Annotated in this window: 46 protein-coding genes (1 of these 46 running past the window's edge); 25 read left to right on the forward strand and 21 right to left on the reverse strand. The window is 72.5% G+C overall.

All coding sequences use genetic code 11. The annotated features are described in order from the left end of the window. A protein-coding gene (locus ABZW11_RS25450) for a FadR/GntR family transcriptional regulator (RefSeq protein WP_355421617.1) crosses the window boundary here: on the forward strand, window positions 1–655 show its 3' portion. 122 nt of this gene lie to the left of the window's left edge; the window shows 655 of its 777 coding nt (coding positions 123–777); the start codon falls outside the window, past its left edge; it ends in the stop codon at window positions 653–655. 5 nt (window positions 656–660) lie between these two features. On the opposite strand, the gene ABZW11_RS25455 is transcribed toward ABZW11_RS25450, so the two are convergent. The 4 genes from ABZW11_RS25455 to ABZW11_RS25470 are packed head-to-tail and all read right to left on the reverse strand — an operon-like array spanning window position 661 to window position 5,049. Next, entirely contained in the window at window positions 661–1,932 is a 1,272-nt protein-coding gene (locus ABZW11_RS25455) for an enolase C-terminal domain-like protein (RefSeq protein ID WP_355421620.1), read from the reverse strand. After that, a complete protein-coding gene (locus ABZW11_RS25460) occupies window positions 1,929–3,449 on the reverse strand; it encodes a tripartite tricarboxylate transporter permease (protein ID WP_355421623.1) in 1,521 nt (506 codons plus the stop codon). Before ABZW11_RS25460 ends, ABZW11_RS25455 begins: the two co-directional genes overlap by 4 nt. A gap of 22 nt (window positions 3,450–3,471) precedes the next feature. Then, complete coding sequence (locus tag ABZW11_RS25465) at window positions 3,472–4,014, reverse strand: tripartite tricarboxylate transporter TctB family protein (RefSeq protein WP_355421626.1); 543 nt, start codon at window positions 4,012–4,014, stop codon at window positions 3,472–3,474. A gap of 27 nt (window positions 4,015–4,041) precedes the next feature. Beyond that, window positions 4,042–5,049 carry a tripartite tricarboxylate transporter substrate binding protein gene (locus ABZW11_RS25470; RefSeq protein ID WP_355421628.1) on the reverse strand — a complete coding sequence of 336 codons (1,008 nt, stop codon included), beginning with the start codon at window positions 5,047–5,049 and terminating at the stop codon, window positions 4,042–4,044. Window positions 5,050–5,219: 170 nt separating this feature from the next. Here ABZW11_RS25470 and ABZW11_RS25475 point away from each other — a divergent pair, with 170 nt between their 5' ends. From ABZW11_RS25475 to ABZW11_RS25485, 3 genes are all read left to right on the forward strand, one after another. Next, a complete protein-coding gene (locus tag ABZW11_RS25475; RefSeq protein WP_355421630.1) occupies window positions 5,220–6,134 on the forward strand; it encodes a LysR family transcriptional regulator in 915 nt (304 codons plus the stop codon). A 134-nt stretch (window positions 6,135–6,268) separates the two neighbouring features. Further along, window positions 6,269–7,183, forward strand: a complete 915-nt coding sequence (gene kdgD / locus ABZW11_RS25480) for a 5-dehydro-4-deoxyglucarate dehydratase (RefSeq protein ID WP_355421633.1) — start codon at window positions 6,269–6,271, stop codon at window positions 7,181–7,183. A gap of 15 nt (window positions 7,184–7,198) precedes the next feature. Continuing rightward, window positions 7,199–8,521, forward strand: a complete 1,323-nt coding sequence (locus ABZW11_RS25485) for an enolase C-terminal domain-like protein (RefSeq protein WP_355421636.1) — start codon at window positions 7,199–7,201, stop codon at window positions 8,519–8,521. A gap of 3 nt (window positions 8,522–8,524) precedes the next feature. Here the strand turns inward: ABZW11_RS25485 and ABZW11_RS25490 are convergent, their stop codons facing one another. Next, window positions 8,525–9,376 (reverse strand): DUF72 domain-containing protein, encoded by an 852-nt coding sequence (locus ABZW11_RS25490; RefSeq protein ID WP_355421639.1) that lies wholly within the window; start codon window positions 9,374–9,376, stop codon window positions 8,525–8,527. Between the two features lie 80 nt (window positions 9,377–9,456). Between ABZW11_RS25490 and ABZW11_RS25495 the strand changes: the two genes are divergently transcribed. Further along, window positions 9,457–10,314: an NAD(+)/NADH kinase gene (locus ABZW11_RS25495; protein ID WP_355421642.1), complete on the forward strand. Its 858-nt coding sequence runs from the start codon at window positions 9,457–9,459 to the stop codon at window positions 10,312–10,314. Between the two features lie 71 nt (window positions 10,315–10,385). Here ABZW11_RS25495 and ABZW11_RS25500 read toward each other — a convergent pair whose 3' ends face one another. Then, entirely contained in the window at window positions 10,386–11,858 is a 1,473-nt protein-coding gene (locus ABZW11_RS25500) for a YibE/F family protein (RefSeq protein WP_355421645.1), read from the reverse strand. Window positions 11,859–11,939: 81 nt separating this feature from the next. Here ABZW11_RS25500 and ABZW11_RS25505 point away from each other — a divergent pair, with 81 nt between their 5' ends. Both ABZW11_RS25505 and ABZW11_RS25510 read left to right on the forward strand, forming a co-directional pair. Then, window positions 11,940–12,659 carry a DUF72 domain-containing protein gene (locus ABZW11_RS25505; RefSeq protein ID WP_355421648.1) on the forward strand — a complete coding sequence of 240 codons (720 nt, stop codon included), beginning with the start codon at window positions 11,940–11,942 and terminating at the stop codon, window positions 12,657–12,659. Further along, window positions 12,659–13,630, forward strand: coding sequence for a magnesium transporter CorA family protein (locus ABZW11_RS25510; RefSeq protein WP_355421651.1), 972 nt, complete (start codon window positions 12,659–12,661; stop codon window positions 13,628–13,630). Before ABZW11_RS25505 ends, ABZW11_RS25510 begins: the two co-directional genes overlap by 1 nt. Here ABZW11_RS25510 and ABZW11_RS25515 read toward each other — a convergent pair. From ABZW11_RS25515 to thrS, 4 genes are all read right to left on the reverse strand, one after another. Next, window positions 13,597–14,049 (reverse strand): DUF1850 domain-containing protein, encoded by a 453-nt coding sequence (locus ABZW11_RS25515; RefSeq protein WP_355421654.1) that lies wholly within the window; start codon window positions 14,047–14,049, stop codon window positions 13,597–13,599. The genes ABZW11_RS25510 and ABZW11_RS25515 overlap by 34 nt on opposite strands. A gap of 20 nt (window positions 14,050–14,069) precedes the next feature. Continuing rightward, window positions 14,070–15,023 (reverse strand): TAXI family TRAP transporter solute-binding subunit, encoded by a 954-nt coding sequence (locus ABZW11_RS25520; RefSeq protein WP_355421657.1) that lies wholly within the window; start codon window positions 15,021–15,023, stop codon window positions 14,070–14,072. Further along, the gene (locus ABZW11_RS25525; RefSeq protein ID WP_355421660.1) at window positions 15,020–16,993 is read right to left on the reverse strand and encodes a TRAP transporter fused permease subunit; all 1,974 of its coding nucleotides are present in this window, start codon (window positions 16,991–16,993) and stop codon (window positions 15,020–15,022) included. Before ABZW11_RS25525 ends, ABZW11_RS25520 begins: the two co-directional genes overlap by 4 nt. A 91-nt stretch (window positions 16,994–17,084) precedes the next feature. Continuing rightward, window positions 17,085–18,479, reverse strand: a complete 1,395-nt coding sequence (thrS, locus tag ABZW11_RS25530) for a threonine--tRNA ligase (RefSeq protein ID WP_355421663.1) — start codon at window positions 18,477–18,479, stop codon at window positions 17,085–17,087. Between thrS and ABZW11_RS25535 the strand changes: the two genes are divergently transcribed. Beyond that, complete coding sequence (locus tag ABZW11_RS25535) at window positions 18,450–19,421, forward strand: LuxR C-terminal-related transcriptional regulator (RefSeq protein ID WP_355421665.1); 972 nt, start codon at window positions 18,450–18,452, stop codon at window positions 19,419–19,421. The genes thrS and ABZW11_RS25535 overlap by 30 nt on opposite strands. Window positions 19,422–19,433: 12 nt before the next feature. Here the strand turns inward: ABZW11_RS25535 and ABZW11_RS25540 are convergent, their stop codons facing one another. Beyond that, window positions 19,434–19,886: an ATP-binding protein gene (locus ABZW11_RS25540; RefSeq protein ID WP_355421668.1), complete on the reverse strand. Its 453-nt coding sequence runs from the start codon at window positions 19,884–19,886 to the stop codon at window positions 19,434–19,436. 170 nt (window positions 19,887–20,056) lie between these two features. On the opposite strand from ABZW11_RS25540, the gene ABZW11_RS25545 reads away from it, so the two are divergent. The 3 genes from ABZW11_RS25545 (at window position 20,057) to ABZW11_RS25555 (ending at window position 22,048) form a co-directional block, all read left to right on the forward strand. Continuing rightward, window positions 20,057–20,524: an adenylyltransferase/cytidyltransferase family protein gene (locus ABZW11_RS25545; protein WP_355421671.1), complete on the forward strand. Its 468-nt coding sequence runs from the start codon at window positions 20,057–20,059 to the stop codon at window positions 20,522–20,524. Between the two features lie 152 nt (window positions 20,525–20,676). Continuing rightward, on the forward strand, window positions 20,677–21,264 hold the full coding sequence (locus tag ABZW11_RS25550) for a hypothetical protein (protein WP_355421673.1): 588 nt from the start codon (window positions 20,677–20,679) through the stop codon (window positions 21,262–21,264). Between the two features lie 40 nt (window positions 21,265–21,304). Then, a complete protein-coding gene (locus ABZW11_RS25555) occupies window positions 21,305–22,048 on the forward strand; it encodes a DUF427 domain-containing protein (RefSeq protein ID WP_355421675.1) in 744 nt (247 codons plus the stop codon). Between the two features lie 3 nt (window positions 22,049–22,051). Here the strand turns inward: ABZW11_RS25555 and ABZW11_RS25560 are convergent, their stop codons facing one another. Genes ABZW11_RS25560 through ABZW11_RS25570 form a run of 3 tightly spaced genes read right to left on the reverse strand, consistent with a single transcriptional unit; the run spans window position 22,052 to window position 26,266 of the window. Beyond that, entirely contained in the window at window positions 22,052–23,314 is a 1,263-nt protein-coding gene (locus ABZW11_RS25560) for a M20/M25/M40 family metallo-hydrolase (RefSeq protein WP_355421678.1), read from the reverse strand. Then, window positions 23,311–25,191 carry a prolyl oligopeptidase family serine peptidase gene (locus tag ABZW11_RS25565; protein ID WP_355421681.1) on the reverse strand — a complete coding sequence of 627 codons (1,881 nt, stop codon included), beginning with the start codon at window positions 25,189–25,191 and terminating at the stop codon, window positions 23,311–23,313. Before ABZW11_RS25565 ends, ABZW11_RS25560 begins: the two co-directional genes overlap by 4 nt. Window positions 25,192–25,195: 4 nt before the next feature. Continuing rightward, the gene (locus tag ABZW11_RS25570) at window positions 25,196–26,266 is read right to left on the reverse strand and encodes a C39 family peptidase (protein WP_355421684.1); all 1,071 of its coding nucleotides are present in this window, start codon (window positions 26,264–26,266) and stop codon (window positions 25,196–25,198) included. Window positions 26,267–26,349: 83 nt separating this feature from the next. Between ABZW11_RS25570 and ABZW11_RS25575 the strand changes: the two genes are divergently transcribed. Together ABZW11_RS25575 and ABZW11_RS25580 are read left to right on the forward strand one after the other, a co-directional pair. Beyond that, window positions 26,350–26,475, forward strand: coding sequence for a hypothetical protein (locus tag ABZW11_RS25575; RefSeq protein ID WP_355421687.1), 126 nt, complete (start codon window positions 26,350–26,352; stop codon window positions 26,473–26,475). Further along, entirely contained in the window at window positions 26,472–29,246 is a 2,775-nt protein-coding gene (locus tag ABZW11_RS25580; protein WP_355421690.1) for a DUF6493 family protein, read from the forward strand. The genes ABZW11_RS25575 and ABZW11_RS25580 overlap by 4 nt, the downstream gene beginning before the upstream one ends. A 118-nt stretch (window positions 29,247–29,364) precedes the next feature. On the opposite strand, the gene ABZW11_RS25585 is transcribed toward ABZW11_RS25580, so the two are convergent. Beyond that, the gene (locus ABZW11_RS25585) at window positions 29,365–30,474 is read right to left on the reverse strand and encodes a DUF5925 domain-containing protein (RefSeq protein ID WP_355421693.1); all 1,110 of its coding nucleotides are present in this window, start codon (window positions 30,472–30,474) and stop codon (window positions 29,365–29,367) included. Between the two features lie 213 nt (window positions 30,475–30,687). Here ABZW11_RS25585 and ABZW11_RS25590 point away from each other — a divergent pair, with 213 nt between their 5' ends. The 5 genes from ABZW11_RS25590 (at window position 30,688) to scpA (ending at window position 38,421) form a co-directional block, all read left to right on the forward strand. Then, window positions 30,688–32,562, forward strand: a complete 1,875-nt coding sequence (locus tag ABZW11_RS25590; RefSeq protein ID WP_355421696.1) for a potassium transporter TrkA — start codon at window positions 30,688–30,690, stop codon at window positions 32,560–32,562. Between the two features lie 32 nt (window positions 32,563–32,594). Further along, a complete protein-coding gene (gene mtnA, locus ABZW11_RS25595; protein ID WP_355421699.1) occupies window positions 32,595–33,533 on the forward strand; it encodes an S-methyl-5-thioribose-1-phosphate isomerase in 939 nt (312 codons plus the stop codon). 80 nt (window positions 33,534–33,613) lie between these two features. Beyond that, window positions 33,614–34,384 carry an N-acetylmuramoyl-L-alanine amidase gene (locus ABZW11_RS25600; RefSeq protein WP_355421702.1) on the forward strand — a complete coding sequence of 257 codons (771 nt, stop codon included), beginning with the start codon at window positions 33,614–33,616 and terminating at the stop codon, window positions 34,382–34,384. 45 nt (window positions 34,385–34,429) lie between these two features. Continuing rightward, a complete protein-coding gene (locus ABZW11_RS25605; protein WP_355421705.1) occupies window positions 34,430–36,277 on the forward strand; it encodes a methylmalonyl-CoA mutase family protein in 1,848 nt (615 codons plus the stop codon). Further along, window positions 36,274–38,421 carry a methylmalonyl-CoA mutase gene (gene scpA / locus ABZW11_RS25610; protein ID WP_355421708.1) on the forward strand — a complete coding sequence of 716 codons (2,148 nt, stop codon included), beginning with the start codon at window positions 36,274–36,276 and terminating at the stop codon, window positions 38,419–38,421. The genes ABZW11_RS25605 and scpA overlap by 4 nt, the downstream gene beginning before the upstream one ends. Window positions 38,422–38,447: 26 nt before the next feature. On the opposite strand, the gene ABZW11_RS25615 is transcribed toward scpA, so the two are convergent. Beyond that, complete coding sequence (locus ABZW11_RS25615) at window positions 38,448–40,526, reverse strand: protein kinase (RefSeq protein ID WP_355421711.1); 2,079 nt, start codon at window positions 40,524–40,526, stop codon at window positions 38,448–38,450. 111 nt (window positions 40,527–40,637) lie between these two features. Between ABZW11_RS25615 and meaB the strand changes: the two genes are divergently transcribed. The 4 genes from meaB to ABZW11_RS25635 all read left to right on the forward strand — a co-directional run bounded on the left by meaB (window position 40,638) and on the right by ABZW11_RS25635 (window position 45,742). Beyond that, window positions 40,638–41,597, forward strand: a complete 960-nt coding sequence (meaB, locus tag ABZW11_RS25620) for a methylmalonyl Co-A mutase-associated GTPase MeaB (RefSeq protein ID WP_355421713.1) — start codon at window positions 40,638–40,640, stop codon at window positions 41,595–41,597. 145 nt (window positions 41,598–41,742) lie between these two features. Then, window positions 41,743–43,959, forward strand: coding sequence for a CehA/McbA family metallohydrolase (locus ABZW11_RS25625; protein WP_355421716.1), 2,217 nt, complete (start codon window positions 41,743–41,745; stop codon window positions 43,957–43,959). Between the two features lie 74 nt (window positions 43,960–44,033). Next, window positions 44,034–44,654, forward strand: coding sequence for a TetR/AcrR family transcriptional regulator (locus ABZW11_RS25630; RefSeq protein ID WP_355421719.1), 621 nt, complete (start codon window positions 44,034–44,036; stop codon window positions 44,652–44,654). Next, complete coding sequence (locus tag ABZW11_RS25635) at window positions 44,651–45,742, forward strand: acyltransferase family protein (protein ID WP_355421722.1); 1,092 nt, start codon at window positions 44,651–44,653, stop codon at window positions 45,740–45,742. Before ABZW11_RS25630 ends, ABZW11_RS25635 begins: the two co-directional genes overlap by 4 nt. A 45-nt stretch (window positions 45,743–45,787) precedes the next feature. On the opposite strand, the gene ABZW11_RS25640 is transcribed toward ABZW11_RS25635, so the two are convergent. Beyond that, on the reverse strand, window positions 45,788–47,542 hold the full coding sequence (locus tag ABZW11_RS25640; protein ID WP_355421724.1) for a long-chain fatty acid--CoA ligase: 1,755 nt from the start codon (window positions 47,540–47,542) through the stop codon (window positions 45,788–45,790). 349 nt (window positions 47,543–47,891) lie between these two features. Here ABZW11_RS25640 and ABZW11_RS25645 point away from each other — a divergent pair, with 349 nt between their 5' ends. Together ABZW11_RS25645 and ABZW11_RS25650 are read left to right on the forward strand one after the other, a co-directional pair. Beyond that, complete coding sequence (locus ABZW11_RS25645) at window positions 47,892–49,493, forward strand: ABC-F family ATP-binding cassette domain-containing protein (protein WP_355421727.1); 1,602 nt, start codon at window positions 47,892–47,894, stop codon at window positions 49,491–49,493. Between the two features lie 38 nt (window positions 49,494–49,531). Then, window positions 49,532–50,506 (forward strand): hypothetical protein, encoded by a 975-nt coding sequence (locus ABZW11_RS25650; RefSeq protein ID WP_355421730.1) that lies wholly within the window; start codon window positions 49,532–49,534, stop codon window positions 50,504–50,506. A gap of 62 nt (window positions 50,507–50,568) precedes the next feature. Here the strand turns inward: ABZW11_RS25650 and ABZW11_RS25655 are convergent, their stop codons facing one another. Then, window positions 50,569–50,829 (reverse strand): zf-TFIIB domain-containing protein, encoded by a 261-nt coding sequence (locus ABZW11_RS25655; protein ID WP_355421733.1) that lies wholly within the window; start codon window positions 50,827–50,829, stop codon window positions 50,569–50,571. 59 nt (window positions 50,830–50,888) lie between these two features. Beyond that, window positions 50,889–51,746 (reverse strand): phosphotransferase, encoded by an 858-nt coding sequence (locus ABZW11_RS25660; RefSeq protein WP_355421736.1) that lies wholly within the window; start codon window positions 51,744–51,746, stop codon window positions 50,889–50,891. A gap of 65 nt (window positions 51,747–51,811) precedes the next feature. Here ABZW11_RS25660 and ABZW11_RS25665 point away from each other — a divergent pair, with 65 nt between their 5' ends. Next, window positions 51,812–52,699, forward strand: coding sequence for a TIGR03619 family F420-dependent LLM class oxidoreductase (locus ABZW11_RS25665; protein WP_355421739.1), 888 nt, complete (start codon window positions 51,812–51,814; stop codon window positions 52,697–52,699). Here the strand turns inward: ABZW11_RS25665 and ABZW11_RS25670 are convergent. Continuing rightward, the gene (locus tag ABZW11_RS25670; RefSeq protein WP_355421742.1) at window positions 52,696–53,076 is read right to left on the reverse strand and encodes a VOC family protein; all 381 of its coding nucleotides are present in this window, start codon (window positions 53,074–53,076) and stop codon (window positions 52,696–52,698) included. The two genes, ABZW11_RS25665 and ABZW11_RS25670, sit on opposite strands and share 4 nt — an antisense overlap. A gap of 15 nt (window positions 53,077–53,091) precedes the next feature. Then, a complete protein-coding gene (locus ABZW11_RS25675; RefSeq protein WP_355421751.1) occupies window positions 53,092–54,015 on the reverse strand; it encodes a serine hydrolase domain-containing protein in 924 nt (307 codons plus the stop codon). Window positions 54,016–54,050: the final 35 nt, after the last annotated feature.

Raw genomic sequence — 54,050 nt, forward strand, 5'->3', positions numbered from 1 at the left:
GCGGCTCCGCGCCCGCATCCTGGCCGGCGAGATCAGGCCAGGCGACAAGCTGCCCACCGAGTCATCGCTGATCAAGGAGTTCGGGGTCAGCCGCACGGTGGTGCGCGAGGCCGTCTCGCGGCTGCAGGCGGCCGGGCTGGTGGAGACGTTCCAGGGGCGGGGCTCGTTCGTGCTGGCGCTGCCGCCGCCCACGGCGTTCTCGGTGGAGGCGGCGCAGGTGCGCACCCACCGCGACGTCCTCGACATGATCGACTTCCGCATCGGCGTCGAGACGGAGGCCGCCGGGCTGGCCGCTGAGCGGCGTACGGACCTGCAGCTCAAAGCCATCGAGCGGGCCCTGATCGACCTCGGGCGGTCCGGCGAGCAGCCGGGCCACGCCGTCGAGGCCGACTTCGCCTTCCACATGAAGGTGGCACTGGCGTCGGGCAACCGGTTCTACTCCGACCTGCTGGCCTCGCTCGGCCCCATGATGATCATGCTGCCGCGCACCCGGCTCGAACACGTCTACACGGTCTCCGACGCCACCCACCTCACGCGGGTGACGCTGGAGCACGAGAACGTCTACCGCGCCGTCGCCGACAGGGACGCGGCGGCGGCGCGGGCGGCGATGCGGCTGCACCTGTCCAACAGCCGCGCCCGCCTGCAGGCCCCGTAGGAGGGCTACCAGCGGGCGGTGTTCGGGGTGAAACCGGGGACGATCGAGCGCATGTACGCGGTGTCCTCGCGCCCGCGCTGCCCGCAGCGCAGATACTGCTCGTGCAGCGCGGCCAGCGCGTCCTCGTCCAGCTCGACCCCGAGGCCGGGGCCGCGCGGCACGGCCACGCCGCCGTCGCGGAACTCCAGCACGCCCGGCTTGACGACCTCCTCGGTCTTCCACGGGTAGTGGGTGTCGCAGGCGTAGGTGAGGTTGGGCGTGGCGGCGGCCAGGTGGGTCATCGCGGCCAGGCTGACCCCGAGATGCGAGTTGGAGTGCATCGACAGCCCCATGCCGAACGTCTCGCAGATGCCCCCGAGCAGCGCCGAGCGGCGCAGCCCGCCCCACAGGTGGTGGTCGGAGAGCACGACCTGCACGGCGTCGGCGGCCACGGCCGGCTTGAGGTGCTCGAAGGCGATCACGCACATGTTCGTGGCCAGCGGCAGCTCGGTGTGCTTCGCGACCTCGGCCATGCCGTCGATGCCGGGCGTCGGGTCCTCCAGGTACTCCAGCACGCCGGACAGCCGGCCGGCCACCTCGATCGAGGTGCCGACGGTCCATGCGCCGTTGGGGTCGATGCGCAGCGCGTGGCCGGGGAAGGCGGCGGCCAGCGCCTCGACGGTCTCGGCCTCGTGGCGGGGCTCGTACACGCCGCCCTTGAGCTTGACGGCGGTGAAGCCGTACTCGCCGACCATCCGGCGCGCCTGGGCGACCAGCTGCTCGGGCGTGCGGCCCTCGCCCCACGTGTCCTCGTCGTGGCCGGGGTGCCCGGCCCATTTGTAGAACAGGTACGCCGAGTACGGCACCCGGTCGCGTACGGCGCCGCCCAGCAGGTCGCTCACCGGCCGGCCGAGCGCCCTGCCCTGGAGGTCGAGCAGCGCCACCTCGAACGGCGACACCACGGTGTCCACGGCGCTGGAGACCTCCAGCATGCCGCCGAAGCTGGCCCCCGCACCGCCGGTCGAGGCGCCGAGCGTCTCGGTGACGACGCGGCGCAGGGCGTGCAGGTCGAAGACGTCCGCGCCGGGCAGGGCCGCGGCCACCGCCTCCAGGCGGCCGAGATGCGCCTCGTCGGCGTACGTCTCGCCGAGCCCCACCAGCCCCTCGTCGGTGTGCACCTGGACGATCGCGCGCAGCACGTACGGCTGGTGCACGCCCACCACGTTGAGCAGGGGCGGGTCGCGGAAGGCGACGGGCGTGACGACGACCCGGCTGACCCGGCCGGCGGTGACGGTCATGAAGTCCTCTCCTCGGCACGATCGGCGGCACCCTGCGCCGGTCTGCGGCGCACGGCTCTGCGGATCAGCGGCCAGGCGGCCACGATCACCACGATGGCGAACACCGTCCCAGAAATGGGGCGGGTGAGGAAGCCCGCGGGATTGCCGCCGAAGATGAGCAGCCCCTGACGCGCCGAGCTCTCGATCATCGTGCCCAGCACGAACGCCAGCACCAGCGGCCCCGGCTCGAAGCCGAACTTCTTCATCAGGTAGCCCAGCACGCCGAAGGCGATCACCAGGAAGATGTCGTAGACCTGGTTGCGCACGGTGTAGGCGCCGAGCAGCGTGATCAGCACCGTGATCGGGGCCAGGACGGCCGGGCGCACCCGCAGGATCCTGACGAACACGCCGACCATGGGGATGCTCATGATCAGCAGCAGGATGTTGCCGATGTACATCGAGTTGATGACGCCCCAGAAGACGTCGGGGTGCTCGGTGACGAGTTGCGGCCCCGGCTGGATGCCCTGGATGAGCAGCGCGCCGAAGATCAGCGCCATCGTGGCGTTGGCGGGGATGCCGAGCGTCAGCAGCGGGATGAACGAGGAGGTGGCGGCGGCGTTGTTGGCGGTCTCGGGCGCGGCCACGCCCTCCACCGCGCCGCGGCCGAAGCGCTCGGGCTGCTTGGCGCGCCGCTTCTCCAGCGCGTACGCCGCCAGCGACGACAGCACGGCCCCGCCGCCGGGCAGCACGCCCAGCACGAACCCGACCAGCGAGCCCCGCCCGATCGCCCCCTTGGACTGGCTGAGGTCACGGCGTGACGGCCAGACGTTGCCGACCTTGGCGGGGGAGTGCACCTTGTTGTGCCGCTCCTCCAGGTTGTAGAGGATCTCGCTGAGCCCGAACAGGCCCATGGCGATCGGGATGAAGTCGATGCCCTCGGCCAGGTTGAGGCTGCCGAAGGTGAAGCGCTCCGCGCCGGTGAACGTGTCGCGGCCCACGGTCGCGATCAGCAGGCCGACGCAGGCGGCGATGATGGCCTTGAGCTTGTTGCCGTTGCCGATCGAGGAGATCAGCAGCACGCCGAGGATGCCGAGTGCGGCGTACTCGGGCGGCCCGAAGTCGAGGGCGAAACCGGCCACGATCGGCGCGACGAGGGTCAGGCCGATGATCGAGATCGTGCCGCCGACGAACGAGCCGATGGCCGCGATGCCGAGCGCGGTGCCCGCCTTGCCCTGTTTGGCCAGAGCGAAGCCGTCGAAGACGGTCACGACCGAGGACGCCTCGCCGGGCAGGCGCAGCAGGACCGAGGTGATCGTGCCGCCGTACTGGGCGCCGTAGAAGATGCCCGCCAGCATGATGATCGCCGAGACCGGCCCGATGCCGTACGTGATCGGCAGCAGGATCGCGATCGTCGCGCCGGGCCCGAGGCCGGGCAGCACGCCGATGAGCATGCCGATGATGACGCCGACCAGGCAGTAGAGCAGGTTGGCCGGCTCCAGGACGACGCCGAAGCCGTTGAGGATCGGGGAGATGTCCATGTGACTTTTCTCGGGGCCTTCCTCAGATGAGGCGGGGGAGCGGGATCTGCAGCAGCAGCACGAAGAGCACGTAGAACGCGGCCACGGCGCCGATACTGATCACGATGGAGGAGCGCCACGACTCCTTGCCCAGCCAGCGCAGCCAGACGAACATCAGCAGCGCCGAGGGGATCTCGAACCCGATCACCGGCAGCAGCGCGGCGAGCAGCACGAGCGTCACCAGGCCGACCACGGTCTGCAGGCTCGCGCGGGAGAACCGCTCGGTGTCCCGCAGGCCGCGGCCGGTGACGAGGAGCGCCGCCGACAGCACGACGATGACGACGCTGATGGCGAACGGCCACAGGCCGGGGCCCGGCTGGGTCAGCGCGCCGAGGCCGAGCGCGTGCGAGCCGGCCGCGCCGAGCAGGCCGACGACCAGCGCCACCAGCGCGGCGCCGACCTGGGCGGCCGGGCCGGCGTGCGGCGGCCTGGCCTCCTCCATCTCGGCCTGGATCCGGTCGGCCTCGGCCTGCAGCACGGCGGCGTCGTCGGATTCCGGTGGCGGCGCCGGGTCGGACACGGGCATGGGGTACTCCTTCGCAGGAAGGGGGGATCAACCGGCCAGGCTGATGCCGAACTCGTCGAGCTTCGCCTTGAACGTCGAGGAGTCCTTCTGGAGCGCGTCGAGGACCTCCTGCGGGGAGACCTCCATCGGAGTGAGCGAGTTCTGCTCGTTGAACTTCTTGTACTCCGGTGTGGCGAACGTCTTCTTCGCCGCGTCGAGCAGCTTGGACTTGACGTTCTCCGGCGTGCCCTTGGGCGCGGTCAGGAAGCGGTACTGCGTCACCTGGACGTCGAAGCCCTGCTCTGTGGCGGTCTTGACGTCGGGCAGGTAGGGGATGCGCTCCTTGGAGAACACGGCGAGCGGCACGAGCTTGCCGCCCTTGATGTTCTCGATGGCCTCGCCGATCTGCATGGTGGAGACGTCCACCTGGTTGCCGAGCAGGGCCGTCAGGTTGGGGGCGCCGCCGTCGAAGGGCACGGCCGTGGCGTCGATGCCGGCGGTCTTGAACGTCAGCGCGGAGGCGAGCTGGGCTCCGGTGCCGACGCCGGTGGTGCCGTACCGGATGGTCTTGCCGGCCTTCTTCATGTCCTCGATGGACGTGAAGCCGGACTTGGGGTTGGTGGCCATGACGTAGTCGTCGCGGGAGACCCCGGTGATGACCTCGAAGGAGTCGATCTTGGTGGCCTCGGCGGGCGACACCGTGAGCGGCGTGATCGTGAACAGCGAGGCGTTCTGCACGGCGATCTTGTAGCCGTCGGGCTTGGCGGCCTGCAGCTCCTTGGCCGCGAGCGCGCCGTTGGCGCCCGGCTTGTTGATCACGGGCGCGGAGACGCCGAGCTCTTTGGCGATGCCCTGGGCGAGCGCGCGGGTGATGAGGTCGGAGGAGCCGCCGGCGGAGGCGCCGACGCTGAACTCGATGTTGCCCGACGGATATTCCCCGTCGCCGCCCCCGGAGGAGGTCGTCTTGACACCACCGCACGCGGTCAGCGCCATCGCTGCGACGGCACCGGCGACACCCAGGAGGATGCGGCGGGGGGCTGTCCGAGATGTCGGCATGGACTTCTCCTTCATCCGGGCGGGGGGCCGCCCGTGGCTTGCTCTGTGCGGAGATGCAGTTGCGTCAGGTTACGGCAAGGTTTCCGCTGTTGTGGTTCTCCGGAGACTAGGGAGCTGGCTTGATGCCTGTCCAACGTCTTTTCGGTATCGAGTGATACTCTGATGGCATCATGCTGACCCTCGATCAGATCAGGGCCTTCGTCGCGGTCGCGGAAGAGCTGCACTTCGGCCGCGCGGCCGACCGCCTGCGCATGACGCAGCCGCCGCTCAGCAGGCACATCCAGAAGCTCGAACGCGCCGTCGGCGTGACGCTCCTGGAACGTGACAACCGCCGCGTCGTGCTCACCGACGCGGGCCACGGCTTCCTGGAGGACGCCCGGCGCATGCTCTCGCTGGTGGACACCGCGGGCGACCGGGCGCGCAGGATCGCCAGCGGCGCGGCGGGCACCGTGCGGCTCGGGTTCACCGCCGTCTCGGCCATCAGCATGCTCGGCACGCTGCTGCGCCGCCTGGCCGAGCAGCTCCCCGACATCGACGTCATCCTGCACGAACGGGTGACCGCCGGGCAGGTGGACGGCCTGCTGCGCGGCGAGCTCGATCTCGGTCTCGCCCGGCCGCCGTTCGACATCGCCACGCTCGACTCCCGGGTCGTCTTCCGCGAGCCGCTGTGCGCCGTCGTGCCCGCCGGGCACCGGCTGGCCGGGCTCGGCAGGCCGCTCGCGCCCGACGACTTCGACGGGCTCGCGGTGATCAGTTACAACCCCGTACAGTCGCGCTACTTCCACGAGCTGACCGTGCGCTTCCTCACCAACGCCCACGCCCGCATCGAGCAGCAGGTGCACCAGATCCTCACCGCCGTGCTGCTCGTGGCGGCCGGGCGCGGCGTGGCGCTGGTGCCCGCCAGTGCGCGCTCGCTCGGCGTGGACGGCATCGCCTTCTGCGACCTCGTGCGCGGCGGCGGCGACCCGCTCGACGCCGCCGCGGCCATCGGCGAACCCGTCGAGCTGCACGTCATCTGGGACCGCAACTCGACCAACCCCGCGCTCGGCCGGGTGCTCGAACTGCTGCCCGACCTGGAGGCATGATGCTCTTAAGGCATCGCCAGATACAGAATCGCACTTGGACAGGAATCACTCCTCCTTCTTAGCCTGTCGGACGTCAGACCTTTCAGCCGATGCGGGGAAACCCCACGGCCGCATGTCAAGCGAGGAGCCTCATCGTGTCCAGTTACTCCCCGCAGGAGCTCGCCACTCAGCTCAAGAGTGGTTTGTTGTCGTTCCCCGTCACCCACTTCACCGGCGACCTGGAGTTCGACGAGCCGCGCTACCGCGAGCACCTGTCCTGGCTGAGCGGCTACCCCGTCGCCGGCCTGTTCGCCGCGGGCGGCACGGGTGAGGGCTTCTCGCTGACCGGCGCGGAGATCGACCGGGTGGTGCGCGCCGCCGTGGACGAGGTCAACGGGCGCGTCCCCGTGATGGCCCCGGCCACCGGCGGCACCGCCAACGCCGTCGCCCAGGCCAAGGCAGCCGCGGCGGCCGGCGCCGACGGCCTGCTGCTGATGCCGCCCTACCTCACCGAGGCCGGCCAGGCGGGCCTGGTCGAGCACGTCTCCGCCGTGTGCGCCGCCACCGACCTCGGCGTGATCGTCTACAGCCGGGCCAACGCCGTGCTCAACGACCGCTCCGTGGCGGCCCTCGTCGAGCGGAACGAGACGCTCATCGGCTTCAAGGACGGCGTCGGCGACATCGAGAACCTCACCCGCATCTACGCCTCCGTCGGCGACCGCCTGGCCTACATCGGCGGCCTGCCCACCGCCGAGACGTTCGCGCTGCCGCTGCTACAGCTCGGCATGAGCACCTACTCCTCGGCCATCTTCAACTTCGTGCCGCAGTACGCGCTCGACTTCTACGCCGACGTGCGCGCCCAGGACCGGGAGGCCGTCTACCGGCGCATCCGCGAGTTCGTGCTGCCCTACCTCGACATCCGCGACCGCATGAAGGGCTACGCCGTCTCGATCATCAAGGCCGGGCTGACCGCCGTCGGACGCCCCGCCGGGCCCGTGCGCCCGCCCCTGCAGAACCTCACCGAGGGCGAGCTCGCCGAGCTGACCGCGCTCATCAACAAGATCAGCTAGGGGGATCCTCCCGAGATGTCGCCCACCATCGCGAGCGTCGAGGTCGTCCCGGTCGCCGGGTACGACAGCATGCTCCTCAACCTCAGCGGCGCCCACGGGCCGTTCTTCACCCGCAACGTCGTCATCGTCACCGACTCCGACGGGCGTACCGGGCTCGGCGAGGTGCCCGGCGGCGAGGCCATCAGGCGGACCGTCGAGGAGGCCGGCACCCTGCTCGCCGGGCAGCCGGTCGCCCGCTACCGCGCCCTGCTGCGCGACGTGGCCGGCCGTTACGCCGCCCGCGACGCGGGCGGGCGCGGGCAGCAGACCTTCGACCTGCGCACCACCGTGCACGCCGTCACCGGCCTGGAGTCGGGCCTGCTCGACCTGCACGGCCAGTACCTCGGCCTGCCCGTCGCCGACCTCCTGGGCGAGGGCAGGCAGCGCGACCGGGTGCCGATGCTCGGCTACCTGTTCTACATCGGCGACCCCGGCAGGACGGATCTGCCGTACCTCGTGGACGACGAGGGCGACGACCGCTGGTCGCGGCTGCGCCGCCGGGAGGCGCTCACCCCCGACGCGGTGGTCGCGCTGGCCGAGGCCGCGCAGGAGCGCTACGGCTTCACCGACTTCAAGCTCAAGGGCGGCGTGCTGGCCGGCGAGGAGGAGGTCGAGGCGGTCAGGGCGCTGGCCCGCCGGTTCCCCGGGGCCCGCGTCACGCTCGACCCCAACGGCGGCTGGCTGCTGGCCGACGCCGTACGGCTGTGCCGGGACCTCGGAGGCGTCCTGGCCTACGCCGAGGACCCGTGCGGCCCCGAGGGCCGCTTCTCGGGGCGGGAGACGATGGCCGAGTTCCGGCGGGCGACCGGGCTGCCGACCGCGACCAACATGATCGCCACGGACTGGCGGGAGCTGGCCCACGCCGTACGCTCGGACGCGGTCGACATCCCGCTGGCCGACCCGCACTTCTGGACGATGGCGGGCTCGGTGCGCGTCGCGCAGCTCTGCCACGACTTCGGGCTGACGTGGGGGTCGCACTCCAACAACCACTTCGACATCTCGCTCGCCATGTTCACCCACGTCGGGGCCGCCGCGCCGGGCGAGATCACGGCGCTCGACACGCACTGGATCTGGCAGGACGGCCAGGCCCTCACCACCGGGCCGTTCCAGATCACGGACGGCGCCGTCCAGGTGCCCGACACGCCGGGCCTAGGGGTCGAGCTGGACAGGGACGCCCTGGCCGAGGCCCACGACCGCTACCTGCGCCACGGCCTCGGCGCCCGCGACGACTCCGTGGCCATGCAGTACCTGGTCGAGGGCTGGACGTTCGACCCGAAGCGGCCCTGCCTGGTCCGCTGAGCATCAGAACAGCGTGAGGGGTTCGTGCGGCTCCGGGTCGGGGAGCGGCGCCAGGTCAGGGACGAGGGCGCGTACCTCGTCGTGGAAGCGGCGGGCCAGCGCCGGTGCGTCGGCGTTGTCGGGGGTGTGGATGAACACCGTCGGTGAGCGGCCCTCGCGGAGCCACTCCGCGGCCGTCGTCACCCACGGGCGCCAGCCCGCCACCGTGCGCTCCTCGTCGTCGCGGCCGAGGTAGCGCACGATCGGGTGGGCGGTCAGCGCCCGCATGCGGCGGGGGAGGCGTGGCTTGCGTTCCCACGCCTCCCGCTCGGCCGCGCTGGACGGCGGCGCGGCGAACATCACCGTGGTGTCGAACGGCACCCACTCGGCGCCCGCGCCGTCCAGCATCCGTTCGAGCAGGCGGGCCGCCCGCTCGTCGATGAAGAACGCCGGATGGCGGACCTCCACGGCGCAGCGCACGCCGCGCGGCAGCCGGCGCAGGAATGCCGCGAGCGTGCCCACGTCGGCCGGCCCGAACGAGCCGGGCACCTGCACCCAGAACGCGTGCACGCGGGGCCCCAGCGGCTCCATGGCGTCGAGGAACGCGCGCAGCTCGGCCTCGCCGCCCACCAGCCGGTGCTCGTGGGTGACGGCCTTGGGCAGCTTGACGACGAAACGGAAGCCGGGCGAGGTCTGCGCCGCCCACGACTCGACCGTGGCGCGGGCCGGCGTGGCGTAGAACGTGGTGTTGCCCTCGACCGCGTCGCACCAGCCCGCGTACGCCTTCAGCCGCTCGGCCTGAGGCAGGTGGGCGGGCACGAAACGCCCCTGCCACCGCGCGTTCGCCCACATCGCGCATCCCACATGAAGCCGCATGGCCACGACGCTACCGGACACGCGCGCGGGCAAGATCCCCCGTTGCGTCCGCACGCCGGCGGTCCACGTAAGGTGGCGGCATGGGCATGGTCGGGACGGTCGGGCTGGTGCTGCACCCCCAGCGCGACTCCAAGCAGGCGATCGACACCATCCTGCGGTGGGCCGCCGACAAGGGTGCCACGGTGCTCGGCCTGCCCGAGGAGGTGGGCCGCATCGACTGCACCGCCGTGCCCGTCGACACCGACGCGCTGGTCGACAAGGCCGACCTGCTCGTCGGGCTGGGCGGCGACGGCACCATGCTGCGGACGATGCGGCTGCTGGCCGGGCGGCCGACGCCCATCCTCGGCGTGAACCTCGGCAAGCTGGGCTTCCTCGCCGAGATCGACGTGGACGAGCTGCCGAAGACGTTGTCGGCCATCGACCGGCACGAATACACGATCGAGCCGCGCATGGCCATCCGCACCAGCGTCAACGGCACCGAGATGACGGCGTTCAACGACATCGCGCTCGTCCGCTATCCCGGCCACGGGCTGGCCAACGTCGCCGTCACCCCGTCCGACAGCCCCTTCGTGCGCTACTCCGCCGACGCCGTCATCGTCGCCACCAGCACCGGATCCACCGCCTACAGCTTCTCCGCCGGGGGGCCGATCGTCTCGCCCCGCGTGGAGGCGGTGCTGGTCGTGCCCGCCGCCGCGCACTCCGCGTTCAACCGGGCCCTGGTGCTGCCCGCCGACGAGGAGGTGAGCCTCCACGTGCTGCCGAGCAGCGGGCGGCTGGCCGTCGAGGTCGACGGCGCCGTGATGGGGCACCTGTGCCCCGGCGACAGCCTCACCGTGACCGCCTGGCCCGGTGCCGCCAAGGTGGTCCGGCTGGGCACCACGTTCTACGAACGCGCCCGCCGCAAGCTCCGCGTGGACGGCAGCATCGAAGCCGACTGAGCCGGTCGGGGTCGGCGGTCGGGGTCGGCGGGCGGGTCGGCGGGCGGCGCCCGCGTCACCCCGGCCCGCCGTCAGGTCCCGGCGCGGCGGCGGTGGCGCGCCGGGCGCTGCGACTCCGCCTGTGGCGCCCTCTCGGTGGGTGCCGTTCCTGGAGGCGGACCGGCCGGGCGGGGGGTGAACAAGTCGCCGGGGTCCCGCTCCTGTGGCGTGAAGAAGTCGCCGGGGTCCTGGTCCTGCGGTGCGAAGAAGCCCGACGGGCCGTCGTCGTCCCGGCCGCGCGCCCTGCGGTCCCGGGTCCTGCGGTCTCGGGGCGGGCGGTCCTGGGGCGGGCGGTCCTGGGGCGGGGAGTCCTGGGGCGGGGAGTCCTGGGGCAAGGAAGGGCGGGAGCGGGTGGCGGCCAGGGCGGCGAGGGCCGTGGTGATGGGGACGGCCGCGATGAGCCCGAGCGTGCCGACCACCCCGCGCACGATCTCCTGTGCGATCACCGGCGTCGTCATCACCTCGCCCAGGGGCTGTGCGCCGATGCTGAACAGCAGCAGCAGCGGCAGCGACGCCCCCGCGTACGCCAGGATGATGGTGTTGATCACCGACGCGATGTGCGCCCGCCCGATGCGCCCCGCCGCGCGGTAGAGGCGGGCGAAGCCGTACGACGGGTTGGCGCGGGCCAGCTCGGCCACCGTCACGGCCTGGGTGACGGTGACGTCGTCGAGCACGCCCAGCGCGCCGATGATGATCCCGGCGAGCAGCAGGCCCTGCGTGTCGATGTTCAGGCTCATGCCGAGCATCAGCGCGCTGTCGTCGGTGACGCCGTTGAGCCTGGCCACCCCCAGCGCCGCGTACGACAGCAGCCCGGTCAGCGCCAGGCTGGCCAGCGTCCCGAGCACGGCGACCGACGTGGACGGGGAGAAGCCGTGCGTCAGGTAGAGCACGGTCAGCATGATCGCCGCCGACCCGACGATGGCCACCAGCATCGGCGACCGGCCCTCCAGGATGCCGGGGATGACGAACGTCAGCAGCAGCACGAACGTCACCGCCAGCCCCGCCAGCGCGGTCACCCCGCGCCAGCGCCCGAAGGCGATGACCGCCAGCGCGAACGCCACGCCGAACAACCACAGCGGCAGCGACCTGTCGTGGTCGGAGAGCTGGTAGGCGCCGTCGGCGTCGCGCAGCAGGATCACGTCGTCGCCCGGCGTGAAGTGCTGAGCGCCCGGCCCGCCCGGCAGCCGGAGCTCCACCTCGCTGCCCAGGTCGGGCCCGTCGCCGACTTTGACGACGGCTTCGCCGCAGGTGGCCGGGTCGGGTCTGGGCGCGCCCTCGGGGGCGTCGGGGCAACGTCCGAGTGTGACGCCGACGACCGTGCCGGTGAGCCGCTGCACGCCGGACTCGGGCGCGGGCCCGGCGGCGGTGCCCTCGGGCCAGAGCCAGATCAGCGCGGCCAGCGTGATGAACGCCAGCGGTACCAGGACGGCCAGCCCGGCCGTCACCGTACGTCGTGAACCGCCCGCTTCTGTGACGGTGGTGCCGTGAGCGTGGTTGGCGCCCATCGCGTGAGAGGTCCTCCTTGGCCGACTGGCCGACGAAGTAGGACAGTACTGCACCTCGCGGGGCGGGGTAGGCGCAACGGCATGACATGGCTGGCCGGCACCTCAGGGTGGCAGTACAAGGACTGGCGCGGGGTGCTCTATCCGCCGGGGGTGCCGCAGCGGCTGTGGCTGGAGACGTACGCGGGGGAGTTCCCGACCGTCGAGAGCAACAACGCGTTCTACCGGCTGCCGAGCAGGGAGGTGTTCGCCGGCTGGCGGGAGCGTACGCCGCCGGGGTTCGTGATGGCGGTCAAGGCCAGCCGGTTCCTGACCCACATCAGGCGGCTGAACGAACCGGAGGAGCCGGTGGCCAGGCTGATGGCCGCGGCCGCCGGGCTGGGGGAGAAGCTGGGGCCGATCCTGCTGCAGCTCCCGCCCACCCTCAAGGCCGACCCGGGGCTGCTCGACCGCTGCCTGGCCTGCTTCCCGCCCGGCACGAGGGTGGCCGTGGAGCCGCGGCACCCGTCCTGGTGGACCGAGGAGGCGCGGGCGGTGCTGGAGTCGCGCGCGGCGGCGCTGTGCTGGGCCGACCGGCTGGGCAGGCCGCAGGCGCCGTTCTGGCGTACCGCGACGTGGGGTTACGTCCGCCTGCACCAGGGCAGGTCGGCCTACGCGTACGGGGAGCGCGCCCTGCGGACGTGGGCCGCCCGCGTCGCCGAGGCCGGCTGGCCCGACGCCTACGTCTACTTCAACAACGACCCGGGAGGAGCAGCCGTGCACAACGCGCGACGTTTCGCCGCATTTCTTGCCAGACTCGGCTAGTGCACACCCGTCTCTACCGGAACGGCCGCCTGGAGAGCGAGGGCTTCCCCATAGCGGACGTCTCCCGGTACGTGGGCGACCGGGACGCCACGGTCTGGTTCGACCTCTGCGCGCCGTCGCCGGCCGACCTCGCCCTGATCGGAGAGGAGCTGGGGCTGCACGAGCTGGCCCTGGAGGACGTCCTGGCCGGCCACCAGCGGCCCAAGCTCGACATCTACGACAACCACCTGTTCATCGCCGCCTACGGCGTGCACTTCGACGACGACCGCCGCGTGCACGCCGTCGAGGTGGACGTCTTCGTCACCGCCAACGCCCTGGTCACCGTCCGCGAGAGCGGGCACTTCGACATCGCCGAGGTGGTCAGGCGCTGGGACGCCGCCGCGCGCCTGGCGGGGCACGGCGTGATGTTCCTGCTGCACGGCCTGCTCGACTACGTCGTGGACACCCAGTTCGAGCTGGCCCAGGACCTCGACGCGGAGGCCGAGGAGCTGGAGGAGTCGCTGTTCGCCGAGCAGCTGAGCAACGGCAAGGGCCTCCAGCGCACCCTGTACGTGCTGCGCAAGAACGCCTCCAAGCTGCGCCGGGTCTCGCTGCCGATGCACGAGGTCATCGGCACCCTGCTCAGGCGCGACCAGGCTCTGATGGGCGACCCGGTGATGGCCCCCTACTATGAGGACGTCCGCGACCACGTGCTGCGCGTCGGCGAATGGGTGGACGCGGTCCGCGACATGCTCGCCAACGTCCGCGACACCCGCCTGGCGCAGCAGGGCTTCCGGCTCAACGAGATCATGAAGAAGATCACGAGCTGGGCGGCGATCATCGCCGTGCCCACCGCGATCACCGGCTTCTACGGGCAGAACCTGCCCTACCCGGGCACCGGCGAGCAGTGGGGGTTCTGGCTGTCCACGGCGCTGATGGGGCTCACCTCGGTCGCGCTCTACGTGGTGTTCAAGAAGAAGGACTGGCTCTGATCGCAGGGCCCGCCCCGCGCGTCGGGAGTGAGCCGCAGCGCCACCCGCACCTCGGCGCCGCCGCCGCGCGGATAGAGCGGCAGGCAGCGCCCGCCCGAGACCAGCGTCCTGCGGCCGAGCGAGGTGGTCAGCAGCGACAGCTCCCGGTACGCCACGGGCTCGGCGAGGCGCAGCACCCACCGGCCGCCCGGCAGCCTGGCCCGCTCGCCCTCCAGCGCGTAGTAGTCGAGCACGCCGCCGCTCGCCGAGACCACCGCCCGCATCGTGAACCGGCCGCCCTCCACGGTGAACACCTCGGCGGACGGCGCCCGGTACATCGAATGCACGTACGCGATCGCGAAGCGGCCCGCCACGATGGGCAGGCCGTTCACGGTCAGGCGCCCGGGGCCGCCGGCCGCGCCGAGCGCCGCCACCGCCACGAGCGCCAGGACCAGCCGGGTCAGGCCTTCTCCTTGTAGTAGCGGGCCGCGCCCGGGTGCAGCTCGACCGGGGCGACCTGCTGCCCGAGCGCCGGGTCCAGCTTCTTCGCCTCCGGGTGCACCTTCTCCAGCTCGGCCTTCTTCTCGAACAGCGTCCTGGTGATGTCGTACGCGAGCTGCTCGTCCATCGAGTCGGGCACCAGCAGCACGTTGGCGATGCCGACGGTCTTGATCATGCCGGACAGCTTGTAGGTGGCGGCCAGGTCGACGTCGAGGCTCACGTACTGCTCGCCGTGCGTGGACCGCATCGCCGGCAGCACCTCGCTGGTGTCCATCACCTTCATGTCCGGCCTGCTCACCGCGAGGTCGGTGATGCCGGCCGTGGGCAGGCCGCCGACCCAGAAGAACGCGTCGATCGTGCCGTCCTTGGCGGCCTGCACGGACTCGTTGATGGACAGCTGCTGCTTGGTGATGTCGTTGTCGGGGTCGAGCCCGGCCGCCTCCAGGACGCGCCGCGCCACCACCTGCGTGCCGGAGTTGGCGGGACCGAGCGAGACGCGCTTGCCCTTCAGGTCGGCGACCTTGGCCGCGCTCACGCCGGGAGCGAGCACCAGGTGCAGGTAGTTGTCGTAGATGCGGGCCAGCGCCTTGATGGGCTGCTCGGCGGTGAAGCTGTCCTTGCCGTTGACCGCGTCGGCGGCGGTGTCGGCCTGGGAGAAGCCGATCTGCGCCTTGCCGGAGGCGAGCAGCTTGATGTTCTCCACCGAGGCCGAGGTGACCGATGCGGTGGCCTGCGTGTTCGCGATGCCGGCCGACAGTTGCTTGGCCAGGCCGCCGCCGTAGACGTAGTAGACGCCCGTCGTGCCGCCCGTGGCGATCGAGATCCGGTTGCCCGAGCCGCCGCCCGCGCCACCGCCCCCGCAGCCGGCCACGGTCAGGACGGCGGCGGCGACGATCGTGAGTATCCGCTTCACCTTGGGTCCCTTCTCCTTCTTCTGACGAGATGCACGGCGGCGGCCACGGCCAGGACGGCGAGGCCGGTGACGATGGGGACGGGCTCGAGGAAGAGCAGCAGCACCGCGGCCACCGCCGCGAGCACCCGCTCGGGCCAGGCGGCCGCGCCGCCGGTGGCCACCGCCAGCGCGGCCACCGCGACCGCCGACACGGCGGTCATCAGCAGCACGGTGCCGAACGGGCCCTGCCCGAGCAGCGCCTGCCCGTTGGGGGTGAGCACGAAGGCGAACGGCACCAGGAAGGCCGGCAGCGTGTACCGCCAGGTCATCATCATCGTCCGGTACGTGTTGCCGCCCGTGATCGCCGCCGCCGCGACCGCCGACAGCGCCGTGGGCGGGCTCACCTCCGACAGCACCGCGTAGTAGAAGACGAACATGTACGCCTCGGGCCGCGTCACCCCGAGGTCGAACAGCGCGGGCCCGATGATCACCGCGGCGATGATGAAGCTCGCCGTCACCGGCACGGCCAGGCCCAGCAGCAGCACCGCGACCGCCGCCATGAACGTGGTCGCGATCAGGCTGCCGGCGCCGATGTCCACGATGATGTCGGCGAGGTTCTGGCCGAGCCCGGTCAGCGTGATCGAGCCGACGATGATGCCGGCCGCCGCGCAGACCGCGGTCACCGGCAGCACCTCCAGCGCGCCCTTGGCCAGCGCCCGCCCGATGCGCCGCGGCCCCATCCGGCGCTCCGGGTCGAGGAACGACAGCAGGAACGCGACCACCGTGGCGATCACCACCGCCTGGAACGCCGACCGGTCGAGCGCCATCAGCACGACGATGAGGATCAGCGAGCTGAAGTGGTAGCCGAAGCGCAGCATCAGCCGCCCCGCGCCCGGCGCGTCCACCTCGACCGCGCGGGTGCCGAAGCGGCGCGAGTCGATCTCGATGGCCAGGAAGATGCCGAGGTAGTAGAGCAGGGTCGGCACGGTCGCGTACAGCAGCACCTGCAGGTAGCTGACGCCGAGGTATTCGGCGATGATGAACGCCGCCGCGCCGAGCGTGGGCGGCGACAGGATCGCGCCGATGCCGCCGGCCGCGAGGATGCCGCCCGCCGCCTCCCTCGGGTAGCCCGCCCGCCGCAGCACCGGCCAGGCCACGCTGCCCAGGCTCACCGTGGTCGCCACGCCCGAGCCCGACACGGTGCCGAGCAGGAAGCCGGCCGTGGTCACCGTACGGCCGGGCGCGGACCTCGACCTGCGGAACGCGGCGAAGCTCAGGTCGATGAAGAATTTGCTGGCGCCGGAGTGGTCGAGCACCGCGCCGTAGACGGTGAACAGGATGATGTAGCTCGCCGCCACCTGCATCGGCACGCCGAAGAAGCCCTCGGTGCCGGTGTAGAGCTGCGAGACGATCTGCGAGTCGTCGAAGCCGGGGTGCCCGATCGTCCAGTCGATCGGCAGGTACGCGCCGTAGTAGGCGTACAGCAGGAAGCCCACGCAGATGACGGCGAAGGCCAGGCCGACCGTGCGGCGTACCGCCTCCAGCAGCAGCACGGTCAGCGCCACGCCGCACACCACGTCGAGGTCCGTCAGCGCCGCGCCGGAGCCGCGGTCCCGGAAGGCGTCCATGTCGAGCAGCGGGTAGATCAGCACGGCCAGCGACGCGGCGGCCAGCAGCCAGTCGGCCACGCCCGGCCGCTCCGGTTTCGTGCCGTCCCGGGGCTCGGGTGCGGGGCGTCCCAGCAGCCGCCGCGCGACCGCGTCCAGCCCCGAGCGGTAGCAGAGGAAGACCAGCGGCAGCGCCACCGCCAGGAACGTCATCCGGTGCTGGATCGCCTCGACCGGCCGGAACACCACCAGCAGCGAGTACGCCGACAGCAGCCCGCCCACGACCCACACCCCGGCACGGAGCGGACCGCCCAGCTCGCGCGCCGGGCGTTCCTGCTCGTGGGCGGAGACCAGGTCGGCCTCACGATCGCTCAGCTCGGTCAAGCCGTCCTCCTCGGACCTCGGCCGTTGCAGCGGACTTTACGAGCCCTTTACACGATCGGGGAAGCCTCCGTTATCCGATTGATCTTTACCGTCAGCCGAACGGCCGCGCCCGCGCGGCCAGCTCCTCCACCGGCACCTCACCGGCCTGGGAGCCGTCGCGCAGCCGCACCGACGCGCTCCCGCTCGCCGCCTCGCGCGGCCCCACCACCAGCTGGTACGGCACCAGCCGGTGCGCCCTGATCCTGGCACCGAGGCTGCCCCGATCGGCCGGCGCCTGCTCCGCCCGCAGCCCCGACTCCAGGCAGCGCCGCAGCAGGCTCTCGGCGGCCGGCAGCTCGGCGTCCGACAGCGGCAGCACCACCGCCTGCACCGGGGCCAGCCAGGCGGGGAAGGCGCCGCCGTGCACCTCGACCAGGTGGGCGACCAGCCGCTCGATGCCGCCCACGACGCTGCGGTGCACCATCACGGGGCGCTCACCGCCGACGTAGCCCAGGTCGAAGCGCTCGGGCTGGAAGTAGTCGACCTGGACGGTGGACAGGGTCGACTCGCGGCCCGCCGGGTCGGCGATCTGGATGTCGATCTTCGGGCCGTAGAAGGCGCCCTCGCCGCGCTCCTCGTCGTACGGCCGCCCGCGCTCCCTCAGCACCTCGCGCAGCACCGACTCTGAGCGCGCCCACATGGCCGGGTCGTCCACGAACTTCGCGCCGTCGCCGCGCAGCGACAGCCGGTAGCGCGCGGCCCTGATGCCGAGCCGCGCGTGCGCCGCCTCGATGAGGTCGAGCGCGGCCGACACCTCGGCGGCGGCCTGCTCGGGCGCGCAGAACACGTGGCCGTCGTTGAGCTGGATCGAGCGCACCCTGGTCAGGCCGCCCAGCACGCCCGACAGCTCCGAGCGGTACATGCCGCCCAGCTCCGCGATGCGCAGCGGCAGCTCGCGGTGGCTGCGCTGCCTGGAGCGGTAGATGAGCGCGTGGTGCGGGCACAGACTGGGCCGCAGCACGAACTCCTCACCGCCCATCACCATCGGCGGGAACATGTCGTCGGCGTAATGAGCCCAGTGGCCCGAGCGTTCGTACAGCTCGCGTTTGCCCAGCACCGGCGAGTTGACGTGCTGGTAGCCGTTGCGGCGTTCGAGCTCGTGCACGTAGTCCTCGACGGCCTTGCGCACGGCCGCGCCGGCGGGCAGCCAGTAGGGCAGCCCTGAGCCGATCAGCGGGTCGGTGTCGAAGATGCCCAGCTCGCGGCCGAGCCTGCGGTGGTCGTTCATGATCAACCTTTCCGTGGAAAGGGCGAACGACCAGCTCCCCGGGCGTCCGCCCGGGAAGCAAGGAATCAGCGCGCCGGGACGGTGTCCGGCGTCGTCGTGACGAAGGCGCGCTGCTGCATGGCACGACCATAGCACCCCGGGTTTCGGTAAAGCCAAGGGCGGAAAACGGTAAATGATATAAAGGCAGGCGTGGCCCAGATCACCGTTGACGTGCGCCATCTCCAGGCGTTCGCCGAGGTCGGCTACCAGGTCGCGGGCGGTGGGGGCGCCCACGGCGCGATGGCGGCGCTGCGCCGCGTCGTCCCGCTCGACGCCTACGAGTTCGTCGCCTACGACCCCGCCACCGGCCGCCACCAGAGCGTGATCTCCGACGGCCACCCCCGCATCGACCACGACGCGGCGGAGGAGTACGCCGGGCTCGACGCCTACCGCAGGGCCCTCGACACCCGCGCGCCCGTCGAGATGCCCGAGCCCGGCACCGAGCGTTACTTCCGCCGCCACCTCGCCCCCTACGGCTGGCGGGCGGGGCTGACCGCGCCGCTCTTCCTCGACGAGGGCCGCTTCACCGGGCTGCTCCACCTGGCCGCCAGGCAGGCGTTCCCGCGGCGCATCGGCGCGCTGGTGGCCGCGGTCAGCCCGCTGCTCGCCCACGTCACCGACCTCACCCGGTGCGTGATCGACCCGGTGGGGCTGCCCTCCGGGTTCCGCGCGGTGGCCTTCGACCGGCTCGGCACGCGGCGCGAGGTGCCGGGCCGCGAGGCGTCGCCCGTCCTGTGGGACGACCCCGCGATGGCGGCCTGCGCACGGGCCTTCATCGACTCGCGCGAGCTGAGCAGGCAGGGGCTCTGGCTGGGCGGCGACGGGCGCTGGCACGAAGTGCGGCTGGTCAGGGCCGGAGTCGGGTTCCAGGGGGCGCTCCAGGGCGCGGTGGCGGCCGAGCGGCCGTGCCCCCTGCCGTACGACCTGACCGGGCGCGAGGTCGACGTCCTCACCCGGGTCGCGGCCGGCGACTCCAACCCGCAGATCGCGGCGGCGCTCGTGCTCAGCGTGCGCACGGTCACCACGCACCTGGAGCACATCTTCGCCAAGCTGGGCTGCGACAGCCGCACCCGCCTGACCACGAAGGCGCTCGCCGAGGGGCTGTGCCGGCTCGACCTCTGAGCTTCGGGTGAGTCAGACCGCGACGCCGGCCGGGACGGGCTCCTCCAGCAGCTCGAACCAGACCGTCGTCGCGCCCTGCTCACGGGTGAAGCCCCAGCGGTGGCTGAGCGCCTCGATCAGCGGCAGCCCCCGTCCGCTGGTCTCCTGCGTCCCCGTACGGCACACGCACGGCGGCCCGTCGGAGCCCGCGTCCGTCACGAACACCCGCACCGTGCTGCGCGAGCTGGCCAGGCTCACCGTGAACGAGCCGCCGGCGCCCGACCTGGTGTGCAGGATCGCGTTCGTGGCCAGTTCGCTCGTCAGCAGCACCACGTCGTCGTAGAGCGGATGATCGCGGCCGAGCGCCGTCCTCACCAGCGCCCTGGCCCTGGAGACCTGCGACGGCGTCCCCGGCAACCGGACCACGTGGTCGCCTGGGCCTGGCCGGTCGTCCTCGTTCACCTGGTGCGCGTCCGGCGGTGCCACGGCGACCTCCCCCAAATCCGGTGACGATAGGAGACGCGCCAGAGGGGGCCCGGAGATTATCGCGAAAAGGTAGGAATCGCCTTTCCGAGGTCGCCTGCACGGCCTCGCGCGCCGACCGAGTACGCTGCGATCGACGAGTCGTCTAGGCCCATGGGGGAGCAGGAGGTCGCGTGAGCAGCCTGGAGGCCGTCTGGGCGCAGCCGTACGATCGGCCGGGCGCGGCGGTCGTGACCGGAGTCTTCGACATCCTGCACGTGGGCCACGTGCGCTACCTCGGTGCGGTGGCCGCGCGCGGGCTGCCGCTCGTCGTCGGTGTGGAGGACGACCCGCGGGTGCGGGCGTGGAAGGGTCCTACCCGGCCGGTCAACCCGGCCGAAGAGCGGGCCGAGGTGCTGGCCGCGCTCCGCTTCGTGACCGGCGTCTTCGTCGTCACCGGGCCGCCCGAGGCGCACGGCCCCGAGGACTACATCGACCTGCTCGCCCCGATGCGTCCCGCCGCGCTCGCCCACACGGCCGGCGACCCGCACGCGGGCGCCCGCGCCGCCGCGGCGGCGATCCTGGGCGCCGATTGCTGGGAGATGGACGCCATCCCCGGCCGTTCCACCACCCGCATCGTCAACGCGGCCTCCAAAACCTGACCCGCGCCTAGTTCAGGCAGGTGGCCGGGTGACGCCCCGATCTCGTGGCCCGTTGCTTGGGGAATTTCGGCGGTTTGGGATTGGGGCGCCTTACCTGGTGTTTTGTGGCTGGTGGGGTGAGTGTGGGGCATGATCGCGTACTGTTTCGTGCCATGACGGCTGAGCTGGTGGCGAGGCGGGTGACGAACATCCTGGCACCTCAGGTGCTGGTCATCGTCATGCCGCCGGCCGTGGGGCTGCTCGCGCAGGGGTGGAGCGGCGCCGCCTGGGGGCTGGTGGCGTCGATGCTCTGCGGCGGGGTGCCGGCGGCGGTGATCGCGGTGGGCGTACGCAGGGGACTGCTGGACTCGCACCACATCGTGGACCGGACGCGGCGCACCAAGCCGCTGCTGGCGGCCGTCGCGGCCGTGCTGGTGGCGCTGGCGCTGCTGGTCGTGCTGGGCGCCCCGACGCTGCTCGTGGCCACGGTGACGGCGATGCTGATCGCGCTGGCGGTGACCGTCCCGATCACGCTGCGCTGGAAGATCTCCTTCCACGCCGCCGTCTCGGCGGGCACGGTCGTGGTGCTCGCGCACGTGCTGCCCGCCTGGCCGGCCGCGCTCATCGGGGCGGCGGTGGTGGCGCTGGTGTGCTGGGCGCGGGTCAGGCTCTCCCACCACACCTGGCCCCAGGTCGCCGCAGGAGCGGTGACCGGCACGCTGACGACGTGGGGCACGCTGGCCGCCTTCGGCCTCGGCTGACGACCGGAATAGGCGGGGCCGCGGGCGGGTTTGCGGGGATATGGATGCCAAGAACCGCGGCCGGGTGCGCGTCGAGCGTACGGCCAAGCGTGTCAGGACCTACCTCGGCGGCCGAGTGGTGGCCGACACCACCTCCGCCCTCCTGGTCTGGGAGGTGCCCTACTACCCCGCCTACTATTTCCCGCTCGCCGACGTGGACGAGTCCGCGCTCAAGCCGACGGGCGCGACCAAGCACTCGCCGAGCCGGGGCGACGCGGTCATCCACACCGTCACCTCGGGGACGAAGGAGGCCGCCGACGCCGCGCTCGTCTACCCCGACTCGCCCCTGGAGGAGATCAAGGGGTACGTGCGGTTCGAGTGGGGCGCGATGGACGCCTGGTTCGAGGAGGACGAGGAGGTCTTCTTCCACGCGCGTGACCCGTACACGCGGGTGGACATCCTCAGCAGCTCGCGGCACGTCCGCATCGAGGTGGACGGTGTCACGGTGGCCGACTCGCACAGCCCGCGCCTGCTGTTCGAGACCGGGCTGCCCACCCGCTACTACCTGCCGCAGACCGACGTACGGCTCGACCTGCTGGAGCCGACCGACACTGTGACGAACTGCCCGTACAAGGGCACGGCGCACTACTGGTCGGTCAACGGCGAGAAGGACCTGGCCTGGTCCTACCGCACGCCGCTGCCCGAGAGCGAGAAGATCGCCGGGCTGGTCGCGTTCTACGACGAGAAGCTCGACGTGTACGTGGACGGCGTGCTGCAGGAACGGCCCAAGACGATCTTCGCCTGACGCTCAGGTGAGCAGCCGGGTCAGCACGCGGGTGCCGAACTCCAGGCCCTCGACCGGCACCCGCTCGTCCTTGCCGTGGAACATGCCGAAGTAGTCGAGGTCGGGCCGGAGCATGAGCGGCGCGAAGCCGTAGCCCTTGATGCCGATGCGGGCGAACGACTTCGCGTCCGTGCCGCCGGCCATCACGTACGGCACCGGCCGCGCCCGCGGGTCCTCGGCCACCAGCGCCCCGGCCAGCTCGTCGAAGAACGGCGACGGGTAGGGGGCGCCCGGCGCGTCCTCCAGGTTGACGAACTCGCGGGTGATCTTCGGCCCGAGCAGCTCGTCGATCACGCCGAGGAACTCCTCCTGGAGGCCGGGCAGGTAGCGCCCGTCCACGTGCGCCTGGGCCGTGGAGGGCACGACGTTCACCTTGTAGCCGGCGTCCAGCATGGTCGGGTTCGCCGAGTTGCGGATCTGGCCCTTGAACAGGTGGCCGAGCGCGCCGAGCCGGGCCGCCTCGGCGTCGAGGCGGTCGAGGTCCACGGGCCGGCCGGTGATCTCGCCGAGCTCCCTGATGAGCGCCGCGACCGGGGGCGTCAGGCGTACCGGCCACTCGTACGACGCCACCCGCGACAGGGCGTGCGCCAGCGTGGCCACCGGGTTGTCCCTGGGCGGGCGTGAGCCGTGACCCGCCACGCCGTGCGCGGTGAGCCGCATCCACGCGGTGCCGCGCTCGCCGACCGCGATCGGGTAGACCCGGTCGTCGCCCGAGCCGACGCTGAACCCGCCAGACTCGCTGATCGCCTCGCTCACCCCGTCGAACAGGTCACGGTGCTCGCCGACGGCGTGCCGCGAGCCGTGGTCGCCGGTCGCCTCCTCGTCGGCCAGGAACGCCAGCACCAGGTCGCGCTTGGGCCGCTCGCCGCGCGCCGCCATGCCGAGCACCGTCGCCAGCGTCATCGCGCACGAGCCCTTCATGTCGACCGCGCCGCGGCCGTACACGCAGTCGTCCACGATCTCGCCGGAGAACGGGTGCATGCGCCACTCGGCCGGGTCGGCGGGCACCACGTCGAGGTGGCCGTGGATCAGCAGCGCGTCGGGCGAGTCGCCGTCGATCCTGGTGACGACCGTGGTCCGCTTCGGCGCGGACTCGAACACCACCGGCTCCATCCCGGCGTCGGCGAGCAGCGTGGCGACGTACTCGGCCGCCGGCCGCTCTCCCGAGCCCGGATTGGTGGTGTCGAACCTGATCAGGTCCGAGCAGATCTCGGCGACGCTCTTCACGCTCTCCCCTTCAGTGTCAGAGGCGGCACGCCGGGGGTCTCCATGCCGAAGATCAGCCCGTAGAAGGCCAGCTCGGCCTCCAATACCGCGACGATGGTCTCTTCCCTGCGCCAGCCGTGCTGCTCGCCGGGGAAGGTGAGCAAGGCCCACTCTTTGCCATGTTTGTCCAGTTCGGCGGTGAATCGCTCGGCCTGGCCCACGTCCACGATCGCGTCCTCCAGGCCGTGCAACATGAGGCAGGGGCCCGAGGCCCGGAAGGCGTTCAGGAGCGGGGAGCGTTCTGTGTAGCGCTGCCGCGTCTCGGGCAGCGGGCCCACCAGGCCGTCCAGATAGCGCGACTCGAAGTCGTGGGTCTCGGCGGCCCAGCTCTCCGGGTCGGTGATCGCGTAGTGCGCGACCCCGCCCGCGAACACGTCGCTGTGCACCAGCGCCGCCACGGTGGTCCAGCCGCCCGCGCTGCCGCCCCTGATGGCGATCCTGGCCGCGTCCGCGACCCCGCGCTCGACCAGCCCGCGCGCCACTATGGCGCAGTCCTGGACGTCCACGACGCCCCACTGGTGGCGCAGCCGCTCGCGGTAGGCACGGCCGTAGCCGGTCGAGCCGCCGTAGTTGACCACCGCCACGCCGATGCCCCGGCTGGTGAAGTAGGCGATCTCCAGGTCCAGCAGGATCGGCATGTTGCCGGTGGGGCCGCCGTGCACGAAGATTACGTAAGGACCCGGACCCTGCGCGCCGGACGGCGGGTAGAGGTGGGCGTGCACGCCCTCGATCGTCACCGCCTCGGGGGCCGGCAGCAGCGCGCGGTCCGGCAGCGGCTTGGGCGCCGACACCACCTCGTGCCCGCCGTCGTCCAGGCCGACCAGCGTGACCTGCAGCGGCGTGTACGGCGTCCCCTTGACGGCCACGGCCTTGCCGCCCGCGGCCGAGACGGTGCCCGACCAGTGGGTGGCCGTGCCGCCCAGGTCCCGCAGCTCGCCGGTCCCGGGGTCGAGCAGCCCCAGGCGGCGGTGGTCGGCGGTGCCGTGCACGACGACCAGCCGGCCGTCGTCCGCGACCGCGAACGTGGCCAGGCCGGGCTTCCACGGCGCCACGCCGAACTCGGACTCCATCGGGGTCAGGTTGCGGGCCTCGCCGCCGCCGAGCGGGACGAGGTGCACGTTCCACCAGCCGGTCGGGTCGGTGACCGCGTACAGGCTCGTCTCGTCGCGCCACTCGGCCTGCGTGACCGACTCGCTCGGGCCGCCCGCCACCACCTCGTACGGGCCCGCCGTGCCGTCGGCGGCCAGCGGGGCGACGCACAGCTCGGTGCCGTCCCAGGGCATGTTGGGGTGATCCCAGCCGATCCAGGAGACCTTGCGGCCGTCGGGGGAGACGCGGGGGTTCATCACGAAGTGCTGGGCCTTGACGATGACCCGCACGTCGCCGCCGTCCAGCGGCACCGCCACCAGGTCCCGCACGTCGTGGGTCTCCCTGACCGCCCACACCTCGTCGCGGCCCGGCGGCAGGTACAGGTCGCCGTAGCGCGCGGGGCCCTCCGGAGTGAGCGCCACCGGCTCGGCACCGTCCAGAGGGCCGTCCAGGGGGCCGTCCAGGCGGTAGAGGCGCTGGTCGGCCCAGTTCGTGAAGACCAGGCCGCCGCCGGGCAGCGGGCGCCAGGAGCGGCCTCCGTACTCGACGACCCGGTTGCGGGCGTTCCAGCCCTCGGGGAGCGCGTCCACGCGGGTGCCGTCCGGCAGGCGGCGGACCACGCAGCGCCGGCCGCCCTCGTGCGGGCGGGGCTCGTCCCACCAGACCTCGACCCCGGCGGGCGTGGCCACCGCCTCCACCCACTGGGGACCGCCGTCGGTCCTCGCCACGTCGATCGGGCTAATGCTCATGAACTCACCAATTGCCGTTGGTACTAGGAGGAAGAGGGACGTCTGGGGGGTGCAGCACGTACGCGATGCCGCCGCTGCCCGAGCTCCGCAGCCACACGTGCTCGAACGCGGCCCGCGGGTAGACCCGTCTGACCTCGCCGTCCGTGGGGGCGGCGGGGTCGTTCACCACCACGTCGCCCTCGGCGGTGAAGCCGGTGACGACCAGGATGTGACCGTTCGTGCTGTAGCAGGAGCCGGGCAGCTCGTGCGCCTTGAACGACTGGGAGGTGATCACCGGGATGCCGGCTCTGACGAACGGCTCCAGCTCCGCCGCCGACCGCAGCCGCGTTACGAACCCGGACAATCCGTATCGGCCGGCGTAGGCGACGTTGAACGGCCAGTTGCCGGTGCCCTGGTAGCTCGCGTCGTACGTGCCCGCCGCCGCGTGGTCCACCGCCGGGGCGGGGTCGCCGCCGCCCACCCAGGCCAGCTCCTCGGGGGCCGGACCGCGGCCCCAGAACGCCAGCACCATCGCCACCGAGGCCGGGCTGCACCAGTTGGCGCCGCCGCCGTCGTAGCGCGGGTGGTGGCCGGCGTGCGCGTGCTGCGAGTGACGGGGTACGTCCAGCTCCACCGCGCCGCCCGGGCCGGGAGCGCTGGGAGCGGGCGGGCGCGGCGGCAGGGCCGAGGCCATCACGCCCAGGCCCGTCAGCTCGGCGCCTGCTCCGTGCCTGGTCACGCGTACCTGGTAGGCGGTCACCGGACGCCTGGCCACGAACGTGTCCACCGCCACGTCGCCGTCCGCGTCGCCCTGGCCGGGCACCGACGTCCGCGGGTCGCCGTGCTCGGACCAGCGGCCCATGACGTACCACTTGGTCCAGGTGTCCTCGGCTGTGGAACGGGCCTTCGCGCGTAACGCGATCTCGATCCACGAGCCGGGCGGGGTGCGGGCCGTCCACGACGGGATGATCTGGGTGGCCGCGAAGCCGATCGGGTGCTCTTCACCGGTCCACTCCTGCGCGCCTTCCTGTGCCGTCGGTACGGCGAAGCGGGTGAAGGCGACGCGGGCCAGATCGACGGTGAGCACCAGGCACATTGTGGTTTTGTGACACATGCCGCACATCGGATGGTTTACGTACCGGGGCGAATGTGTCGGTGATCAACCCTATGGTCTGGGGCATGACTTTCCCTTTCCAGGCACACCCGCATCCCGTGCCCTGCCCGCCGGCCCGCATGCCCGGCCGCACGCCCGCCGGTGACACGGCCTTACCCGGCGTCCGGGCCGTGGGGGAGGCGGCGCCGTGAACGTCGGGGAGGAGCCGCTCGCCACGTCCTGGGACGCGGTGGCGGCCGCCGTCGCCACCGCCGACCCCGAGACGGCCGCCGACCTCCTCCACCGCCTCGACCCCCGTGCTCCGTGGCGGCCCGGCCCACGAGGCGCGCACAGCCCTTATACCCCCTCCGATCCCGCGCCGCGAGCCTCCTGGGGGCACGGCCGTCACGCTCCGTCCGGGCGCGGCCCGTATGACGGCGCGTACGACGGCCCGTATGACGGCCCGTATGACGGCCCGTATGACGGCCCGTACGACGGCGCGCAGGTCCCATGGGGTCGCGGCTCGCACGTCGCGCACCAGGCCGCCGTCACGAGCCGTTCTCAAAGGTACGGGCGCTTCGCAGGAGAAGCCCGGAGTCGTGGCCGGGCGGAGGAGCCGGGTGACGCCGTGCTGCTCTGGTCGCTCGGGCCTGGGCTGGCCGGGCGGACGGCGGAGTGGCGGGCCGAGTTCGCCACCCTGGCCGCGCTCAAGCTCGCTCCAGGGCCGCGCCGGCGCGGCGGCCCGGGGCAGGGGGTCCGTACGGTGCTGGCCCTGCTGCGCCACACCGGAGTGACCCCGCCCGAGCACGACCCGCTCGTCGTCGCGTGGGCCGCCTGCACCCCCGACGCCGCGGGGCTGCGCGCCGACCCGCTGCTCGACCACCTCGTGCCCCGGATGTTCGACGCCGAGGGGGTCGGGGCGCTGCTGCGCGACGAACGCGCCGACCCGCTCAGGCCCCGGTCGTGGCTGGCCGCGCTGCACGAGCTGGCGGGCGACGGGCGGATCGGGCGCGACCTGCTGCTCGACGGGTGCCTGCGGCGGTTCCTGCGCGGCGGGCAGCCCGCCGACCTGCGCTTCTTCGTACGCCTCCATGAGCTGCTCCAGCCCGCGGACGACGAGGTGAGCCGGCGTCGCCGCGCCTACCTGCGGTTGCTGCCTGCCGCGCCTGGCGCGGTCGCCGAGACGGTGCTCAGGCACGTACGGCGGCTCGACGACCTGGAGGGCGGCGAGGTGACCGAGGCGGTGCGGGCCTTGCTGCTCAGGCCCGAACGCAAGCTGCAGACGGCCGGCGTCACCTGGCTCGACGAGGTCGCCGCCGGTGACCCCGCCGCCGGGCTCGACGCGCTGGCGCCCGCGCTGGGCTGCGCGTTCGGCTCGGAGTCCACCGACGTGCAGGGGCGGGCCGTGCGGGTGGCGGTCAAGCACGCCAAGCGGTTCACCGCCGATGGGGCCCGGGCGATCAGGGAGGCGATGGGGGTCCTGCCGCAGGAGCTGGGCGAGACGCTGGCGGCCGTCTTCGGCGCGGAGCCGGCGGACGGGCCCGGGGATCTCGACGGCTTCACCCCGGTGTCCTTGCCCGCACCCCTCGAGGCCGGCGCGTTCCCCTCGCCGGTGCGGGCGGCGTACGAGCTGGGTCCGTGCCCGCCGGACGACTGGCAGGGTGCGGAACGCTGGCTCGCGGGCGTCGTCCACCTGTATGGACGCGCCCGCGACGCCCTCACCATCCGCCTCAAGGAACACCGGCCTCCGCCCCCGGGCCCCTGGCTGGACATCGGCCACTGGGCTCAGGCGATCGGCCGCCTCGTGACCGGGACCGTCGCCACGTCGTCCGCGGACGAGCGCCTGCCGGGGGCGGGGGACGTGCCGGGGCCGCACCTGTTCCTGCTGCGACGCTGGGCGGAGGTCCACGACGCGCTCGCCGCGGGCACGCTGCCGCCCTACCTGCTCGCCGAACCCACCGAGGGCTCCGGACTACTGGACCCGGAGGTGCTGGTGGAGCGCCTGTCCGGCTACGAACGGGCGGGCGCCGAGGCCCTGCCCGCCGACCTGCAGCAGGCGTTGTTACGGCTGCCTCGCGACGTCCCACGGCAGGCTGCGGCCCAGGCGGCCCGGCTCACCTCCGAGGCGGGCCGCATCGCCGCCCGCTGGATGAACGGCGAGCGGCCGGAACCGATCGCCGAGCTGATCTGGTCGTGCCGGGAGCAGAGCGGCGAGATGGCTGTCGGCGGGTCCGGTCCTTGGCAGGAGGGCTGGGCTTGTTGTGCGGCTGACACCGGGCCGGTCCTGGGGCGGGTGCACGAGTTGAGCGCGCGGCTGCGGCCGGACGGGCCCACTGGGCTGGAGCTCGTGGACGGGCTGTTCAGCGGGTCCGTGGCGCATCGGCTGCGTGATCACGGCGGGTATCTGGGGTGGTGGCCTCATCTGATGCCGTCCGATCGTGAGGCGGTGGCGGCCCACTGCGTGCCGCATCTCGTGGAGCGGTGGCGGCGGGTGCGCGTGGAGACGGCGCAGGCGCGGGTCCTGGCGGCGGCGGGTGGGCCGCCCGGGGAGGCGCTCGCGCTCGTGGTGGCGTACCTGGTCGCGGATCGGGCGCGCGGGGCGGCGGAGGAGCGGGCGCGGCCGGTCGTGGAGCTGGCCGCGCGCGGCGAGCTTGACGCCGAGCGCGTGGGACGGCGGCTCGCGCTGCTGATCCAGCGTACGGAGCTCAAGCCCGGCCCGGCGTTCGAGACCTTGGAGGCGGCGGCCGCGCTCGGCGCGCAGCGTGAGGTGTGGCGGATCGTGACCGCGTTCCTGCCGGGCTTCCTGCCCCCGCCGGGCGAGCGGTCGCACACCCGGCACACGCAGGGCCTCGTGTTCGCCTCACGCGCGGCCCGATGGGCGGGCGCGCGCGGCGCGGTGCCGTGCGTGGCCGAGATCGCCCAGCGCAAGGCGTCGAACAACTTCGTCCGCGAGGCCCGCCGCCTGCACACCTACCTCACCTGAAGGGCGATCCGGGGGCGCGCCGGGGAACACGCCTCCGGACAAGGGTGACCTGCGCCCCGGGAAAGGGCCGTGCGGTGATCCCTGGGGGCGTCTCTCAAGGCGCCCCCGGGGACCGGCGTCAGAGGTAGAGGCCGGTCGACTCGTCGCCCGGGGTCGGGGTGATCTCGCGGCCTGAGCGGAGGGCGTAGAGCTGGGCCAGGGTGGCGCCGGACGGGCCGACGCCCTCCGGCGTGCCCAGCCACGCCACCGCCTCCTCCTTGCTCAGCGGCCCCACCTCGAGCTGCGCCAGGCAGCGGCCGGGGCGGACGACGGCGGGGTGGAGGCGGGTGAGGTCCTCGTTGGTGGTGATGGCGACGAGCACGTCGCGGCCCTGCCCGAGCAGCCCGTCGGTGAGGTTGAGCAGCCGGGACAGCCCCTGACCCGCCTGGGCCTTGGCGCCGGAGCTGATCAGCTCGTCGCAGTCCTCCAGCACGAGCAGCCGCCAGCGCTGGGACTCCTCGTCGGTGTCGTAGCCGACGGCGACCTCCATGAGGTAGCCGGGCTCGTTGAACAGCCGCTCGGGGTCGAGCACGCAGTCGACCTGGCACCAGTCGCGCCACTGCTTGGCGAGCGTGCGCAGCAGCGTGGTCTTGCCGGTGCCGGGCTGGCCGTGCAGCAGGATGAGGCGGCCGTTGACGTCTTCCGGGGTGACCGCCATGAGCCGGTCGAGCGCCGGGCGGACCTTCGCCGAGTAGTTGGTGCTGATCTCGTCCCAGGGCTGCGCGGTGATCGGCTTCTCCGAGCGGGTGCCGCCGTGCATGCCGCGCCACCAGAAGCCCATCTCCACGTGGTCGACGTCGGGGACGGCCTCTTCCGCGCCTTCGATGCTCTCCGCGAGCACGCTCTTGGCCAGGTCCTCGTCGACCGCGGTGACGCTGACCGTCGCCGTGCGGTTGCGGTGGCGTACGACGCGCAAGGTCCAGCCGTCACCGCAGATCAGCCGTGACTCGGAGCCGTCCTCGACCCGGGCGGTGCGCAGCACCCGGCCGCCGGCGGGGGCGAGCGGGGCGTCAGGGCGTACGCGCTCCAGGTTGGCCAGGCGGGACCACGGCTGCACGCCCGTCGCGAACGGCGACAGCGCCAGAGCGTCGATCACGTCGATGGCGGAGTCGGCGTCGTCGATCCAGATGTTCATCGGGAGCTCAGAGGAGTCCGGGCTGGGGAACGGCACCTCCCTAATCACAGACATACCGTTGATGATCTCCGTCTCAGGGGCCGGATGTCGAGAAGTTTTCTGGCTGGGGACAGTGGTTCTCCTTGAGGGTACCCGGCCGGGTGGTGACGAGGGGGCCGGGCGCGCCAGGCCCTGCGGCGCCGGGGAAACTGTGACCGCTTCGCCATGCGGGAGGGGTGCATGCCCGGTACCTTGTGACGTCGGGTAAATCAGTCCTTAAGCGGAGGTATGGGGGAAGTGTCGAAAGTCACGTTCCGCGAACGGGCTCGGTACTGGTTCGACAACACGATGTCGAAGGGCACGGCGTCGCTCATCGGGTGGCTGGCGATCGTGTCGGCCGCGCTGATGGTGGTCGTGACGGGACTGACGCTGTGGCTGGCGCCCAACGAGCCCGAGGGTGTCGACCACGCCGGCGAGCTGTTGTGGATCTCCCTCATGCACGCCCTGAGCCCGGGCAAGGTCGCCAGCGACGAGGGGTCCATCACGTACGTCGCGATCATGTTCGCGATGTCGCTCGGCGGATTGTTCATCGTCAGCATGCTGGTCGGTCTGCTGTCCAACGGCCTCAAGCAGAAGGTGGACCGGCTGCGCAGGGGGCGCTCGCGGATCGTGGAGCGCGGGCACACGGTCATTCTCGGCTGGTCGGACCAGGTGTTCACGATCATCTCCGAGCTGGTCAAGGCGCAGGCCAGCCAGAAGCACTCCGTCATCGCGATCCTGGCGGAACGTGACAAGCTCGAGATGGAGGAGGACATCCGCGAGCGGCTGGGCGACCTCGGCCGCACCCGCGTGGTGTGCCGTACGGGACGGCCGACCGAGCCGCGCGACCTCGCGCTGATGAACCTCTCGACCGCCCGCTCCGTCGTCGTGCTGTCGCCCGACCGCGACGACCCCGACGCCCACGTCATCAAGATCCTGCTCGCGCTGGCCAAGCGCGAGGGCGTGCGTCCGCCGGTGGTGGCCGCCCTCACCTCCAGCCGCAACATCGCGGCCGCCCACCTGGCCGGCGGCGAGGACGTGCACCTGGTCGACTCCGACGACACCGCCTCGCGGCTGATCGTGCAGTCCTCCCGCCAGTCCGGCATGTCCGTGGTCTGCATGGACCTGCTGAACTTCGACGGCGGCGAGATCTACCTGCGCACCCCGAAGAAGCTGCTCGGCGTCACGTACGGGGACGCGCTGCACGCGTACGAGACCGCGTCCGTGATCGGTCTGCGCCGCCCGTCCGGCATCGTGCTGAACCCGCCGCTCGACACCGTCATCAACGACGGCGACCAGGTCATCATCATCGCCGACGACGACTCGCACGTCCGCCTCGCGGCCGGCAGGCCCGCGCTGGAGGAGGCGGCGATCGTCACGGCGGAGAAGGCGCCCACCCAGCCGGAGCGCACGCTGCTGCTCAACTGGAACGGCCGCGCCGAGCAGATCATCCGCTACCTCGACGGCTACGTCGCCCCCGGCTCGGTGCTGGAGGTCGCCACCGACCACCCCTCGGCCGGGACGAACCTCACCGGCCTGCGCAACCTCACCGTCAACGTCAAGGACTGCGACACCACCGACAGGTTCGCCCTGGAGTCGCTCGGCGTCGGCCTGTTCCAGCACGTCATCGTGCTCTCCGACGACCGCTTCGACCCGCACCACGCCGACACCCGCACGCTCATGACGCTGCTGCAGCTGCGCGACATGCAGAAGACGCTGGGCGAGCACTACTCGATCGTCAGCGAGATGCACGACGAGAACAACCGCGCGCTCGCCGAGGTCACCGAGGCCGACGACATCGTGATCAGCGACACCGTCATCGGCCTGCTGCTGGCCCAGCTCGCCGAGAACCGGCACCTCGCTGACGTCTTCGGCTACCTCTTCGACTCGCGCGGCTCGGAGATCTACCCCCGCCCGGCCTCCGACTACGTGAAGACGGGCGTGGAGGTGTCGTTCTCCACCGTCGTGGAGTCGGCGCGGCTCAGGGGAGAGACCGCCATCGGCTACCGCGACAACCTGGGCAGGAACGATCCGCCGCACTACGGCATCGTCCTGAACCCGGACAAGACGCGCCCGATCGTGCTCGGCGAGAGCGACTCGGTCATCGTCCTCGCCGAACGCTGATGGCTGCCAGGAGATTGGGTTAGCGTTCTGTCGTGAGGACCATCGACTGGGTCGACGACGCCGTCGAGATCATCGACCAGACCCTGCTGCCCGACAAGTGCGTGATGCTGCGCATCCACACGGTCGCCGAGCTCATCGACGCCATCAGGCGGCTGGCGGTGCGCGGCGCGCCCGCGCTCGGCGTGGCGGGGGCGCTCGGCGTCGTGCTGGCCGACGGCGACCCCGACCAGATCGCCGCGCTGCGCGCCGCCCGGCCGACCGCCGTCAACCTCGCCTGGGGCGTCGACCAGGCCGCCGCCCACCTCGACGAGGGCCGCGAGGCGGTGCTGGCCGCCGCCCTGCGCGTACGCGACGACGACCTCGCGGCCGGCCGGGCCATGGGCGAGCGCGGGGCCGCCCTCCTCGAAGGCGACCGGCTGCGCATCATGACCGTGTGCAACACCGGCGGGCTGGCCGCCGTCGAGCGCGGCACCGCGCTCAGCGTCGTCCAGACGCTGCACGAGCGCGGCCGGCTGGCCGAGGTGCTGGTGCTGGAGACCAGGCCGCTGCTGCAGGGCGCGAGGCTCACGACCTGGGAGCTCGGCAGGATGGGCGCGCCGCACCGGCTCATCGCCGACTCGGCGGGCCCCTATCTGCTGGCGCGGGCCGACGTCGACGCCGTGCTCATCGGCGCCGACCGCATCGCCGCCAACGGCGACACGGCCAACAAGATCGGCTCGTACGCCCTCGCGCTCGGGGCGGAACGCGCCGGGGTGCCGTTCATCGTGGTCGCGCCGGAGTCCACGATCGACGAGGACACCCCGTCGGGCGACAAGATCGAGATCGAGGACCGCGGCGCCGACGAGATCGTCTCCGTACGCGGCGTGCGCATCGCCCCCGAGGGCACCCAGGCGCTCAACCCGGCCTTCGACGTGACGCCCCACGACCTCATCACCGCCATCGTGACCGACCGGCGGGTGATCAGGCCGTAACCGAAATCGCCGATCCTGGGACCGTTCCGCGTCCTGCGGGTTACGCTCGGTCGTCACGACAGCGATCCTCGGAGCTCACGGTGGCCATCGACCTGGTGTTACGGCGCGACTGGAACGCCCGCGCCCCGCGCGGCGACTACACACAGCTCGACTCCACCAAAGGAGTCAAGGTCCACTACACCGGCGGCAGGGTCGATGAGGCGATCGTCGGCGACCACGGGCGCTGCGCGGCGCTGGTGCGCTCGATCCAGGCCCACCACATGGACGGCAACGGCTGGATCGACATCGGCTACAGCTACGTCGCCTGCCCGCACCGCAAGGTGTTCGAGGGCAGGGGCCTGCACCACCTGCCCGCCGCCAACGGTCCGGGCCTGAACGCCGGCCACTACGCCGTGCTCGGACTGGTCGGCAACTCGGGCCTGGTCAGGCCGCCCGACGGCATCCTGCACGCCATCGTCGACGCCATCGAGTTCGTCAGGAAGAACGGCGGCGCAGGCAAGGAGATCAAGGGTCACCGCGACGGCTACGCCACCGACTGCCCCGGCGAGCCCCTCTACGCCTGGGTCAGACGGGGCGCGCCGCGCCCGGCGGGCGGCGGCGACGACGGCGGTGGAGGCGGGCCTGCCGCGCCGCCGTTCCCCGGGAGGCTGCTCAGCTACCCGCCCGTCACGCGGGGCCAGGACGTCCGCACCTGGCAGACGCAGATGCGGCGGCGCGGCAGGGAGCTCGCGGTGGACGGCGCGTACGGGCCGGAGTCGCGCGAGGTGTGCCGGCGCTTCCAGCGGCAGCAGAACGTCAGCGACGACGGCATTGTCGGCCCGATCACCTGGCGCCTGACTTGGGAGGCTTAGACCCGGGGTTACTGGGTTCGGGTGGTTCCGCCTACTATCCGAACCATGGAACTGGCAGCGGGGTTCGCGCCCATCTCACGGGACGACTGGCGGGCGCTGGCGGCGGAGGTGCTGCGCAGGTCGGGAGCCGAGGCGTCCTCGCCTGAGGAGGCGCTGTCCAGGACGACGTACGACGGGCTCACGATCGCCCCGCTCTACGACACCGATGACCTGCCCGGCGACCCCGGCTTCCCGGGCGCCGCCCCCTACGTGCGCGGCGCGCGGGTCACCGGCGGCTGGGACGTACGCCAGCGGCACGCCGTCGCCGACCCCGAGGCCGTGCTCGCCGACCTGGAGAACGGCGTCACCTCGCTCTGGCTGGTCGTCGGCGACGGCGCCATCCCGGTGAGCGCGCTCGGCAGGGTGCTGGAGAACGTCTACCTCGACCTCGCGCCCGTCGTCCTGGAAGCGGGGGAGCAGACCCCCGAGGCCGCCGAGGCCCTGCTCGCGCTGGCCGCGGCACGCGGCGTCGAGCCGTCGGGCAACCTCGGCGCGTCGGCGGCGTACGGCACCGGCGGAGCCGAGCTGGCGCTGCGCTGCGCCGAGCGGCATCCGGGGCTGCGGGCCGTCACCGTGGACGCCACGCCGTACCACGACGCGGGCGGCAGCGACGCCGAGGAACTGGCCTGCTCGATCGCGGCCGGCGTCGCCGAGCTGCGCGCGCTCACCGAGGCCGGGCTGAGCGCCGGGCAGGCGCTCGGGCAGCTCGAGTTCCGCTACGCCGCCACCGCCGACCAGTTCGCCACCATCGCCAAGCTGCGCGCCGCGCGCCGCCTGTGGGCCAGGGTCGCCGAGGTCTGCGGCGCCCCGGACGCGGGCGGGCAGCGGCAGCACGCCGTCACCAGCTCCGCGATGATGACCGCCCGCGACCCCTGGGTCAACATGCTGCGCACCACCCTGGCCTGTTTCGGCGCCGGGGTCGGCGGGGCGGCGGCGGTGACCGTGCAGCCGTTCGACGCCTGCCTGGGGCTGCCCGACGACTTCTCCCGCCGCATCGCCCGCAACACCCAGTCGCTGCTGCTGGAGGAGTCGGGCCTGGGGCGCGTCATCGACCCGGCGGGCGGCTCCTGGTACGTCGAGCGCCGCACCGCCGACCTCGCCTCCGCCGCCTGGGCCTTCTTCCAGGAGATCGAGGCGGCCGGCGGCATCCTGGCGGCGGGGCCGCTGATCGCCGCCCGCGTCGCCGCCACCCGCGAGCGCCGCGACGACGACATCGCGCACCGCCGCTTTCCCATCACCGGGGTGAGCGAGTTCCCCGACCCTGCCGAGAAACCGCTGCGGCGGGCTCCCGACCGCACGGACGACCGCACGGACGACCGCACGGACGACCGCACGGACGACCGCACGGACGACCGCACGGACGACCGCACGGACGACCGCACGGACAACCGCATGGACGACCGCACGGACGACCGGGCGGAGCCGCCCAGGATCCGGTACGCCGAGCCGTACGAGCGGCTGCGCGACCTGGCCGACGCGCAGCCCGAGCGGCCCAAGGTGTTCCTGGCCACGATCGGCCCCCTGGCCGCCCACAGCGCGCGGGCCACGTTCGCCGCGAACCTGTTCCGGTCCGGCGGGCTGGCGGTCGAGACGGCCGGGCCGGGAACAGACCCTCGGCAGATCGCCGCCGCGTTCGCCGCCGGCGGCGCCACCGTGGCCTGCCTGTGCTCCACCGACCAGCTCTACGAGCAGCACGCCGCCTCCGTCGCCGCCGCCCTGCGCGAGGCCGGTGCGAAGAAGGTGTGGCTGGCGGGGAAGGGACGTTATGAGGGGATCGACGCGAACCTCTACGCCGGGTGCGACGTGCCCGCCGTGCTCCGCGAGACGTTCGACGACCTGGAGGTGACCAGATGATCCCGGACTTCTCCGGCATTCCGCTCGGCCCCCTGCCCGCGGACGGGCCAGGGGGCCCGGAGCCGGAGGGCGAGGTGTGGCAGACGCCCGAGGGCATCGCGGTCAAGCCCCTCTACACCGCCGCCGACCTGGACGGGCTGGACTTCCTGCGGACGTATCCCGGCGCGCCGCCCTACCTGCGCGGCCCTTACCCCACCATGTACGTCAACCAGCCCTGGACGATCCGCCAGTACGCCGGCTTCTCCACCGCCGAGGACTCCAACGCCTTCTACCGGCGCAACCTGGCGGCCGGGCAGAAGGGCCTGTCGGTGGCGTTCGACCTGGCCACCCACCGGGGCTACGACTCCGACCACCCGCGCGTCGCGGGCGACGTCGGCATGGCGGGGGTGGCGATCGACTCGATCTACGACATGCGGCAGCTGTTCGACGGGATCCCGCTCGACCGCATGTCGGTGTCCATGACGATGAACGGCGCGGTGCTGCCCGTCCTCGCCCTCTACATCGTGGCGGCGGAGGAGCAGGGCGTCGCGCCCGAGCAGCTCGCGGGGACCATTCAGAACGACATTCTCAAGGAGTTCATGGTCCGCAACACCTACATCTATCCACCGGCTCCGTCGATGCGCATCATTTCGGATATTTTCGCTTATACGAGTGAGAAGATGCCGAAATTCAACTCCATCAGCATTTCCGGCTATCACATCCAGGAGGCCGGAGCCACGCTGGATCTGGAGCTGGCGTACACGCTCGCCGACGGCGTCGAATATCTGCGCGCCGGCACCGCCGCAGGGCTCGGCATCGACCGGTTCGCGCCCCGGCTGTCGTTCTTCTGGTGCATCGGCATGAACTTCTTCATGGAGGTCGCCAAGCTGCGCGCCGCCCGGCTGCTGTGGGCCAAGCTGGTGTCCGGGTTCGGCGCGAAGAACCCCAAGTCGCTGAGCCTCCGTACGCACAGCCAGACCTCCGGCTGGTCGCTGACCGCGCAGGACGTCTTCAACAACGTCGCCCGCACCTGCGTCGAGGCCATGGCCGCCACCCAGGGCCACACCCAGTCGCTGCACACCAACGCGCTCGACGAGGCGCTCGCCCTGCCCAGCGACTTCTCCGCGCGCATCGCCCGCAACACCCAGCTGCTGCTGCAGCAGGAGTCCGGCACCACGCACGTCATCGACCCCTGGGGCGGCTCCTACTACGTCGAACGCCTCACCCACGACCTCGCCGCCCGCGCCTGGGACCACATCCAGGAGGTCGAGACGGCCGGCGGCATGGCCAAGGCCATCGAGGCGGGGCTGCCCAAGCTGCGCATCGAGGAGGCCGCCGCGCGTACGCAGGCCCGCATCGACTCCGGCAGGCAGCCGGTGATCGGGGTCAACAAGTACCGGGCCGACGGTGACCGCGACATCGAGGTGCTCAAGGTCGACAACAGCGCCGTACGGGCCAGCCAGCTCGACAAGCTGGCCCGGCTGCGGGCCGAGCGCGACCCCGACGCCGTACGCCGCGCGCTCGACGCCCTCACCAAGGCCGCCTCGCACCCCGCGCCCGGCCTGGAGCACAACCTGCTCAAGCTGTCCGTGGACGCCGCCCGCGCCAAGGCCACCGTGGGGGAGATCTCCGAGGCACTGGAGAAGGTCTTCGGCCGGCACGCCGAGCAGGTGCGTACGATCACTGGCGTGTACCGCGACGAGTCAGGCCAGGCCGCCAACATCGAACGGGCCCGGCGCGCCTGCGACGCCTTCGCCGAGACAGAGGGGCGCAGGCCGCGCATCCTGGTGGCCAAGATGGGGCAGGACGGCCACGACCGCGGCCAGAAGGTGATCGCCACCGCCTTCGCCGACCTCGGGTTCGACGTCGACGTCGGCCCGCTGTTCCAGACGCCGGAAGAGGTCGCCCGCCAGGCCGTCGAGGCCGACGTGCACATCGTCGGCGTCTCGACGCTGGCCGGCGGGCACCTCACGCTCGTCCCCGCCCTGCGCGACGCCCTCGCCGCGCTCGACGCCGCCGACATCATGATCGTCGTGGGCGGCGTCATCCCACCCGGCGACCAGGACGAACTCCGCGCGGCCGGCGCCGCCGCCATCTTCCCCCCGGGCACGGTGATCGCCGACGCCGCCCTCGGCCTGCTCGAACAGCTCAGCAAGCGCCACTAGGCCACGGCCGGACCCGAGCGCGCTGGTCAGTAGGTGCCCTGCTCGCACATGGGGACGGAGACCGTGCGTTCGACGGTGACCGGGGTGGTGATGCGCAGGGTGACGCGGTGGACGCCGCCGGTGCTGCGCAGGGTGCGGGGTGCGGCGAGGTAGCGGTCGCCGTTCGCCGAGATCACCGCCGAGGAGCGGGCGATCGTCGTGCCGTCCACGAGCCAGGCGTAGGTGAAGGTGGTCGCGGTGCCGGTACGCCGTACCAGGGCCTGGAGCGTCACCTGGCCGCCCGACCAGCAGTCGCCGCTCCTCGTGCCGCCGGGGCGCACGAAGACCAGGCGGAGCCGGTTCGCGCCCGAGGTGGTGCCGGTCGTGCGGTCGTCGGCGGGGACGGTGGTCGCCGTGCCGTCCGACTGCGGGGTGGGACGCTGGCTCCTGGCCTGATCGGACGACGGGCCGGACGACGGGCCGGCCGGTGTGGTGGCCGATGGCGTGGCCGCCGGTGCGGTGGGGGTGCCGCTGCTCGCGGGCACCTCTCCCGTCTTGGGGGTCGGCTCCGTCGGGGTGAGCCAGACGATCGCGCCGGCCAGCGCGCACACGGACACGCCGGAGACGCCCGCGACGGCCACGGTCTTGACCCGCCGCCGCCGCGACGGCTTGCCCGCCTTACCCGCGCCCTTCCCGCTCTCCTGCCCGCCGGCCGCAGCCTGCCCACCGCCCTCCGCAGCGCCGAGCCCCGCCGCCCGGTCCTCGAACCCGGAGCGTGCGCCTGCGACGCCGGGCTCGAACCCGGTCGCTCCCGCCCCGGCGGGTCCGCCCGCCGAGGTGTGGCCGTCGGCCGCGCGCGAGGCGGACGGTGCGTCGAAGGCGACGGGGGCGCCCAGCGGCATGCCCGCTCCGCGCCGCTCCCGCTCGCCGGAGGACGGCTCCACCGTGGACGACATGTCGAACAGCGCCTGCAACGACGCGGCCGTCTGCCCGTTCTGCCCGCTGACGTCGTGCCCGCCCTGCTCGGGCCGCTGATGTTCATCGCGCCCGCGCACGTCACCGCGCACGTCACCGCGCACGTCACTGTGAGCGTCGTGGGGACGAGCCAGCCCGCGCGGGTCCTGCGGATGCGCGTCGCGGGGGTGACCGCCGCCGTGGGGATCGTGCGGCCGGGCGTGGGGGTCGCCGGGGACGGGGTCCTGGGTGGGGCCGAAGTCGCGGGTCGTCGCCTCGGCGGGGCGGCGGCGGGGCATCGGGGGCACGCCCTGCCTGTCCGGGGTGTCGTAGGCGTCGGGGGCCGCGTGCGGGGCCAGAGTGCGGCGCGAGGGCGCCGTCAGCTCCAGCAGCACGTCACGCATCGACGGCCGCGCCCCCGGGTCCTTGGCCAGGCAGGCGGCGACGATGTCGCGCAGCGGCCGGCCCAGCTCGCCGAGCTGCGGCTCCTCCCGCAGGATGCGGTTGATCACGGCGGGCAGCGCGTCGTCGCCGAAGGGCGGCACGCCGGTGGCCGCGAACACCAGGACGGACGCCCACGAGAACACGTCGGCCGCCGCCCCCACGGGCCGCCCGGCGAGCTGCTCGGGCGCCATGTACGCGGGCGTCCCCACGATGTTGCTGGTGGCCTTCATGCCCGAGCCGAGCGCCGCGGCGATGCCGAAGTCCACGACCTTGGCCCCGTCGGGGCCGAGCAGCACGTTGGACGGCGTGAGGTCGCCGTGCACGACGCCGGCCTGGTGGATGGCGTCGAGCGCGGTCGCGGTGGCCACGGCGAGCCGCTGCAGCTCCGCGCCGCCACGCCGGCCGGCCTGCTGCAGCGAGGGCCCGTCCACGTACTCGGCCACGATGTACGCCCTGCCGCTGGTCGAGGCGTCGAGCACCCGCGCGAGGCAGAACGGCTCGACCGTGCGCGCGGCGGCGATGGCCGCGGCCAGGCGGTCGTCCACGCGGTCGTCCACGCGGTCGTTCGCCGTGAGCCCCTCGCGCAGCACCTTGACGGCGACCGGGGTTCCGTTGCGTGCCTGGCCGAGGTAGACCACACCGTGGCCGCCCGCGCCGAGGCGCCCGACCAGCCGGTAGGGTCCCACCGCTGCCGGGTCGCCCTCGCGGAGGGGTTCGACGTTGGGCATGAGGGGAGTGACTCCTGTGACGGCTGAGATCAGAACTCCAGCACCCTACTGGCAAAAGTCAGAATTTGTCAGAAGTTAGGCTGATCAACTGCGAAGAAAGGGGTAAGTGGGGTGCATTCGCTGGAGGACTACGCCCGCGGCGTACGGGCCGGTTCGCGCACCTGGATCGCCCGCGCGATCACCTTGGTGGAGTCGACCAGACCCGACCACAACGCGCTCGCGCAACGGCTGCTCGTCGAGCTGACCCCGTTCACCGGGCACGCCCGCAGAGTGGGCGTCTCCGGCGTGCCGGGGGTCGGCAAGTCCACGTTCATCGACGCCCTCGGCACGCGGCTGACCGGGCAGGGGCACAAGGTGGCCGTCCTGGCCGTGGACCCGTCCTCCACCAGGACGGGCGGCAGCATCCTCGGCGACAAGACCCGCATGTCCCGCCTGGCGGCCGATCCCGCCGCCTTCATCAGGCCCTCGCCCACCTCGGGCACGCTCGGCGGCGTCACGAAGGCCACCAGGGAGGCCATGGTCGTGGTGGAGGCGGCCGGCTTCGACGTCGTCGTGGTGGAGACCGTCGGCGTCGGCCAGTCGGAGACCGCGGTGGCCGACATGGTGGACACGTTCCTGCTGCTCACCCTGGCCCGCACCGGCGACCAGCTCCAGGGCATCAAGAAGGGCGTGCTGGAGCTCGCCGACGTCATCGCGGTCAACAAGGCCGACGGCGAGTACGAGCTGCCCGCGCGCAAGGCCGCCCGCGAGCTGGCGGGCGCGCTGCGCATGCTGCGCTCCGACGCGCCCCCGCCCCCCGTCCTGACCTGCAGCGCCTTGACCGGAGATGGGCTGGACGAGGTCTGGGCCAAGGTGCTCGCCCACCAGGAGGGCCTCGACCTCGGCGCCAAGCGCCGCCGCCAGCAGGTGGGCTGGACCTGGACCCTGGTCAAGGACCGGCTGCTGGCCGAGCTGCGCGCCGACCCCCGGGTGGCGGAGATCAGCGCGGCGGTCGAGCGCGAGGTGCTGGCGGGCGAGCTGACGCCCGCGCTGGCGGCGGAACGCATTCTGTCCGCATTCACCCGGTCCTGAACCGGGAGCGGAGCAGCATCGGAACCCCGCAGGTGGAGATACCTCTCCCGGGGATGAGGATTCCCCCTCCGGCCCGCTCCGGCCCGGCGAAACCGTCCTGTGATCCATGCCACGATGGCGCCCAACCGACGTGGGGGAGGCGCACATGGGTGCGGAATCGATGCTGCCCGGAAGCGTGACCGACGAGCTCGAGGAGTACGGCCGCCTCCTCGACCGACACGGCATCACCTGGGGAGAACCGGAGATCCATTACGTGAAGTTCTTCGCCCGGCGCAGGGTCCTGCCGCCCGCGCTCTTCGACCGCTTCTGGTCCCTGGTCCTCCAGGCCGTCGCGGCCGACCACCCGGACGAGCCGCACGACCGGCTCGCCGCGAGGCTCGCCGAGCCCGACTACGACCGCGTCCTGCGCGACACCCTCGACGGTGAGCTGCCCGGCCACCTCGTCGCCGTCCGCATCAAGCAGGGCGGCGTGGTGCTGGAGGGCGCGCCGCGTACGGTGCTGATCGGCACGCCGGCGTCCCTCACGGGCGGCGGCAAGAAGGACCAGGTGCGCGGCCACGTGCCGTTCGTGGTGGAGCCGGGGGAGGCGCAGGCGCCCGAGCACGGCGGATCCGCCGTGCCCTGGCAGGAGGCGCGCACGGCGGGGCTGCCCGGCCGCGGCGGCGAGCGGATCTCGCTGCTGTTCGACTCCAAGCGCGACGAGCCCTGCCAGGTCACCGTCGACGGCACCGGCCGGGTGCTGGCGCCGCACGGCGCCTGGCTGGTAGAGGTGGACGAGGACAGCACGATCCTGGTGGACGGCGAACGCGTCAGGCTCGACACGCTCGTGCGCCACGTGCCCGCGGCCAGGCTCCGGCTGTCGGCGGGCACGCCGTGCCGGTGGAGCGTCGTGGACCAGGACGGCAGCGGCTGGTTCCCCTCCGGCGTGCCGCACCGCTACGACTACCACGGCCACCCCTACTTCCACGGCGACGACCTCGTCGTCGAGGTCCCCAGCCTGCCGCTGACCGTGCGGGCGGCCAGGGGCATGGAGTACGGCGAGCGCGAGCTCGCCCTCACCCCCGGCCCAGGGGCCGAGCGGCTCGTCGAGCTGGCCCCGGACCGCCTGTACGACGCCGCCGCCCGCGGCTGGTACGGCGGCGACCTGCACGTCCACCTCAACTGGGCGGGCGACCTGGTGGCCGTGCCCGCCGACGCGGCCGCCGCCCAGCACGGCGAGGACCTCCACGTGCTCAACCTGCTGGCGGGCAACGTCTCGGGCCGCCGGGTCTACGACAGGGAGGCCCTCGAACACTGGACCGGCCGCGACCTGCCTTGGTCCGACGGCACCCACGTGGCCAGGATGGGCGTCGAATACCGCAACGACCTGCTCGGCCACGTCTACGCCTTCGCGCCGCGCTCGGCCCCCGGCCGCTACCACACGGGCTTCGACGGCGACGCCGACTGGCCGCCGAACGCCGACGGGCTGCGCGAGCTGCGCGGACTCGGCGCGCTGGTCGGCTACAGCCACCCCTTCCGCACCCCGATCGGCGACGGCGACCCGCCCACGGGCGTGGTCTCGCCGGTGCCGCGCAACTGCGCCGCCCGCGAGCTGGTCGCCGACGCCGCGCTCGGGCTGGTGGACAGCCTCGACGTGCTCACCCACGCCTCCATCCCGGCCACGGCGGCGGTCTACAGGCGGCTGATCGGCGCGGGCAACCGGCTGGCCGTCACCGCGGGCACCGACGCGATGATCTCCTTCACCCGTTCCGACACCCAGTCGAACCCGCCCGGCTGGGCCCGCGTCTACGCGCAGGTCGAGGGGGAGCTGACGGCGCGCTCGTTCGCCGCCGCCGTACGCGCGGGCCGCACGTTCGCCACCACCGGCCCCTGGCTGGAGCTGAGCGTGAACGGCCATGGCCCCGGCCACGTCCTCCACGCCACCGCGGGCGACCGCATCAGCGTCACGGCCGCCACGGTCGGGCCCGAGGCGGTGGCGATCCGCATCCGCACCGCCGACGGCCTGTGCGCGGGGGCCGAGCGGCTGGCCCCCGACGGCCGCGACTGCGGCGACGAGCCGCTGACCGTGACGGCCGAGCTGACGCTGGACGCGCCCACGTACGTGGTGGCCGAGGTCCTGTGCGCGCCGCATCCGCGCACGCTGACCGCCACCGGCTACGCGCTGACCAGCCCCGTCTACGTGGACGTGGACGGCCGCCCGCTGGCCAGGCGCGAGGACGTGCTGTGGTGCCTGGAGTGGCTCGACCTGCTGGAGCAGCTCATCCGCCAGCACGGGCGGCTGGCCAGCCCGTACCAGTTCGGCGACCACATGTCCCTGTTGCAGCAGGCCAGGGCGGTCTACACGAGCCGGCTCGAGTCCTAGACGCCCCGACGGACGGCCCCCCGCGGACGCGGGGGGCCGTCGTGCTTTCTGGCCAGGTGTGTTAAATTTTGGCCATGCGGTCAGAAATTGAGCCGGGCGGCCAGAAATCCCGCTCGTTCATCGAGGAGGCCAGGCGGGCACAGATCGTGGCCTCGGCCATCGAGGTGATCGCCGAGGTCGGCTACGGCCAGGCGTCGCTCGCCCGGATCGCCAAGCACGCCGGCGTCAGCAAGGGAGTGATCTCCTACCACTTCGCCGGCAAGGACGAGCTGATGGAAGAGGTGGTCGAGCGGACCTACGGACGCATCGCCGAGCACGTCGCGGCCCGGATGGAGGGCCGCACCACGGCGAGCGAGCTGCTCAGGACGTACGTGCTGGCCGTGGCCGAGCACATGCGCGGCCACCGCACCCAGCTCGCGGCCCTCGGGGAGATCTTCAACAACTTCAGGGGAGCCGACGGGCGGCCCCGCTACGGCGTGCACACCAGCGAGCCGATCTACCAGACGTTCGAGTACTTCTACCGGATGGGCCAGGAGAGCGGCGAGTTCAGGGGCTTCGACACCCGGGTCATGGCCGTCACGCACTCGGCCGCCATCGACAGCATGTTCGCCTACTGGGCCGCCCACCCCGACCACGACCTCGACGCCCACGCCGGCGAACTCGCCGACCTTTTCGAAAGGGCCTGCCGCGCATGACGACAGAGACCGCCACCCCCGCCACCAGGACCCCCAGGCTCCACGCCGTCGACAACCTGCGCGTCGTGCTGACCGTGCTGGTGGTCGCCCACCACGTCGCCATCACGTACGGCAACATCCCCGCCTGGTTCTACCTGGAGCCGGCCCGCGACCCCTCAGGGGGCCTGCTGGACCTGCTGGTGGTCTTCAACCAGGCGTTCTTCATGGGCTTCTTCTTCCTCATCTCCGGCTTCTTCACGCCGGGCTCCCACGCGCGCAAGGGCGGGCGCGCGTTCGTACGCGACCGGCTGATCAGGCTCGGCGTCCCGCTGCTCGCCTTCCTCGTGGTGCTGCGCCCGATGGTGAACTTCGGCGCACTGGCGGATCTGCCCGGCATGCCGTACTGGCAGTTCTACCTGTTCTCCTGGGACCCGGGCCCGATGTGGTTCGCCGAGGTGCTGATCGTGTTCGCGCTGGTCTACGCCGCCTGGCGGGCCCGCAGGCCGGCGCCGGAGCGCGCGGACGTCCCGCTGCGCACGCGGCAGGTCGTGCTGTTCACGCTCGGGCTCGCGGCCGTGACGGCCCTGTGGCGGATCCCGGTGCCGACCGGCACGTACATCCCCGTGCTCGGGCTGCCGTCGGCCAGCTTCCTGCCCCAGTACGTCGCCATGTTCGCGGCCGGATGCGTGGCCTGGCGGCGCGGCTGGTTCGCCTCGCTGCCCGCGCGGGCCGGCCGGATCGGGCTGCTCACGGCCGCCGGGGCGAGCGCGACCGTGCTGCCCGCCTCGCTCGTGACCACCGGCCTCGTCTCCAGCACGCTGACCGCGCTGTGGGAGTCGGTCTTCGCCGTCAGCATGATCATCGGGCTGACCGTGCTGTTCAGGGAGCGGTTCGGCACCCAGGGGCCGCGCGGGCGTTTCCTCGCCCAGCACGCCTTCACCGTCTACATCCTGCACCCGCTCGTGCTGGTCGGGCTCGGCCACGCGCTGAGCTGGATCCAGGCGATCGCGATCGTCAAGTTCGCGATCATGCTGGTGCTCGCGCTGCCGCTGTGCTGGGGGCTGGCCTATCTGGTGCGGTCGCTGCCGGGCGCCAGGCGGGTGCTCTGAGTCCATTCCCGGGCCCATTCCCGGGCCCGGCCGCGACCAGCGTGCTCAGCTGTAGAAGGCGTCGAGGACGCCGCCGTGGCGCTCCTCCACGGCCTTGCGTTTGATCTTGAGGCTGGGGGTCAGCTCGCCCGTCTCCACCGTGAAGTCGCTCGCCAGGATCGCGAACTTCTTGACCGTGGCGTAGCCGGCCTCGCCCGCGTTGACCTGCTCGATCGCCTTCTCGACCTCGGCGCGCATGCGCGGGTGCTCGCGCAGCTCCTCCGGGTCGAGGGGCAGCGACTCCGCCTCGGCCCACGGCTTGACCACCTCCATGTCGAGGGTGACCAGGCAGGTGACGTAGTTGCGGCGGTCGCCGTGCACGAACACGTGCGACACGTACGGGCAGGCCGCCTTGATCCGGCCCTCCAGGTAGGTCGGGGCGACGTACTTGCCGCCCGAGGTCTTGATCAGCTCCTTCTTGCGGTCGGTGATGCGCAGCCGCCCGGCCTCGTCCACCTCGCCGATGTCGCCGGTGTGCAGCCAGCCGTCCTCCAGCGCCCCGGCCGTCTCCTCGGGCAAACCGTGGTAGCCGCGCATGATGCCGCGCCCCTTGATGAGGATCTCGCCGTCGTCGGCGATGCGCACCTCGGTGCCGGGGAACGGCAGCCCGACCGTGCCGAACTTGACCGACTCCGGCCGGTTGAGGAAGGTGCCGGCCGACGACTCCGTCAGCCCGTACCCCTCGAGGATGGTCAGGCCGGCCGCGTCGAAGAACTCGGCGATGTCCTGCGACAGCGGGGCCGCACCCGAGATGAAGAAGCGGATCCGGCCGCCGAACCGCTCGCGCAGCTTGGCGAAGACCAGCCGGTCGGCGAGCGCGTACTCGGCCCGGGTGGTCACCGGCACCGGCACGCCGCGCTGGCGGGCCCTGCTCACCCTGATGCCGGTCCTGCGCGCCCACTCGAAGATGCGCAGCTTGAGCCCGCCGTCGTTGCGCATGTTCGCCACGACCGTGTTGTGGATCTTCTCGAAGATGCGCGGCGCGGCGGCCATCACGGTCGGCCGCAGCACGCCGAGGTTCTCGGCGATCTTGTCGAGGCGGCCGTCGATCGCGGTCGGCACGCCCTGCCCGATCATCACCACCTCCAGCAGCTTGCCGAACGAGTGCGACAGCGGCAGCCACAGGAAGTGCAGGTCGCCAGGGGAGATGAGGCCGACCTCGCGGACCGCCTCGGCGGTGTAGAGCCAGTTGTCGTGGGTCAGCTCGACGCCCTTGGGCCGGCCCGTGGTGCCCGAGGTGTAGATGAGCGTGGCCAGGGAGTCCTGGGCGATGGCGTCCACCATGGCGTCGTAGTCGCCCTCGCTCGCGCCGACCGAGGCGAGCGGGATCACCCAGCCGTCGTCGCCGGCCGCGCCGTCGATGACGATCACGTGTGTGACGCCGGGCAGCTCCTTCTGCACCGACCTCAGCTTGGCGACCTGGTCGTCGTTCTCGGCGACGACGATCGTGCTGCCGGAGTCGTTGATGATGAACGCGGACTCCGCCGCGGTGTTGGACGGGTAGATCGTGGTCGTGGCCGCTCCGGTCGCCAGCACGGCGAGATCGCACAGGATCCATTCGAGGCGGGTCGAGCAGAGGATCGACACGCGGGTGCCGGGGCCCGAGCCGAGCTGCGCCAGGCCGAGGGCCAGCCCGCGCACCCGGTCGCCCACCTCGCGCCATGACAACGAGGTCCACCCGTCGTCCGAGGGCACGCGGTACGCCTCGGCGTCGGGAGTGGCCGCGATCCGGTCGCGGAGCAGGGAGGGAATGCTGGACATGCCTGACCTCCTGGGGGGTGATGGCCCGACTCTAAGGCGGCGGTGGCGCTCCAGTCGATGGTTCTTGCCATGCCGTGGGGCGTGACGTATGCTTCCGACCGTCTCATCGCCGATCCATGGGGGCAGCCGACGTGAGGATCTGAGGTCGCGGGCACCGCGCCGTTCCGCCCTGCCGTGCACGCCCGATCCGGGCCACGCCAGAGGGTTGCGCGCGTCTCCTGGACCTCTGACGGCTCCTCGTCCCCTTCAGGCCGATGGGCTCTTCGCCGAGATCCCTCGTAGGCGCGTGCGTATGCGGTGATTCCCGCTCAAGTCGCGAGATTTCGACTTTTGTGATGGGAGCCGCTTCATGGCGTATTCGATTGTCGTAGACCATGTATCCTTCTCCTGGCCGGACGGCACCAGCCAGCTCAACGGGCTCGACGCGGCCTTCCCCGCCGGGCGTACCGGGCTGATCGGGGTGAACGGGTCGGGCAAGTCCACGCTGCTGCGGATCATCGCCGGTGAGCTGATGCCGCGTACGGGGTCGGTGACCGTGGCGGGCGTGGTCGGCCACCTGCCGCAGACCGTGCCGCTGCGGGCCGGGCGTACCGTGTCGGACCTGCTGGAGATCACCCGTACGCGGGCCGCGCTGCACGCCATCGAGCGCGGCGACGTGGCGGAAGAGCACTTCGCCGTCGTCGGCGACGACTGGGACGTCGAGGAGCGCGCCCGCGCCGAGCTCGACCGGCTCGGGCTCGCCCACGTCGGGCTCGACCGCACGGTCGGCACGCTGTCCGGCGGCGAGGCCGTCATGGTCGCGCTCGCCGCGCAGCTGCTCAAGCGGCCCGACGTGCTGCTGCTCGACGAGCCGACCAACAACCTCGACCTGGCGGCCAGGCAGCGGCTGCATGCCGCCGTCGAGGCCTGGCAGGGCGTGCTGCTCGTCGTCAGCCACGACCGGGCGCTGCTGGAGCTGGCCGACCAGATCGCCGAGCTGCGTGACGGCGCCGTCCGTCTGTACGGGGGGAACTTGAGCGCGTACGAGGAGCAGGTCGCCACCGAGCAGGAGGTGGCCGAGCGTGTCGTGCGCACGGCGGAGGGCGAGGTGCGCCACCGGCAGCGCGAGCTGATCGAGACGCGGACCAGGCTGGAGCGCAGCGCCAGGGCCGGCAGGAAGGCCTTCGCGACCAACAAGGTCGACAAGCTCACGGCCGGCGCGCTCAAACGCAAGGCCCAGGTCACCGCGGGCAAGCAGCGCGCACTCCACGAGGAGCGGCTCGCCGAGGCCCGCGAGCGGCTGCGCGAGGCCGAGCAGGTGGTCCGCGACGACGCCGAGATCCGCATCGAACTCCCCGGCACGGAGGTCCCCCAGGGCCGCGTGGTCCTCACCCTCCCCCTCGACCCGCCTGGCCGGCCGGAGGCTGAGGAGGGGCAGGAGCGGAGGAGCGTGGTGGAGACGCTGGTCGTGCGGGGGCCGGAGCGGATCGCGTTGCTCGGGCCGAACGGGTCCGGCAAGACCACCTTGCTCAAGCGCATACTCGCGCACGGCGCGAACGTGCCCGTCCGCTACCTGCCGCAGCGGCTCGACCTGCTGGACGACGGGCTGAGCGTGGTGGACAACGTCAGGGCGGTGGCGCCGTCGGCGTCGGTCAACGAGGTGCGCGCCCGGCTGGCGCGCTTCCTGTTCCGCGGGGAGCGGGCCGAGCGGCTGGCGGGCACGTTGTCGGGCGGCGAGCGCTTCAGGGCCACGCTGGCCGCGCTGCTGTCGGCCGAGCCGCCGCCGCAGCTCCTGCTGCTCGACGAGCCGACCAACAACCTCGACCTGGCCAGCGTCAGGCAGCTGGCCGAGGCGCTGGCGGCGTACCGGGGCGCATTGATCGTGGCCGGCCACGACCTGCCGTTCCTGGAGACGCTCGGGATCACCCGGTGGCTGCGGCAGGACCGGGAGGAGGGACTGTCGGAAACGTGAATTGACGGTTGGGGATCAACCCGGAGATAGTGTGGCAGGTGGCTACACCCCGGTTGATCTCCTCCGTTCTCGCTCTGGTGACCATCACCACGCTCGGCGCGTGCTCAGCGGCCGGTGAGTCACCCACCGGGGGCGAGTCGAAGGTGAGCGGCGTCGCGGGCGGCGAGGGCACCGCCCCTGCCACCGACGGCAAGGAGACCTCGGCCGCGCTGACGCCCGAGGCGTACAAGGGCGAGCTGGAGAGCCGGCGCAAGGCGATGACCGACGCGATCAGCGGCCTGACCAAGGCACGCGGCGTCAAGGCGCTCGACCAGCGGGTGGGACGGGCCGAGGAGGCGCTGAGCGGCGCCGTCGAGGCGCTGTCCGCCCTCACCCCGCCCGACGCCGTACGCGCCCAGCACGAGACGTACGTCGCCAGCCTGCGCGAGGTCGCCACCGGCCTCGGCTCGACGGCGGGCAAGGTCGGCTCCCGCGACCTGTGCACCCCGTCGGCGGTGCTGACCGACCTCGGCGACAAGCTGACCGCGCTCGACAAGGCGGGCCGCGCCCTGCAGACCGCCGGCGACTACCCGGCCGACGTGGTGACGGTCGAGGCGGGCGAGCGGCGTACGCGGCGGCTGCGCAACGGAGCGTTCGTCAAGAAGGGCGGCACGCTCGACGGCCGCAGCTCGCTGGAGATCGACAACGGCGGCAGCCTCGACGCCGTGGTGACCGCGCTCAGGGGCGGCAGCAAGGTGTTCAGCGTGTACGTGCGCAGGAAGGCGACGTTCAAGGTCAAGGGCGTCCGCGACGGCAACTACAAGATCTACTTCACGCACGGCACCGACTGGGACGGCAAGTCAGGCGCCTTCACCCGCGACTGCAGCTTCGAACGCTTCGAGAAGACCGTGAAGTTCAAGACGACGTACACGGCGACGCAGATCCTCTGGCACGACTGGCGGCTCACGCTGCACGCGATCAGCGGCGGCAACGCCCGCACCGCGCCGGTGGACCCCGAGGACTTCCCGGGCTAGACCCGCGACGAGGCCCGGCAGCGGAAAGGCCGCGCTCCTGGCGGGGCGCGGCCCCATGAGGATCAGGTGGAGAAGAGCATGCCCACCCAGCTGCGCTGACGGTGGTGGCCGTAGTGGTGGCCGCCATGGTGGGGGGCTCCCCAGGCCGGCCCGGGAGCCGCCGGAGGGGGCGGGGGCGCCGCGTGGTACTGCGACTCCATCCGGGCCAGCGTCTCGAGCTCGCCGTAGTCGAGGAAGATACCCCGGCAGTTGTCGCACTGCTCGATGTGGACGCCGTTGCGCTCATAAGTCCGCATGTTTCCGCGGCACTTGGGGCACTGCATCTAAGTCGCTCTCCTTGACTTCGAGGTCTCAGGGTTGAAACCTATCGCGCGCAACGCCGTCACGCCCTGACGATTCTGTTGCACGCTTCGACTAACGAATGTTCGACCTCGTCGAGTTCCCGGCCCTCGCGGCCCGCGTTGACCACCGCCACCGCCGCGAGCTGCACGGTCAGCGCCCTGGCCGGCACGTCGAGCCGGCGCCACGGGTCGTCGCCAGGGCCCAGGGCGGGCCCGCCGGAGGCGAGGTAGGCGCCGAGGAACCGCTCCCACACGGCCGGTTCGAGCAGGCCGGCCGCGTACCAGGCGGCGGGCCGCGCGAGGTCCCACGCCGGGTCGCCCACGCCCAGGTCGTCGACGTCGATGAGCAGCCACCTGTCGCGGTGGACGAGCTGGCCGAGATGCCAGTCGCCGTGCGTCAGCAGCCCGGGCAGCGGCGGCGGCTCGGGCAGCTCCTTGAACGCCCGCCTGATCAGCTGCTCGACCGGCCCGTCACCCGGCATGCGATCGACCGCGCGGGCCGCCCTGGCCGGGCCTCCGGCGGGCGGCAGCGCCGGCAGGAACGTCAGCGGCACGGCGTGCAGCCTGGCCAGCATCCGGGCGCCCTCCTCCCAGGGGGCCGCGCCGGGGTCGTCGTCCTGCGCGATCGGCCGCCCGGCCGGCCACACCGTGACCGCGCGCCCCGCCGCCGACAGCACCTCGGGCACCAGCGGGGCCAGCATCACGCCGCTCACCGCGGCCGACGCGGCGGCGCGCAGCCGCGGCCGCAGCGACTCGGCGTCGTCGCGCGCCGAGTGGGCCTTCACCACGACCTCGCCCAGCCGTAACACCTTCACGTCGGTGCGCGTCGGGTGCCACACGGGCGTGCCGGCGCCGCCGTACGCGGCGGCGATGCCCGCCAGCTCCTCCTCGAGACCCACGCGTACAGCCTATTTCGTCCGCAGGTGGCGCGGCTCCCGGTGGCGGTGTAGGGAAAACTGGGCGCATGAGAATCGGTTTCGCCGTACCCGTGTCAGGGCCGTGGGCCACGCCCGAGCACATGCGCCGCGTCGCCGTCCGGGCCGAGGAGCTCGGCTACGCGGAGCTGTGGACGTTCCAGCGGCTGCTCTATCCGGTCGGCAGCACCATGGGCCCCACCTACCGCGCCGTCCACGACCCGCTGATCACGCTGTCCCACGTGTCGGCCGTGACGGGACGCATCGGGCTCGGCGTCGCGGTGGTCAACGCGTACGTGCCGCCGATCCTGCTGGCCAAGCAGCTCGCCACCCTGCAGACGCTGTCCGGCGGCCGGGTCACCGCCGGCATCGGCCTGGGCTGGCTGCCCGAGGAGTTCGAGGCGAGCGGCGTCGGCATGGAGCGGCGCGGGCGCAGGGGCGAGGAGTTCGTCGAGCTGCTGCGCCGGGCGTGGAGCGACGACGTGGTCGAGCACAGCGGCGACTTCTACCGGGTGCCGCCCGCCCACGTCGACCCCAAGCCCGAGCCCGGGCCGCCGCGGATCCTGCTCGGCGGATCGGCTGACGTCGCGCTGCGCAGGGCGGCCCGGCTGGCCGACGGGTGGGTCAGCTCCAGCAGGGAGGACCTGACGGCCATCGGCGGCAGGATCGAGATGATCAAGGCGGAGCTGGCGGCGGCCGGGCGCGACCCCGGCGCGTTCCGCTTCGTGGTGCGCGGGGCGACGCGGGTGCGGGCCGCCGACGAGGACCGGCCGCTGTCGGGCACGTACGGCAAGATCCGCCGCGACGTGGCGGCCCTGGGCGCGGCCGGCGTGACCGACGTCTTCCACGACCTCAACTTCGACCAGGACATCCCGGCCGCCGAGCCCAAGGAGGCGATGCGCAGGGCCGAGGAGGCCCTGGAGGCGCTGGCTCCCTAACCGCCGCCGTACGGCACGGTGATGATCTCCAGGTTGTGCCCGTCGGGGTCGGACCAGTAGAGCCCGCGCCCGCCGTCGTTGGTGTTGATCCGCCCCGGCTCCCGGTGGTAGGGATCGGCCCAGTACGTCAGCCCGCGCTCCTTGATCCGGCCCCAGATGCGGTCGAACTCCTCCTCGCTCACCAGGAACGCGTAGTGCTGCTCCGGCACGTCATCGCCGGCCTGCACGACGTCGAGCGAGACGCCGTTGGCGAGCGTGACGACGCGGAAGGGCCCGTAGACCGGCGCCGGTTCGAGACCGAGCACGTCCACGAGGAAGTCCGCCGTGGCGTCCCGGTCACTCGCGGGAACGATCGTGTGGTTCAGCTGGACGCTCATACTTCGCAGGCTACGTCAGAGGCCGGACAGGCGGGCCGCCTCCTCCGCGACCGCGTTCCGCAGCTCCCTGACGCCCTCGCGGCCGCGTACGGGGTGCACGGCGTTGGTCAGCAGCACCACGGTGAGGCGGCGGGCCGGGTCGACCACCAGGGACGTGCCGGTGAAGCCCGAGTGGCCGTACGCGTCCTTGAGCGGCCCGACGATGCCTGGATCGCCGATCCGCACGCCCAGCCCGTGACGGAACGGCGCCCCCTCGGCGCCCTGGTCGCGCGTCATCTCCGCCACGGCCGCCGCGCCCAGCACCGGCCCGCCGCCCAGCCGCAGCGCCTCGCCGAAGGCCAGCAGGTCGTCGGCGGGGGCGAAGACGCCCGCGTGCCCGGCCACGCCGCCGAGCGCGTACGCGGTCTCGTCGTGCACCTCGCCCCGCACGCATCCGGGCCCTGGCCGCTCGGCCTTCCACTCGGTGGCGGCCACCCGGCCGAGCGCCTCGGGGCCTGGCCGGTAACCGGTGCCGGACAGTCCCAGCGGGCCGGTGACCCGCTCGCGTACCAGCACGTCCAGCGGCGCCCCTCCGGTCAGCTCGGCCAGGCGGCCGGCCATGACCATGCCGACGTCGCTGTAGAGGTAGGGGCCGCCGACCGGATGCGCGGACGGCGTGGCGACCATGGCGGCCAGGCGGGCGCCGGGGTCCGCGTCCGGCAGCTCCTGGTCGATGCGGCGGGTCGGCGGCAGGCCCGCCGTGTGGGTGAGCAGGCGGCGCGGGGTGATGCGGGGATCGGCGGCCGGCAGGTGCGCGGTCACCGGCGCGTCGAGGTCCAGCCTGCCCTCCTCGGCCAGCGAGAGCAGCACCGTCGTGGTGAACAGCTTGCTGACCGAGGCCAGGTCGAAGATCGAGTCGCGGCGGGCCGGCGGGCGGCCGGCGGTTTCCAGGCCGCGCATCCGGACATCAAGGTCGAGGTCGTCAACGCGGGCTC

Source organism: Nonomuraea sp. NPDC004580 (assembly GCF_040609855.1).
Taxonomy (GTDB): Bacteria; Actinomycetota; Actinomycetes; order Streptosporangiales; family Streptosporangiaceae; genus Nonomuraea; species Nonomuraea salmonea.

Coding starts and splice junctions, on each gene's coding strand:
- ABZW11_RS25505 (WP_355421648.1), top strand. CDS start 11,940: ATGACATGGCTGGCCGGCACCTCAGGGTGGCAGTACAAGGACTGGCGC.
- ABZW11_RS25675 (WP_355421751.1), bottom strand. CDS start 54,015: ATGCGCGGCCTGGAAACCGCCGGCCGCCCGCCGGCCCGCCGCGACTCG.
- ABZW11_RS25655 (WP_355421733.1), bottom strand. CDS start 50,829: ATGCAGTGCCCCAAGTGCCGCGGAAACATGCGGACTTATGAGCGCAAC.
- ABZW11_RS25475 (WP_355421630.1), top strand. CDS start 5,220: ATGCTGACCCTCGATCAGATCAGGGCCTTCGTCGCGGTCGCGGAAGAG.
- ABZW11_RS25550 (WP_355421673.1), top strand. CDS start 20,677: ATGACGGCTGAGCTGGTGGCGAGGCGGGTGACGAACATCCTGGCACCT.
- thrS (WP_355421663.1), bottom strand. CDS start 18,479: ATGGCGCACGTCAACGGTGATCTGGGCCACGCCTGCCTTTATATCATT.
- ABZW11_RS25555 (WP_355421675.1), top strand. CDS start 21,305: ATGGATGCCAAGAACCGCGGCCGGGTGCGCGTCGAGCGTACGGCCAAG.
- ABZW11_RS25470 (WP_355421628.1), bottom strand. CDS start 5,049: ATGCCGACATCTCGGACAGCCCCCCGCCGCATCCTCCTGGGTGTCGCC.
- ABZW11_RS25460 (WP_355421623.1), bottom strand. CDS start 3,449: ATGGACATCTCCCCGATCCTCAACGGCTTCGGCGTCGTCCTGGAGCCG.
- ABZW11_RS25615 (WP_355421711.1), bottom strand. CDS start 40,526: ATGCCCAACGTCGAACCCCTCCGCGAGGGCGACCCGGCAGCGGTGGGA.
- ABZW11_RS25630 (WP_355421719.1), top strand. CDS start 44,034: ATGCGGTCAGAAATTGAGCCGGGCGGCCAGAAATCCCGCTCGTTCATC.
- ABZW11_RS25585 (WP_355421693.1), bottom strand. CDS start 30,474: ATGTCTGTGATTAGGGAGGTGCCGTTCCCCAGCCCGGACTCCTCTGAG.
- ABZW11_RS25570 (WP_355421684.1), bottom strand. CDS start 26,266: ATGTGCCTGGTGCTCACCGTCGATCTGGCCCGCGTCGCCTTCACCCGC.
- ABZW11_RS25665 (WP_355421739.1), top strand. CDS start 51,812: ATGAGAATCGGTTTCGCCGTACCCGTGTCAGGGCCGTGGGCCACGCCC.
- ABZW11_RS25500 (WP_355421645.1), bottom strand. CDS start 11,858: ATGGGCGCCAACCACGCTCACGGCACCACCGTCACAGAAGCGGGCGGT.
- ABZW11_RS25495 (WP_355421642.1), top strand. CDS start 9,457: ATGGGCATGGTCGGGACGGTCGGGCTGGTGCTGCACCCCCAGCGCGAC.
- ABZW11_RS25565 (WP_355421681.1), bottom strand. CDS start 25,191: ATGAGCATTAGCCCGATCGACGTGGCGAGGACCGACGGCGGTCCCCAG.
- ABZW11_RS25485 (WP_355421636.1), top strand. CDS start 7,199: ATGTCGCCCACCATCGCGAGCGTCGAGGTCGTCCCGGTCGCCGGGTAC.
- ABZW11_RS25640 (WP_355421724.1), bottom strand. CDS start 47,542: ATGTCCAGCATTCCCTCCCTGCTCCGCGACCGGATCGCGGCCACTCCC.
- ABZW11_RS25635 (WP_355421722.1), top strand. CDS start 44,651: ATGACGACAGAGACCGCCACCCCCGCCACCAGGACCCCCAGGCTCCAC.
- ABZW11_RS25490 (WP_355421639.1), bottom strand. CDS start 9,376: ATGCGGCTTCATGTGGGATGCGCGATGTGGGCGAACGCGCGGTGGCAG.
- scpA (WP_355421708.1), top strand. CDS start 36,274: ATGATCCCGGACTTCTCCGGCATTCCGCTCGGCCCCCTGCCCGCGGAC.
- ABZW11_RS25465 (WP_355421626.1), bottom strand. CDS start 4,014: ATGCCCGTGTCCGACCCGGCGCCGCCACCGGAATCCGACGACGCCGCC.
- ABZW11_RS25625 (WP_355421716.1), top strand. CDS start 41,743: ATGGGTGCGGAATCGATGCTGCCCGGAAGCGTGACCGACGAGCTCGAG.
- ABZW11_RS25590 (WP_355421696.1), top strand. CDS start 30,688: ATGGGGGAAGTGTCGAAAGTCACGTTCCGCGAACGGGCTCGGTACTGG.
- ABZW11_RS25455 (WP_355421620.1), bottom strand. CDS start 1,932: ATGACCGTCACCGCCGGCCGGGTCAGCCGGGTCGTCGTCACGCCCGTC.
- ABZW11_RS25670 (WP_355421742.1), bottom strand. CDS start 53,076: ATGAGCGTCCAGCTGAACCACACGATCGTTCCCGCGAGTGACCGGGAC.
- ABZW11_RS25605 (WP_355421705.1), top strand. CDS start 34,430: ATGGAACTGGCAGCGGGGTTCGCGCCCATCTCACGGGACGACTGGCGG.
- ABZW11_RS25575 (WP_355421687.1), top strand. CDS start 26,350: ATGACTTTCCCTTTCCAGGCACACCCGCATCCCGTGCCCTGCCCGCCG.
- ABZW11_RS25645 (WP_355421727.1), top strand. CDS start 47,892: ATGGCGTATTCGATTGTCGTAGACCATGTATCCTTCTCCTGGCCGGAC.